Here is a 57,671-nt window from a genome sequence, read left to right as displayed (position 1 = left end):
CCCATCATTACTTTAAATGTAGGTTCTTCAGCTAAATCACCAAAATATTTTTTAAATACATTTTTGGCTTCTTCATTTTTGTAAAGCTCTTCTATGGTATCAAATATAGAATAATAGCCTTCCTTAATAGTTACTTCTTGAACATTTGATAAATCAAACTTTTCAAACCAGTTAGTTACATTCTTCTTTTCGGGCTTTATAAAAATATAGCTTTTATCAATTTCTAAAACATCATTTAAAATCATCTCATCCGTGTAAACATTGTTACCTTTATCAAAAGCCTCTACTTTAACAATGTTTTGTCCTAAAGATAATTTAACAGTATTAAATTTTTTCATCGGTTCATTGCTATTAATTTCATTTATAAACTGATTATTAACATAAAGTTTAATCTGTTCTAAATTAGATAATACAACTATGTCGTTTATATCTTTATGCCTATTGATAAATCTTTTTCCAGCTAATTTAACAAAAGGTTTCTTTGACCAATAAGCTTTATATAAATAAAATGCATCCTTTTTAATTTTTCTATCTATAGTTACTAAACCTTTTTGATTTATACCTTTTTCTCCGCCTTCATTTCTAATTTCACTTCCAAAATCGAACATAGCCCATACATAACCACCTAAGACAAACTTTCTCTCGTTCAAAGTTCTAAGTGCATTCTCATGAAAAATCAGCTGATATTCTTCAGTATAATCCATTATTCTTGGATTATATGAATGTAATTTAGGATTAGCATCTACTCCATACTCTGTAACCATAATTGGTATGTTAGGTCTTGTTTCATGAAATTTATCTAGTCGCTTTCCTAAATCTTGCATTTCTTTATAATACCAACCATAGTACAAATTATATCCAACAAAATCCGTTAATTCATTTAGAGGACTTTCATTTACTACAGAGTGAATATTGGCCTGAGCAACTAATCTGTTTGGATCTAATTTTTTAGCAATACTTACAAGTTCTTTTACCATTTCATATATATTTTCATTTTCTATTGCTATAGTAATTTCATTTTGAACTCCCCAGCAATATATAGAACTATGATTATATGCTTGTTTAATTAGTTTTTCTAATTGGTCTTTAGCATTCTTATTTTGCTTATCGCAGGTTGTTGGTATGCTAATGAACGGAATCTCTGCCCATACAAGCAGTCCTTCTCTATCGCATAGGGTATAGAAGTAATCATGGTGTTGATAATGAGAAAGTCTAATGCTATTTGCACCTATTTCTTTAATAATTGACATATCCAAATCCATATGTTCTTTAGTTAGAGCATTACCAACTCCTGCAAAATCTTGATGACGACTAACACCCTTTAGTTTTATAGGATTACCATTTAAAAAAATCCCTTTATCTGAAGTAATCTCTATAGTTCTAAAACCAACTTCAATAGTTCTTATATCATATATCCTATTTTCGCAGAATAATTTAGCTTCTAATTTATAAAGATAAGGATTTTCTATTCCCTGCCAAAGCTTTGGATTATTAATCTTTTCTGTAAACTCAAATTGTGAATCTCTTAAAACTATAACATCTACTCTTTTATTAAAAACTGTATTTTCTTCTTTATCTAAAAGTCTAAATTCAATCGTTCCTTCTTTAACTTCAGATAATTCATTCACAACTCTGCCTTTTACATTTAATTCAAAAATATTTTTGCCAATATTTTTTTGAGTTAAATATATACCATCTCTCCCATTATCCATTAAATCAAAATGAAGAGCTTCTTGAATTATTAAGCTCACTTCACGATATAATCCACCATAAAATGAAAAATCAGCCATTAGTGGATATACATCTTCATAATGACTATTGTCTACCATGATAGAAATTAAATTTTCCCTTGGCTTTAAGAAAGGACTTAAAAATACTCTATACATTGAAAATCCACATCTATTTTCTCCAGCTAATTGTCCATTTATATATACTTTGGAGATAAGGCCAGCTGCGCCTATTTCTAAAAAAATAAATTTATTCAAATCTTCATCATTTATATCTAATTTCCTTTGATAAAAACATTGACCTTTATACATTCCGTCCCCACTTTGCCCATCTATAGCATTAAAACAATGGGGTAAAGATATAATCTCAGCATTATATATTTCTTCTTTTATAAAAGTTTCATCTTTTTCTTTAGTAAAAAGCCATTTATCATTTAATTCTATTATTTTCAATTATTATCACCTATCTCTAATAAAATCTTTTTTATTTTATCTAGAAGTTCACCAATTGTAATAAGTGAACTTCTAGATAATTATTTAATTTTTGACATTAGATTTTTGTTCTAGTTCGTAAGCTTCTTTGTCTGCTTTTCTAAAAAATGGATACCAGACTATCATTTCTAAAAGTACAAGTACAACTTGCAACATAGCTATTTTCCAGCTTCCTTGCATTAGCCCGCTGAATATTATTGGCATACCGCTCATTGGTGGTATGCCGGCTACCCTAGGAACTAATCCTATAACTGTTAAAACATAAGCAATAATTATATTGATAGCATTCATAAATATAAATGGTATAGCAAATCTAAAATTGAAAACTAACGGTGTACCAAAAACCAATGGTTCACTTATTCCGAAAATAGATGGTAAGGCTGATAATTTACCTAATGTTTTATATTGCTTACTCTTAGCAAATAACAACATCAAAAGTGCGAACCCAATTGCGCTAGCACTCATTGTATAAGTACTTACAAAGGCACGTCCTGTTATATTAGGAAGTGGTTGTCCTGCTGAGTAAGCAGCTAATTGAGCTACATCCATTGCTGTAAATATCGGAAGAATAACTGAATAAATAACTAATGTTCCGTGAATTCCAAAGAACCATAATACTTGTGCAAATGTCCATAATATTATTATAGATATAATATTTCCACCTACGCCTTGAAGTGGAATTTGAACAAATGAATAAATAAAAGCATGTATTGTTTTATACGGAGTTGCTGAAAAAATACCTGAAACAATTAGGAATAATATAATAACTGAAAATCCTGGAATTAAGCTGATAAAACTGCTAGAAACTATTGGAGGTACGCTTGCAGGCATTTTAATGGTCCAACCTTTTTGCTTAACATATATATAAAGCCTTGTTGATATTAAACTTATAATAATTGCTGAAAAAATACCTTTTGCACCCAACCAATCTACAGGGATTGAAGTTATATTTATGTTATTTACCTTATTCACTGCAATTGGTGTAACTATAAAAAAGCAAACTGTTGATAATAGTGCCGGAACTATTGGATCTTCCTTAAATTGTTTTGCATAACTTCCAGCTATAGTAAGCAAAAATACTACAGCCAAAAAATTTGTGGAAAATTGTATTCCTATATTTAAAGCTGCTGCAATTCCATGTCTTGCAATAAAATTTTTGTAAGCAGGTATTGGAAGGTTTAAGAATAATGAGGCAAATGCACCGAGCAATGTAACGGGTAATGCTGCCATCATTCCTCCACTTACTCCATTTGTTAATTTACTCTTTTGAATTTTATTCATAATTGGAGCAATTTTTTTAGATATAGTTTTGGAATTAAAATTAACCATTGTTAAATCCCCCTCTAAAATATTATTTTTTATTGATTTTTCACATAATAAATTAATTCAATAACGCAAGTGCATCTTTTAACACCTTTTCACCATTCATTGTTCCATAATCCATTAAATCTATTACGGCAACTTTAATTCCTTTGGACTCATACTGTTCTTTTATATCATCTTCCATATATGAAATCTGCGGTCCTAAAAGCAATACATCCGTAGGCCCCTCATAATCTTCAAATTTCGACTCTGACATAGCAATAATCTTAGCCTCGATACCTTGTTTTTTAGCAGCTTCCTGCATTCTAGCCATTAACATACTTGTTGACATACCTGCTGCACATATTAATGTAATATACTTCATGACTTATTCCTCCTAAAATTTAATTATTAAACATATAAAATAAAAGCGATTTGGGTTTTATATGTTATTTTCTAAATTCTTCATACATATCTATCATTTCCTGAGCTAAATCAAATATTGTCATAGCGTTCATTAAATGATCCTGAGCATGAACCATAAGTAAAGTTACTTCTACATGATCTCCTGCTGCTTCACTTTGAATTAGATTAGTCTGAATCTCATGAGCCTTGCTTAGAGCCTTATTCGCTTCATTTATTTTTTGTTTTGCAAGATTCATATTACCTTTCTTAGCTGCTCTAATAGCCTGCATTGCTTTGCTTCTTGCATCACCTCCATTAACAACTAATTCCATAACTATTTGCTCCATTGATGTCATTTCCATTGCTCCACCCTCTATTCTTATAGTTTAATTTGTATTTCACTTATATATAAAAGCAATTATCGTGCCAAAATAAAATTCATGTAATAAAAAATATTAAAACCTTTAAATTAGGTATTTACAATTAACTAGGAATAATAAAAAAGGTTTTAAAAAAGCTTTAATGTGTTTAGCTTTTTCAAAACCTTTTCAAAACACGTCACTAATGTGTTTTGTTTTTTCTACTTTTCATATTAAATAAATTCATAAGATAACATATTTCATCATCTGAAATTACAATAGCGTACTTAGTATTTAAAAATGCACATTCGCTTTTAATTACCCTAAAAAATTCTTGATTTTCTTTGATATATTCCTCTTTCCATATATATTCTTCTATAGTCCCATTCCCACTTAATCTATCAATCATACATGCCATATGCAGTGTTATACCTATAATAGCATTTGAAGTCAATTTTATATTTAATGTTTTCGCAACAGTTCTACAAAACTTCTTAATGTCTTTAAGTACAACCTTGCTATCAACATTTTTTAATTGATGTTCTAGTGATTCCTGCATCTTAACATAAATTCTTTCTCTATCTATAATCTCTTGTATATCTTTATTAGACTTTCCTTCAATAATATCATCCAATTTAAACTGTGGATAGTCTACCTTTAGTTCAAACGGGCTGACTATAGCTATTATTTCATATTTATATGATAATTTTATCAATCTTTCATATATACTTTCTTTTCCTATATAATTCACAGGAATAATTTCAAGTAAGCTACTCTCGTAAATAAGTCTTTCTTTTAAAATATTTATTATTGCCTTAGCAGTACCTTCCCCTGTGGTACACACTGTTACTATAGCAAACCTCTTTTCTTCAATTGTCTCTGGTATATAATCCAGCATATTACTGTCATACAGATTATTTACCTCTAATGTATCTCTATATATTTCATCTAAGGAATATCCTATCATTGCTTTTCTTGTAGCTTCAATACAATGCAGAGTACTTGCTAAAGGAATTGTTCTGGTTTTTATCTTAAATTCATTTTCAATTTCCTTGCTGAAGGTCGTAAGTGATCCCATATCAACTAAAAATAGAATATCTGAATTAATATTGTTCTGCCTTATATATTCTCTAGTTTTCTGTAATATAACCTGAGGTTTTTCATCTATAGGAGCATTTATACCTTTAGCATATTTTGTTCCCAAAAGTTCATTAACCGTTTCCGCCATAGATGTAGCAGTATTTCTACCATGAGCTATAATTATTATTTTTACATTATTATTAATACAATGTATATTATTATCATTATAAACTAAAAACATTGTTATGAATCCAGCTTCATCTAATGGCATCCTAATATCTATATATTGCTCTATTATTTTCAAAACATCTACTGCTATATTAAATTCTGATGGATATTCTTTTCGTATCATATTTAGGTTTGGATTTTCAATTTTCTTGTTTCTTCTAATTCTATCTACAGAACTATTTATGTGAACTGCCAAACCATAATATATCTGCTTATCAAGCTTTCTATTAAGCTCCACTTCACAAAAGTTAATAACTTTTTCAATAACTTTCATAATACTAGGTTCTATAATATTTTCTAATGATGTAGTATCTATTTTATCAGAAAACTTATTCATATATTTTTTAAAATAATCTTCTATATCTCTTTCAATTTCTTCCTGAAATTTTTCCCCTTTTATGCCTCTTGATTTAAGCTCTCTTTTTTTCATGTCAAGCATTTCATAAATATTTATTTCCTTATCATTTTCTTCAAAAATTATATTTTTTTCATTTCTATCAAAAACACAATATCTTTTATTAATATCAATTAATTTAGCCCATAGCTGTCTGTGCTCTGTTTCTTTAAATAAGCCTTCTCTTATGTAAAGAGGTAAGTCTAAGCTGTTTATGCTTATATCATTTTTCTTATTAGACAAAAAATCAGCATATGCTTTTGCACAAGCAAGTTGTATATCAGATTTTAATTGTCCTACATTGTTTTCACAATCATAGGATAAAAATGCTTTTATTGAATTAATAGATACTTTTATATTTTTCCCAAGTCTTATAGACTCTTCAATCATAAACTGTTTTATAAGATTGAATCTTTCCTCCATTCCTCTATCTCTTAGTGGTGGAATAGTAATTACCATAGGAATTCTTCTAGTAAAAGTCCTTAAGAGATTAGCATTTGGATCTTCTGTAGTTGCTGCTATTATAAGAACTTTTGCTGTTCTTTCACAATCAGTTTCGCCCAACCTTCTATACACTCCTCTATCTATAAATGTAAAAAACATTTCCTGTCCTTCTGCTGGAAGTCTATGAACTTCATCTAAAAACAAAATCCCACCATCAGCCTTCTCTAGCAATCCTTCCTTGTCAAAATTCGCTCCTGTATAAGCGCCTTTTTTAACACCAAACAACTGGCCTAAAAGCAACTGAGGATTATTAGCATAGTCTGCACAGTTAAAAGTTATAAATGGACTTCCCTCTCTCTTCACTTTCATTTCAATCGCATATCTATATATTAATGCTGCAAAAGTAGATTTACCTACACCAGTTTCACCAAGTAATAAAATATTCATACCATTTGGAGGATATAATATGGCAGCTTTAGCCTGCTCAATTGCCCCATACAAACTTGGATTTGCTTCCGAAAATTTCTTTATAATTGATATATTTTGTATATTCCCGCCCTTAAATGGCTTATATAAAGTAGGCTTGCCCTTAATTTTAACAATCCTGCCATCTTCAAAAAGCCTATTTAAATCATTACTTACATTCGCTCGATTAAGATTCAACTCTTTGGCAATATCTGAAGCAGTTATTCCATTTTCATTATTTTTACTAAGTTCTATAAGTTTTTGAAATACTAAATCTATTCTTTTCATGGTTAATCACCAAATAACTTTCCTTTCAATGGTTGTTTTTACAACTGTATCATCCTATATAAAACTGCTTAAAAGCACCTCCAATATATTACCTTTGAGGCATCCTCTCTCTATGATCTCATTATATCAACCTTTCTATGTGTCCGTCAATTCAAGTATAATTCAATCGATATTAATCACGAAGAAGCAAATAACAGAGAAAATTTTGGTCATTGGTAAAAAAATCTACTGGCAATGCTATTTTAAGCCCTTAATGCAGATTATTATAGAACTCACTTGTAGTTTATCAATGGTAAAGTCTATCCTAGTTGCTATTAACATAGTACAAGTTTATTTTAAAAACATAAAATACTTGATTGTATAAGGTCATTTTTTGACGTAGGCTCTGTTGAAGGTGTAGTTAAGCCTGATGAAGTGTTTTTTGCAGAGAGGTTTAAAAGTACAAAGTCTTCCAAAATGTCAAGAAAATCTCATAAAAAAGGTAACAAATTAAAAAGAGAGATATTTATAACGAGCAAGTATGCATTTCTACTGCTATTGACATACATGGTAATTTAATTATGGAACTATTATATATAAAAGTAGAATGGACATATCAATAATTAAAAACCTCATGATATAGTATAATAACTTTGTGGTGACAGTCATAACCGTTATATTTAATTTTCTCATAATTTTTCTTCAGACTTAAATATATAAAAATAAGTATAATTTCATCTATTTGGAAAATTGTTTTTTTATTATATAGTTATTAAAAGTGGTAATATATAAATGTAAATGCATAAAATAGATTTAATAAGTAGTTAAACCAAATATATAATTTTTTAAAAAATATAATTTTAAAGTAATATTAGAGGAAGTTATGGACTTCCTCTAATATTATGACTAATATCAACATTATATTAAAACACATCCAAAATTATAAATTTTATACTTTATCAATAGCAGCCTTTTTAAGAGCAATTTCTTTTTTTATCTTATCCATGGTAGCATTATCAAGGTGATACCATTTCATTGCTAAAATTGAAGCTATATGTCCTAATATTGGGAGCCCATATACACAGAACAATATACCAATATAAAATTTTGTATTTAATGCTGTATTTGGTTGAATTACTACATTTCCATAACCAGCCCATGCAAGAACAATTCCAATAATAAATGAAGATAAAGATGAAATTATTTTATCAACAAAAGAAAATAAAGTTCCCATCATTCCAGGTACAAATCTTCCACTTCTATAAGTTTCATAATCTGAGCAGTCAGCTATCATAGGTATAACTATATTACCAGATATACCCATAACTCCTGTTTGTATCGTCATTAAAACTAAAAGTATTATAATGCCTGTATACGATTTAGTTAATATTGGTGTTAATGCAAGATTTAAAAATAGCATTAACATACTTGCCCAAGATGAACTAACAAAAGCCTTCTTTATACCTGCTTTTCTTGACCAATTTACACCTAAAGTTGTAATTATCATAACTGGTATAGCATTAGCAAGAGAGAATTTTCCCTGTAATGAAGAATTTAATAAAATATTAGAAAAGAAATATACTTGTGCACCTCTTAAAGCCGTTGATGCTAATTTATCTGTTGAAGCTGCAATAACAAGCATTTGTATTGGTCTATTATGTTTTAAAATATCTAAATAATCTTTAAATTTAACTTGTACATTATTTCCCCCTAATCCAAAAAATTCTGTTCTATCTTTTTGCCATATTCCTATTATAGCTAAAATAGTAAATATAAAAGATATTGTCATAAAAATTAATGAAGCATCCTTCCAAAGATTAGGATCAATCATATTTTTAGGATACTTAGGAGCCATAAATGCTGTAAGCAAAAATGTGCCACCACTAAATAAAATAGTATTATATACAGCATCAAACATTGTAAACACAGGACGTTGTTTTGGATCATTTGTTAAAACTGCCTGAGCACCTTTTGTTACTGTACATTGCAATGTATATCCTATAATATATATTACATATATTATAGTCGTATACCAATATTTTTGATTTATAGACCAGTTTGCTGGCGTTCTAAATATCATATTTACACTTATAAACAATATTATATTCCCTACTATCATAAATGGTCTAAATTTACCAAATTTTCCGTCTGTTTTATCCATTAAGTATCCTACTATTGGATCAGTTACTGCATCCCATATACGCATACTCATTGCTATTGAACCTACAACTACTGCTGCAAGCCCAAGAATATTTTGTGTAAAAAATGCATAAAAGCCCATTATAAACATAGCAATGTTAGTTGCAGTATTGTTCAATGCAAAAAAACCTATTTGCCATGTTTTAGCTGTATTATATTCTGACTTTTGGCTTACTTTTACATCAACTATTTCTGTTTTCATTTAATATTTCCCCCTCAAAAATTTAAACTTAACTTTGTAAAAACAAGAAATTTTTTATTTAATATTTTTGTTGTACTTATATCTCGCCTCCTTTGAATATTCTGTTTTTATAAATTCTAAAATTTTACTTTCGTAGTTTATCTTCATTAACTACTCGTTTTAAATTTGTTATAGCATAAGAATACATGAAATCGTTTTTTTAATCTCGTAATATCTTGCGAAAAATCGTAAATTATATATAATATATTTTAATAAATATTTTTAAAGGAGGATTTTAAATGTCTCAATTAGAAGATGTAATTAAGCGGCTTTGCAAATTCGCACTTAATTTTTCTAACATTGATACTTTTTTTATAAATTCAATGTCAAATATAAAATTCGAATACTCCTATAATAAACTTCCAAAATCATTAACCCCATATTTTTCAAATATAATTAATATGCTTAAACTTAACGAGCCCGCTTCTAAATATAATGTAATATTTCACTCTAATTCATATAGACTAAATTTTATATCTGCTAAAATATATAATGGCAATGATTATCTTGGGAGCATACTAGTAGGCCCTTTTCTTTTGGAAGAACCCACAGTTTTAATGATTGAAGCTGTAATTTCAGAAAATAATATGGCAATTTCTCTAAAAAATTTACTTAAACAGTATTACTTGTCTTTACCCATGATTAGTGCATATAAAGCAAAAACAATTGCTGAATTTCTTTTTTATTTAATATCTACTTTTCGTTATGATTGCTTTGAAGAGCCTAAAATAGGTAATTTAACTTATGACTTTAAAACAGAATACATTGTTTCACGTGATATGATAAAAGAAAATACTGAACGTACAATAGAAATTATAGAAAAACGCTATAATATTGAAAATGCATTTTTACATGCAGTTGAATCAGGTAATAGAGAACTTTTAGAAGATATAGTTAATGAATCTAATTCCATTTTTTCAAAAATTCCTGATAGAGTTCCTAACGATCCTCTTCGTTCACGAAAAAATTTAAGCTTTGTACTTAACACTTTATTAAGAAAAGCTGCAGAAAGAGGAGGAGTTCATCCTATATATATTGATAGCATTTCAGAAAAATATGCTGTTCAAATAGAGAGATGCACCTCTATAAATCAAATAATAGAATTAAACAATTCTATGTATTTCGGCTACTGTGATGCTGTAAGAAAGCTTTCAACAAAAAATTTCAGTCCTTTAGTACGAAAAGCTATAGATTATATAAGAATAAATTTAAATCAGGATTTAAGCCTTGAATCTATATCTAGTGCTATACATTCAAATGCTTATGATCTTTCCAGACAATTTAAAAAGGAAACTGGTGAAACTATAACTGAATATATAAATAAAAAAAGAATTAATGAAGCTATATATATTTTAGAAAATGAAAACGTATCTATCACTGATGCAGCATATACAGTTGGTTTTAACGATGTAAATTATTTTACAAAGGTATTTAAAAAAATCAAAGGAGTAACTCCATCAAAATTTAGGAAAATTAAAAATAATTAAATTTTATAAAAAATACCCTCCGATTAAATCGGAGAGTATTTTTTGTTATGATTTTTTAATTTTTGTTAATTCTTTATTAAGCATATAAATAACTTTTTCATTTAACATATCTTCCATAGAAGCTACATCATCAATTTTCATACTTTTCATCATATTATACATAGGTTGTTCTTCAAAATTTCCTAGATATTTTTTAAGTATTGCCTTAGCCTCTTCATTTTTCATAATTTCATCAAAAGTACAATGAGTTGAATATACATCGTCAGTAATTTCAATCTTTTCTATTTCTTCTACTTTAATATCACTTAAATCAGGCATTTTAAACCAATTTGAAACTATTCCACTTTTATCTTTTTGTGGAACTTGATAACTTGGGTTAGGCTGATTTACTTTATTAAATTTAGCTATATCTTTTAATAAAGTATCATTTTGTTTAGACACAGCCTTAATTTCATTTAATCCTTCTTTTAATTCAACATTTTCAAAAATAAATATCTTATCATTCCCTATCTTTGTTTCTAACTTTTTGTCATTAATATAAAGAGTTACATTATCGCAATTAGAATAAACTTTTACAGTGATTTTATCTTCTGCTCTATCTACAAAACGCTTACTTGTTATATGAACAAATTTTTCATCTGACCAATGTGCTTTATACATATAAAATGCATCTTTCTTAATTTTTCTATCATAAGTAATTAATCCTTTATTATTTCTTCCTTTTACTCCACCTTCATCTCTTATATTAGCTCCAAAATCAAACATATTCCATACATAAGTCGCCCAAAGGAAAGCATGTTTTTCAAATATTTTCCAAACTTTTTCATGATATAAGGCGTGATATTCTTCAGTATAATCTTTTACCTTTGGATTATTAGTATGATACTGAATAATACCTTCAGCGCCATATTCAGATATACATAATTTAACATTAGGATTTACTTTATGAAAATTATCAAGCCATTCTTCAAAATCTTCTACTTTGCCTTGATACCAACCATAATATTTATTATATCCAACTACATCAGTTATATAGTTATATTCATCCTTATCATCTACAAACATAACATTTGCCATTGTTGTTAATCTAGTTGGATCTTCTTTTTTAGCTAACTCATTTAGCTCCTTAACAAGCTTTCTAGTCTCTATCCTATCTCCTCCTATTTGTATTTCATTCTGTATACCCCAGAAAAAAATTGATGGATTATTATAATTTTGTCTAATCAATTCTATCATTTGCTGCTTTGCATTGATACCCTCTATATCATTTTTAGACATAACGGATATAAATGGTATTTCAGCCCATACTACCATTCCTTCCTTATTACATAAGTCATAAAAATATTGATTATGTTGATAATGAGCAAGTCTAATTGAATTTGCACCAATTTCTTTAATTAATTCCATATCTTCTATTTGTTCTTTTTCGGTAATTGCCCACCCCATATCTTTTCTATCTTGATGTCTTGAAACCCCTTTTAATCTAATATGTTCACCATTTAGATAAAAACCTTTTTCAGGATCAACTCTAAAAAATCTTACTCCAAATGGAATTAAAAGCTCATCAATAGTATCATTAAAACTTGTCATATATACTTTTGCTTTATACATATATGGATTTTTTCTACCATTCCATAAAATTGGCTTTTCTATAATAACAGGAACTTTTATTTCTTTATTTTCACCTTTAGATATCATTACTTCTTTTGCAGCATAAGTTACAACATTACCTTCTAAGTCGAGTATATCTGTCCAAAATCTTATTTTTTTATCTTCTAAACTATCATTAACTAACTTAGCTTTAATTGTTAATGAAGCTTTCTCATGACTTACATCTTCTTGAATTATATATATTCCCTTACTACCATAATCCATTAAATCAAAATGAACATCATCAGTAACAATAATATTAACATTACGATATATTCCACCGTAAAAAGTAAAATCTGCCATTTGAGGATATACATCATCTACAACTGTATTATCTACCTTTACAGATAAAACATTTTCGCCTCCAAATTCAACAACATCAGTTATATCAAATCTAAAAGTAGAATAACCGCCTCTATGTTGTCCTATATAATTACCATTTACATATACATCTGTAATACTGTTGGATCCATTAAATTCAATAAATATTTTATTTTTTTCTTCTAAACTATTAATAAGAAATTTTTTTCTATACCAACAAGCCCCTTTATAAAAATTAAAACCATTTGCTCCATCAATAGCATTCCAAGTATGCGGAACGTTTACAATTTCCCAAGTTTCATCGTTATAATTTTTTTCCATTGCTTTTTCTTCATCATTTCGTTTAAACTTCCATGAGTTATTAATATTAATAATTTTTCTCATTTCCTCATCCTCCCATTTTAATTTTTATTATTAAAATAACATTAATATAAATTAACTTTTGTCCAGTTAAGCAGTAAAATAAGTTAATTTTTAATACTTTATTCAAATAACAATTATATTATATTATTTATTGTAGTCGTATACTCGTACTATTTTGCACTATTTAGTAAATTATTGTAACAATATCATAAAAATTTTATATTTTTATAAACTCCTATAAGTGCAAAAATGTCAAGTATTTACTACTTGACATCTACTTGATTTATTTTATTATACATAGCTTTATAAAACTGCTTAGGAGTAAGCCCATATTCATTTTTAAAAGCTCTAAAAAAATTAGAGTAATCACCAAAACCACACTGTTTATAAACATCAATAATAGGAATCCCATTAAGTATTAATTCTTTTGCCTGTATTAATTTCTTCTGAACTATATATCTATGAATTGTAGTGCCTGTAAATTTTTTAAATTCTCTTAAAAGATGAAATTTACTAAGATAAAAATGTTCTGCAAGTTCATCAATAGTAATGTCTTCATTAATATGATTATTTATATAATCAATAATTTCATCAATTAAATTATTCTTTTTTATATCATTATCTAAATGTGCCTCTTCATTAAATACTAAGTTATTAATATATACCATAATCTCAGTAATATAAGATTTATAAAGAAGTTCTCTGCCTATTCCATTATAGTTTTCAAGATTTAACAATTTGATAAGCAATGTTTTTATATTCTGCTGAAGTTCAATATCTAATCTTAACACATTTTTTCTATCTAAATTTTCAAAACAACATGATAAGTTTATTTCTTCTGTAGAAAGTTTGTTTAAAAAAGATTTGTCCAGCCATAAAACAATTCTTTCATAAGGTATTTCTTTATTGTTTATAATAGCCTGATGAAGTTCTTTAGAATTTATTAAAATTATATCACCTGGCTTTAAATAATAAGTTTTTCCTTCTATTAAATAAGTTACATCTCCTGAAATAAAAAAATAACATTCATAAAAATCATGGTGATGAAGACTTATTCTGGCAATATCATTATTTGAATAATGATATATTTCATAATCAGTTGAAAGCATATATTGTCTACTTAAATATTCATGAATTTTTCTTTTCATATAAAACACCTATTAATCTAAATATATATTAAATATACAATAACTTATATTCGCAATTTTTGCAAGTTTAATAGCAATTATAACATATTTAAGTTTATACCAAAATTGCTATAATAAAATCAATTCAAAGAAATTATATCCGTTTTATCAAATATTAAAGAGGTGATATATCTTGTTAGATAACGATTTTATGCTTAAATTAGAAATATCAAAAGATCTTTATAATAGCATTGCAAAAAATGCTCCAATTTATGATTTTCATTGCCATCTATCCCCTAAAGAAATATACGAGGATAAAGTATTTAGCAACATATCTAAAATATTTCTTCAATTTGATCACTATAAATGGAGAGCAATGAGATTTGCTGGAGTACCAGAAAAATATATTACTGGCGATGCAGAAGACTTAGAAAAATTTAAAATGTGGGCTAAAACCTGCGAAAAACTTATTGGTAGCCCTCTTTATCATTGGACAAACATGGAGCTTAAAAAGTTTTTCAATATTAATGAAATTTTAAAAGAAAGTAATGCTGAAAAAATTTATAATCAATGTAATAAAAAAATACAAGAAGAAAATCTATCCCCAGTTAAATTTATAAAAAATTCAAATGTAAAACTTATTTGCACTACTGATGATCCTGCTGACAATCTTAAATATCACAAACTTTTATCTCAAAGGGAAGATCTAGGTTTTAAAGTTTTACCAACCTTTAGGCCGGATAAAGCTTTAAATATTTTAGATGAAAACTTTAATAATTATTTAGAAAACTTATCTAAATCTTGTAATATTGAGATTAACTCATATGACGATTTAATAACTGTTTTAAAGGAAAGAATTTCTTATTTTAATGAAATTGGTTGTAAACTATCTGACCACTCTCTTGAAACTTTAGTCTACTATCCTACAAACGAAATAGAAGTATCAGTAATATTTAAAAATAGATTAAATGGTAACTCTATTTCTTTTGAAGATGCTGAAAAATTTAAATGTCATACTCTCAGACTACTTGCAAATGAATACAATAAATTTGGTTGGATAATGCAGCTTCATATAGGTGCAATGAGGAATAATAATGAAGCAATGTTCAAAAAACTTGGTTCTGACTCTGGATTTGACATTATGAACGATTTTGAGGTGGCACATCATTTATCAAAATTACTTAATGAAATTAATAATTCTCTAAACCTTCCTAGAACAATACTTTATACTTTAAATCCAAAAGATAATATTGTTCTTTCAACATTATCACACTGCTTTAGCGAAGATAATGTACCTGGAAAAATACAGTTTGGAGCAGCTTGGTGGTTTAATGACAATAAAAAAGGTATATATGAGCATTTAGAAGATATATCAAATCAAGGTATGCTTGCTTATTTTGTTGGAATGGTTACTGATTCAAGAAGCTTTTTATCTTATGTAAGGCATGATTATTTTAGAAGAATATTATGTAATTTTATTGGTGATTTAATAAACAACGGCGAATTTGAAAAAAGCTATGAACTTATTAAAGAAATTATTGAAGGCATATGCTTTAAAAATATAAAAAATTATTTAGAATTGGAGGAAATAATAAAATGAAACTTTCATTTAGATGGTATGGATTAAATGATCCTGTAAAAATTCAATACATTAGACAAATACCTAATATGTACAGCATTGTAACTGCAATTTATGATGTACCCGTAGGTGAAATATGGGATATGGATAAAATACTTAAACTTAAAAATGAAGTTGAAAATGCTGGGCTTAAGTTTGATGTTATTGAGAGCCTTCCTGTACATGAAGATATTAAACTTGGACTTCCTACAAGAACTAAATATATTGAAAATTACAAACAAAGCATAAGAAATTTATCAAAAGCTGGAGTCAAAGTAATTTGTTATAACTTTATGCCAGTATTTGATTGGACAAGAACTCAACTTGATAAAAAATTAGAAGATGGTTCAACCACTCTTGTTTATTATGTAGATCAAATTAAAAAAATGGATCCTCTTACAGGTGAACTTTCATTACCAGGTTGGGATGCAAGTTATACAAAAGAAACACTTAAAGATGTATTTGAAAAATATTCAAAAATAGATAAAGAAACTTTATGGATCAATTTAGAATATTTCCTTAAAGAAATTATACCAGTTGCTGAAGAAAATGATGTAAAAATGGCAATTCATCCTGATGATCCACCTTATTATATTTTTGGACTTCCACGAATAATTACAAATGAAGAGAACTTAGACAGATTATTAAAATTAGTAGATAGCAAATATAATGGGCTTACCTTTTGTACAGGTTCTCTTGGATCAGCTAAATTTAATAATATAGTAAAAATGGTAGATAAATATTCATCTCAAGGCCGCATACATTTTATGCATATCAGAAATGTAAAACTTCTTGATGATGGAAGTTTTGAAGAAAGTGCTCATTATTCACCGTGCGGTTCTTTAGATATTGTTGAAATAATGAAAGTACTTCATAAAAATAAATTTGATGGATATATTAGACCTGATCATGGAAGAATGATTTGGGGTGAAAGTGGAAGACCTGGATACGGTTTATACGACCGTGCATTAGGTGCTATGTATATTACTGGGATATGGGAAACTCTTGAGAAATTAGATGAGGGAGGAAAATAAAAATGAATTTATCTTTTAATGTAAATTTAACTAATAAAGTAGCTGTAGTGACTGGTGGTGCAGGTGTTCTCGGAAGTTATTGGGTAGATGCACTTGCAGAAGCTGGAGCAAAGGTAGCAATATTGGATTTAAATTTAGAAAACGCTAAAAGAAAAGCTAAAGAACTTGAAAATAATGGTAAAACTTCTTTAGGTGTTGAATGTAATGTTCTTGATAAAGAAAGTCTTAAAAAAGCTCATAAAATTATATTAGAAAATCTTGGTCCTTGTGACATACTTGTAAATGGAGCAGGTGGAAATAATCCAAAAGGAACAACAACTAAAGAGTATTTATTTGCTGAAGATTTAACAGAAGATAAAAAAGATATTATTACTTTCTTTGATCTTGATCAAAAGGGAATAAGTTTTGTATTTGATCTTAATTTTCTTGGAACATTGCTTCCATGTCAAGAATTTGCAAAAGATATGATAGGAAGAAAAGGCTGCAGTATAATAAACGTTTCATCCATGAATGCATTTACGCCGCTTACTAAAATACCTGCTTATTCTGGAGCAAAAGCTGCAATATCAAACTTTACACAATGGCTTGCAGTTCATTTTTCAAAAGTAGGTATAAGAGTAAATGCTATTGCTCCAGGTTTTCTTATAACATCTCAAAATGAAGCATTGCTTAAAAATCCTGATGGAAGTTTAACTGAACGTTCAAAGAAAATATTAACTAATACTCCAATGGAGAGATTTGGAAATCCAGAAGAGCTCTGTGGTGCACTTTTATTTTTAGCATCTGAAGATGCATCTAGTTTTATTACTGGAATAGTTCTTCCAATTGATGGTGGTTTTTCTGCTTATTCAGGGGTTTAATATTTCATTATAATTTATATGAATTTAATCTTTATGATATTGCTATAAAATATAGGGTGAGTTTAATACTTTATTATAATTTATATGAATTTTTGAATAGCTTTATATCTCTTAGCATAATTTACTATATTAATCACTACAAAAAATAAACTTTTAAAACATTTACATTTTCTTATTCCTATTGAATATAATTAAATTTAGCTGTATAATTTAAAGAACATATATTTTATGAGTGGGGGCAAAGCTTTTATGAGATCTGTTATTACTGTAATTGGAAAAGATAAAGTAGGAATTATTGCTGGTGTAAGTGATATTTTAGCAAAAGAAAATGTAAATATCCTTGATATATCACAAACAATTATGCAAGGTTTTTTTACAATGGTTATGTTAGTAGATTTAGAACAATCAAAACTTCCACTTGTTGAATTATCTGATAAGCTTCTTGAAAAGGGAGCTGAAATGGGAGTTGAAATTAAATTACAACATGAAGATATTTTTAATTCTATGCACAGAATATAATTAAAATATTGTAGGGGAGCTATTATGTTAAGAGATTACGAAATATTAGAAACTATAAATATGATAAAAAATGAAAATCTCGATATTAGAACTATAACAATGGGAATATCACTTAGAGATTGTTCTGGTTTTAATGGAGCAGAAGTTAGAAGAAAAATTTATGATAAAATAACTAAATATGCTGAAAATCTTGTTAAGGTCGGAGAAGATATTGAAAAAGAATATGGAATCCCAATAATAAATAAAAGAATATCTGTTACCCCTATTTCTCTAGTTGCAGAAAGCTGCGATGATGAAAATTATGTAGAATTTGCTAAAACATTAGATAAAGCAGCAGATGCAGTAGGAGTTAATTTTATTGGTGGTTTTTCAGCTCTTGTTCATAAAGGCTATACTTTAGGAGATTCAAAACTCATTAAATCTATTCCTGAAGCTTTAATGGTAACAAATAAAGTATGCTCATCTGTAAATATAGGTAGTACAAAAGCTGGTATTAATATGGATGCAGTTAAAGAAATGGGAGAAATAGTCAAAAAAACTGCAGAAATTACCGCCGATAAAGATGGTCTTGGTTGTGCAAAACTTGTTGTATTTTGTAATGCAGTAGAAGATAATCCCTTTATGGCAGGAGCATTTCATGGAGTTGGTGAGCCTGAATGTGTTATAAACGTAGGTGTTTCAGGCCCTGGTGTAGTTAAATCTGCACTAGAAAAAGTAAAGGGAGCAGATTTTGGAGTTGTATCAGAAACAATAAAAAAGACTGCTTTTAAAATAACTCGTATGGGGCAGCTTGTAGCTCAAGAAGCTTCAAAAAGATTAAATGTTCCTTTTGGTATTGTAGATTTATCTTTAGCTCCTACTCCTTCTATAGGAGATAGTGTAGCTCATATATTAGAAGAAATGGGTCTTGAAAAATGTGGTACCCACGGAACCACTGCAGCTCTTGCACTTCTTAATGATGCAGTAAAAAAGGGTGGAATAATGGCTTCTTCATATGTAGGAGGTTTAAGTGGTGCATTTATTCCTGTAAGCGAAGATGCTGGTATGATATCTGCAGCTGAATGTGGAGCACTTACTATTGATAAGCTTGAAGCAATGACTTGTGTATGTTCAGTTGGTCTAGATATGATTGCAGTTCCAGGTTATACAACTGCCGAAACTATATCAGCTATAATTGCCGATGAAGCTGCAATAGGTATGATAAATAATAAAACTACCGCAGTAAGAATAATACCTGTACCAGGTAAAGATGTAGGTGATAAAGTAGAATTTGGTGGACTTCTTGGATTTGCACCTATAATGCCTATTCATAATTACAAAAGTACTGAATTTATAAATCGTGGTGGGAGACTTCCCGCTCCTATTCAAAGTTTAAGAAATTAATAATAAGTGCCGTATTTGCAATAATTGTAAATACGGCACTTATTTTAATATATTATTTTTTATATTTTGTTTATTTAAACACACTTAATAATTCTGCTGCAAAACACATAATATCATTATTTTAAACTATATAAATATTGATTTGGCCCTATTTCATATAAATTATTTCCTTCACAATCTATAACTACTATTGCTGGAAAATCTACTACTTCTAATTTTCTTATAGCTTCTGCACCTAAATCTTCATAAGCTACAATTTCTGATTTTACAACTGACTTTCCTATAAGAGCCGCTGCTCCTCCTATGGCTGCAAAATAAACACCTTTATTATTTTTTATACTTTCTATAACTTCTGCATTTCTTAATCCTTTTCCTATCATTCCTCTTAATCCTTTTTCTATAAGTCTTGGTGAATAAGAATCCATTCTATAACTTGTAGTTGGTCCTACTGAACCTATTACTTGACCAGGTTTTTCTGGTGTAGGTCCAGCATAATATACTATAGAATCTTCTATATCTATAGGAAGCTTTTCTCCTTTATCTAAAAGTTCAATAAGCCTTTTATGAGCTGCATCTCTTGCTGTATATATAGTGCCTGTAATAAGTACGCTATCTCCTGCTTTAAGTTCTTTTATTTTTTCTTTTGTAAGTGGAGTTGTTATCTTTTTTTCCATAGCCATGTAACCTCCATTATAATTTTATTTCTTTATGTCTTGTAACATGACAGCTTATATTTACTGCTACTGGAAGACCAGCAATATGAGTTGGATATGTTTCTATGTTTACAGCAAGTGCCGTTGTTCTTCCTCCAAAACCTTGAGGCCCTATGCCTAAAGAATTTATCTTTTCTAAAAGTTCTTCTTCAAGTTCTTTATAAAAAGGATTTCTATTTCTTTCATTAATTGGTCTTAATAAAGATTTTTTTGCCATAATGGCAGCTTTTTCAAAATTCCCCCCTATACCTACTCCCACAATTATAGGAGGACAAGGATTAGGGCCAGCTTCTTTTACAGCTTCAATTATAAATTCTTTAACACCTTTAATTCCGTCTGAAGGCTTTAACATTTTTATTTTACTCATATTTTCAGAACCAAATCCTTTAGGGGAAACAGTTATTTTTAATTCATCTCCTGTAACTATTTCATAATTTATAATTGCAGGTGTATTATCTTTAGTGTTAATTCTATTTAAAGGATCCTTTACTACAGATTTTCTTAAATAACCATCTATATACCCTTGTCTAACTCCTTCATTTATTGCATCTTCAAGACTTCCTCCTATAATATGAACATCTTGTCCCATTTCTATAAAAACACATGTCATTCCAGTATCTTGACAGATAGGCATATTCTCCTTTTTAGCTATATCAGCATTTTCTAATATTTTTTCTAATATTTCTTTTGCAAAAGGCCAATTTTCTTTATTACAAGCTTCTTCTAATTTTTGTTTAATGTCTTCTGATAAAAAATAATTGGCTTCTATACATAAATTTCTAACTGCTTTTGTAATTTCTAAAACATGTATTTCTTTCATTTATTATCCTCCATTTTATATAATATTATTATCTCACAAAAAGACTTATTGTTAAATATTTACAAATATATAATAGAAATTTAAAAATATTATAAATTGTATAGTGAAAATTATTTTACAACTTATTGTGATTTAATTATGATATTAAATTTTATAAAAACTAAAAAATATTATTTGCTTTTGTACTTCATTTTATCATAATTATTTATAAATTTTAAAGGCCATCAGCGTATAAATGCTAATGACCTTTATTATATTATATACTAACTTAATAATAGCATTAAATTTCTTCAATGATATTATTAATAGGCTCCCCAGGAGGTACTATTGGAAAAACTTTATCATCACAGTTAATATCGCATTCTATAAGCATAGGTTCATTACTTTTTAGTCCTTCTATTAATGCACCTTCAATTTGATTATCTTCTTCTATTCTTATAGCTTTTATTTTATATGCTTTTGCTAAATCTACAAAATCTACATCTGGCTGCAGAGTAGTTTCAAAAAATCTGCCATTGTAGAACAAATCCTGCCATTGACGTACCATCCCAAGAGCATGATTATTAAATACAATCTGTATAATAGGAAGTTTATTTCTTGAAATAGTAGCAAGTTCAATAGAATTCATTTTAAAACTTCCATCACCTGCAATATTTATTACTTTAGCATCAGGTCTACCTATTGAAACTCCTATTGCTGCACTTAGTCCATACCCCATAGTACCAAGACCACCAGATGATATGAAAGTTCTAGGTTCTGAATATTTATAAAATTGTGCTGCCCAAATTTGATTTTGCCCTACTTCTGTAGTAATAATTGCTTTTCCATTAGTAAGCTCATATAGCTTTTCTAAGACTTTTTTAGGACTTACTCCTCCATTATTTTTATATTTTAAAGGATAATTTTCTTTAAAATATTGTATTTGCTTATTCCATTCACTTTCTTCTTTTTCTTTTACTTCTTTATTAAAAATGTTTAAAATATTCTTTATATCGCCCCAAAGCTCTATATCATTTTCTATTATTTTACCAAATTCTCTTTTATCTATATCAATATGAATGATTTTTGCATTTTTTGCAAAACTTTCTTTATTACTAACAACTCTATCGCTAAATCTTACCCCAATAGCAATAAGTACATCACATTTATTTATAGCAATATTTGAACACTTAGTTCCATGCATTCCTACCATTCCAGTAAAATACGGATGAGTTCCTGGAAAAGCTCCAAGGCCCATAAGAGAACATGTAACAGGTGCTTTTATTTTTTCTGCAAATTCAAGCAATTCTTTATTTGCTCCAGAAATATTTACTCCTCCACCTGCAAAAATCATTGGCATTTCACTTTTATTAATTATTTCAACAGCATCTTTTAATCTTATCCTTAATTCTTCTTTATAATCATCATTATAACAAATATCTTTTTCTGGTTTAAAAGAAATATCTATGCATTTAGGCTCATATTCCATAGTCATAGCTTGTAAATCCTTCGGGATATCTATAAGTACAGGACCCGGGCGTCCAGAGCGAGCAATCTCAAAAGCTTCTCTAACAATTTTGGGGATATCCTCTATATCTTTAACTTGATAATTCTTTTTAGTTATAGATTTTGTTATGTTTATAATATCAACTTCTTGAAAAGAATCTTTGTTTAATAAATCACGAGATACTTGACCCGTAATAACTACAATAGGAACAGAGTCTCTATAAGCTGTTGCAATTCCAGTTACAGTATTAGTAGCCCCTGGACCTGAGGTTGCTATAACAACTCCTACTTTGCCCGTAGCTCTTGCATATCCATCAGCTGCATGTGTTGCCCCCTGCTCATGTGCTGTAATTATATGCTTTATATCTTTTCTATCATATAAAGCATCGTAAATTGGTAATACTGTTCCTCCTGGATATCCAAAAATAACATTAACCTCTTGCTCTTTCAGGCATTCTAATAGCACCTCTGCGCCCTTTAGCTTCATTATATTATAGCCCCCTTTTATTAGAATTTGTCTAAATTTTTTCTACTATTAAATCTCCCATTTTTTCTGTACCAACAACTTTTGTCCCCGCTTCATAAATATCTAATGTACGATATCCTTCATCTAATACTTTTGATACAGCTGATTCTATATCATTTGCTGCATCATCCATATCAAAACTATATCTAAGCATCATAGCAACACTTAAAATTGTAGCAACTGGATTTGCTTTATCCTGTCCAGCAATATCTGGGGCAGAACCATGAATAGGTTCATACAATCCTCTTTTACCTTCTCCAAGACTTGCAGATGGAAGCATACCAAGTGAACCTGTAAGCATTGATGCTTCATCACTTAAAATATCTCCAAATAAATTTTCAGTTAATATTAAATCAAACTGTCTTGGATTTCTTATAAGCTGCATAGCAGCATTATCTACATACATAGTATTAAGCTGTACTTGTGGATATTCTTTAGCAATTTTAAATACAATTTCTCTCCAAAGCCTTGAACTTTCTAAAACATTAGCCTTATCCACTAATGTAAGCTTATTTTTTCTCTTCATTGCTGTTTTAAATGCAACATGAGTAATTCTTTCAATTTCATAAGCTGAATACATCATAGTATCCCAAGCTTTAGGTCCCTCTTCTGTTTCTATTCTCTTTTTTTCTCCAAAATATGCCCCTCCGATTAGCTCACGAATAACCATAATATCGAGTCCATCTCCAAGGACTTCCTCTTTTAAGGTGGAAGCGGATTTTAACTGAGGAAATAATATAGCTGGTCTTAAATTTGCAAAAACTCCAAGAGCTTTTCTTATACCCAAAAGTCCTGCTTCTGGTCTAAGATGTCCAGGAAGAGTATCCCATTTTTCTCCTCCTACAGCCCCTAATAAAACAGCATCACTATTTTTACAAATATTAATAGTTTCTTCAGGTAAAGGTACACCAGTTTTATCTATAGCAATACCTCCCATAAGTACTTCTTCAAACTCAAAAGAACAATTGTATTTTTTAGAAATTGTATTTAAAACTTTTAAAGCTTGTTTTATAACCTCTGGTCCTATTCCATCTCCTGGAATAACAGCAATTTTCATTATTTTTTCACCGCCTTTGCTATATAATTAATCAATCCTTCTGCATTAATAATTTCCTGAATAAAAGGTGGAAAAGGCTCTGCCTGATAAGTTTTATTTTTTGTAATATTTGTAATAATCCCAGTATTTACATCTATAGTAATTTCGTCATTATCTTCTATATCTTGTACAGCTTCAGGACATTCCATAATAGGAAGACCTGTATTAATAGCATTTCTATAAAAAATTCTAGCAAAGGTTTCTGCTATAACACATCCTATTCCTGATGCTTTAATAGCAATTGGCGCATGCTCTCTTGAAGATCCACAGCCAAAATTTTTTCCAGCAACCATTATATCACCTGGTTTTACTCTACTAGAAAAATTTTTATCTAAATCCTCCATACAATGCATTGCTAGTTCTTTAGGATCACTAGTATTTAAATATCTTGCAGGAATAATTACATCTGTATCTACATTATTTCCATATACAATAGCTTTTCCTTTTAACATTTTATCTCCCGCCTTTCCTACATTCCAAGTTCTTCTGGTGAAGATATTTTTCCAGTTACTGCAGAAGCTGCTGCAACTGCAGGACTTGCTAAATATACTTCACTTTCTGGATGACCCATTCTTCCTACAAAATTTCTATTAGTTGTTGCAACTGCTCTCTCACCTTTAGCTAAAATTCCCATATGACCTCCTAGACAAGGTCCGCAAGTAGGAGTACTTACCGCTGCTCCTGCTTCTACAAAAATTTCTAAAAGCCCTTCTCTCATAGCTTGTAAATAAATTTTTTGTGTTGCTGGGAAAATAATTACCCTTACATTAGGATTTACTTTTCTACCTTTTAAAATTTTAGCAGCAGTTCTCAAATCTTCAATTCTTCCATTAGTACAAGAACCAATTACAACTTGATCTATTTTGATATCTCCAACTTCATCAATAGTTCTTGTATTCTCAGGTAAATGTGGGAAAGCCACTGTAGGCTTAATAGTTGATAAATCTATTTCTATAACTTTAGCATATTCTGCATCTTCATCTGCTTTATAAATTTTATATTCTTTTGTAGAATGAGCTTTTATATATTCAATAGTTTTTTCATCTACATCAAAAATTCCATTTTTAGCTCCAGCTTCAATTGCCATATTTGCCATTGAAAATCTATCGTCCATAGATAAGCTTTTTAGTCCATCACCTGTAAATTCCATAGACTTATAAAGAGCTCCATCCACTCCTATTTCTCCTATTATATGAAGAATAACATCTTTTCCGCTTACCCAAGGATTTAATTCTCCTTTAAGAACGAATTTAATAGCCTCAGGTACCTTAAACCAAGCTTCACCTGTAGCCATCCCTGCTGCCATATCAGTACTTCCTATACCAGTAGAAAAAGCTCCTAACGCTCCATAAGTACAAGTATGAGAATCTGCACCTATAACAACATCACCTGCAACTACTAATCCTTGTTCAGGAATTAAAGCGTGTTCAATCCCCATTTGACCAATTTCAAAATAATTTTTAATTTCCATTTTTCTTGCAAATTCTCTTATACATTTACACTGTTCTGCAGATTTAATATCCTTATTAGGAGTAAAGTGATCTGGAACAATTGCTATTTTTTCTTTATCAAATACATTATTTATTCCTATTTTTTCAAACTCTTTTACCGCAACAGGTGTTGTTACATCATTTCCTAAAACTAAATCTAATTTTGCTTTTATTAATTCTCCTGCTTTTACGCTTTTAAGCCCTGCATGAGCAGCCAGAATTTTCTGTGTCATCGTCATGCCCATTATTATCTCCTCCTTGTTGTTCCATTTCTTTATAAAGAAAATATTCTATAGAATCCACTAAGGCAATCCAGCTTGCTACTATTATATTGCTAGATACTCCTACATTCCCCCAAACATTTTCTCCATCTGTTGACTCAATATGAACTCTTACTTTTGCAGCAGTTGCTTCATTTGACCCAAGTACTCTTACTTTATAATCGGTTAACCTTACTCTTTTAAGAGCAGGATAAAAGCTCTCTAATGCTTTGCGAAGTGCTGTATCTATAGCATTTACAGGTCCATCACCTTCTGCAACTGTAAGTTTTTCTAATCCATCAACTTCAACTTTTATTGTAGCTAAAGAATTATACTCTCCATTATATTTTTCCTGACATATTATATTAAAATCTTTAACCGAGAAAAACTCTTTACCTTTTCCCAAAGCTCTTTTTACTAAAAGTATAAAAGAACTTTCTGCTCCTTCAAATTGATAACCTTCATGTTCTAATTTTTTGAGTTTATCAATTATTTCTTGCACTTCTTTTGAATTTTTTGTAACCCAAGGAGCTTCCTTTTGAATTTTTGAAAGAATAGTGCTTTTCCCTGAAACTTCTGACATTAATATTTTTCTTTCATTTCCAACTAATTCTGGAGAAATATGTTCAAAAGATTTTGAATTTTTATATACTGCGTCAATATGCATTCCACCTTTATGTGCAAATGCACTATTTCCTACATATGGTAAATGTTCATTGTGAGGTAAGTTTGCAATTTCACTTATATAACGAGATAAAGATGTTAATTCACGTATTTTATCTTCAAATACACAATCTTTTTTCATCTTAAATTTAAGATTAGGAATAATAGTACATAGATTTGCATTCCCACAACGTTCTCCATATCCATTTATTGTACCTTGAACTTGTAGCGCTCCATTTTCTACTGCTACTAGCGTATTAGCAACAGCCATTCCTCCATCTTCATGACAATGAATTCCTATAGGAACATTAAATGTACTTGTAACTTTTTTTACAATTTCAGCTATTTCTGAAGGTAAACTTCCACCATTTGTATCACAAAGAACAACCCAATCTGCCCCTGCTTCTATAGCTGTTTCTATTGTTTTCATTGCATAATTTTCATTTTCTTTATATCCATCAAAGAAATGTTCTGCATCAAAAATAACTTCTTTTCCCTTACTTTTAAGATAATATATAGTATCTTTAATCATACTTAAATTTTCTTCTAAAGAAGTCCTAATAATTTCAGTAACATGGAAATCCCAACTTTTCCCGAATATAGCTACTGCTTTTGTATCTGCCTTTAATAAAGATTGAATGTTGGAATCTTCCTCTACACTTATCCCTGCTCTTCTTGTGCTTCCAAATGCAGTTAGAACGGCATTTTTGAATTGATATTTTCCGACTCTGTAAAAGAATTCTAAATCTTTTGGATTGGAGCCGGGATTCCCGGCTTCAATATAATCTACTCCAAAAGCGTCTAATTGAAGTGCAATTTTTAATTTATCCTCTACAGTAAAAGATATTCCCTCCGATTGTGCACCATCTCTTAAAGTCGTATCGTAAATAAATATTTTATTATTATTTTTTAAATTCCCAATTTTTCACCACTCCTTTATTCTTTTTTATTCTTAAATATATAACCTAAAAATATATTTTATTTATTTGGAATCCAAGACATCATTTTTCTTAATTCTTTACCTACTTTTTCAATTTGATGTTCTTGTTCTCTTTTTCTAATAGCATTAAATGAAGGACGGTTTGCTTGATTTTCTAAAATCCATTTTCTAGCAAAAGTTCCATCTTGAATTTCTGAAAGTACCTTTTTCATTTCCTTTCTTGTCTCTTCAGTAATTAATCTCTTACCAGTAGAGTAATCTCCATATTCAGCTGTATCACTAATAGAGTATCTCATGTAGCTTAATCCTCCTTGGTTGATTAAGTCTACAATAAGTTTCATTTCATGAAGACATTCAAAATAAGCACTTTCTGGTTGATATCCTGCTTCTACTAAAGTTTCAAAACCTGCTTTTATAAGCTCTGTAACTCCTCCGCAAAGAACTGCCTGTTCTCCGAAAAGATCTGTTTCAGTTTCTTCTTTAAAAGTAGTTTCAAGTACTCCAGCTCTTGTTCCACCTATTCCTTTTGCATAAGCTAAAGCATATTCTTTTGCTTTACCAGAATAATCTTGATATACTGCAATTAAGCAAGGTACTCCTTTTCCTTCTTGATATTGACTTCTTACTGTATGACCAGGTCCTTTTGGTGCTACCATAAATACATCAACAAATGCTGGTGGCTTAATTTGTCCAAAATGAATATTAAATCCATGGGCGAATAGTAAAGATTTTCCTTCAGTTAAATTAGGTTCTATACTATTTTTATAAAGCTCAGCTTGTTTTTCATCTGGTATAAGAATCATAATAAAGTCTGCATATTTTACAGCTTCATCTGTTTTCATAACTTTAAGCCCTGCATCTTCAGCTATCTTCCAGGATTTACTTCCTGTATACAAACCTACAACAACATCTACACCACTATCTTTAAGATTTAATGCATGTGCATGCCCTTGACTTCCATAACCAATTATTGCTACCTTTTTCCCCATTAATAATTCTAAATTTGCATCATAGTCATAATACATTTTTGCCATTTTTTATTCCACCTTTCAAGATTTTATTATTTTTATTTTTTTATGCTAAAACTAATTAAAAATTAAACTATTTTAATTTTTAGGTATAAAAAAACAGACCTCCACCCTGGGGCGAAAAGTCTGTCGCGGTACCACCCAAATTTTTACTCATTTATATAACGGCAACAGCCGGCACAGCTTACTATAAGTTCAGCCTGCAGCTCCGGGATGATTTTCTGCAACATTTTGTTTACGGGCTTTCACCTTACCCCGCTCTCTTTTAAACAACACTATTGCATACTCTTCCCTTCATAGCTTGTATTTACTTATATTTTTTATTTGTTATTTATTAGTTTAATTTTATGAAAATTATTAATTATTAATTTACTATGTTTAAGTCAAAAAGTCAACATTCTTTTTTCTGAAATTTGAATTATTTTTAATTATTTTGTTGAAATCATTTCTGAATTATTAAGCATTCTATTTATTGCATTTATATATGCTTTTGCACTAGCTTCAATTATATCTATGCTAATTCCTCTGCCTGTAAAAATTTTTCCATTATTTTCAATTCTTACAGAAACTTCTCCTAATGAATCAGTTCCTCCTGTAATTGATTTTAAGAAATAATCTTTTAAGTTTATTTCAAGTCCTACAGCTCTATCTATAGCTTTGAAAACCGCATTAATAGGACCTTCTCCGCAAGCAGCTTCTTCTGATATGCCTTCTTCATTTTTTATTTTTACTGTAGCAGTAGCACTTAAATTATTGCCACTTGAAATATGGAAAGATTCTAATTGGAAAATTTCTTTTTCATGAACTATTTCTTGTCTAATTAATGATTCTATATCTTCATCGCATATTTCCTTTTTTCTATCTGCCAAATCTTTAAATTTTTGAAACGCCTCATTTATTTTTTCTTGACTTAAATTGGTATAGCCTAATTCTTTTAATCTTTGTTCAAAAGCATGAGTTCCTGAATGTTTGCCCAAAACCACTAAACTTTTCTTTAATCCAATGGATTCAGGTGTCATTATTTCATAAGTTTCTCTGCAACTTAATACACCATGTTGATGAATACCTGATTCATGTGCAAAAGCATTTGCACCAACAATAGCTTTATTAGGCTGAATTTGAATTCCAGTAAGCTGCCTTACCAATTCGCTTGTATTATGAATTTGCTCTGTAATAATATTGTTTTCAATTTTATCAAATAAATCTTTTCTTGTCTTAAGAATCATTACTAATTCTTCTAAAGCAGCATTTCCAGCTCTTTCTCCAAGCCCATTTATTGCACATTCAACTTGTGTTGCACCATTTTCAATTGCAGCAAGAGAATTAGCTATAGCAAGGCCTAAATCATTATGACAATGTACACTAATAATTGCTTTGTCAATATTTCGAACATTATTTTTAATTGAACGAATAAATTCACCAAACTCATTAGGTACTGCATAACCTACCGTATCTGGTATATTAACTACTGTAGCTCCGGCATCTATTACTGCTTCCAATACTTTATATAAAAATTCAGGATTTGTTCTTGTTCCATCTTCTGGTGAAAATTCTACATCATTGCATAATGACTTAGCATAACTTACCATTTCAGTTGCTCTTTTTAAAACATCCTCTGGAGACATATTTAACTTATATTTCATATGCAAATCAGAAGTTGCAATAAAAGTGTGTATTCTTGGTCTTTCTGCGTATTGTAATGCTTCCCAAGCTCTATCTATATCTTTTTTTACAGCTCTGGCTAAACCTGTAATTATAGGTCTTTTTACATTTTGAGCAATTAATTTTACTGCTTCAAAATCTCCATGACTAGCTATTGGAAAACCTGCTTCAATAACATCTACACCTAATTTATCTAACTGCTTTGCAATTTCAAGTTTTTCTAATTTATTTAAATTCACTCCAGGAGTTTGTTCTCCATCTCTAAGCGTTGTATCAAATATAAAAATCCTATTTCCCATATTCCTCCACACACTCCCTTAAAATTGAAATAAAAAAAGACAGACCTCTTGCTTGGGGCGAGAGTCTGCCGCGGTACCACCCAAATTTTTACTTACTTTAATAACGGCGTAAACCGGCACAGCTTACTATAAGTTCAGCCTGCAACTCTAGGGTGAGTTTCTGCAGCAATTATCTACGGAATTCCACCTTTCTCCGCTCTCTGTGAGATAAAAGCTCTGCATACTTATCCCTATCTTTGTTTTTCACGTATTGAATGAAATAATAATTTTACATGCAGTAATCTGAAGATTGCTACATCATTTTTTTAAATAAGTTTTTGTGTTTATAATAAATAATACTTTTTTTATCTTTGTTTGTCAAGTATAAATTTATATTTTTAAAAAAATTAATCAATTGACACATTTCTAAAATAAGAGTATATTAATTTTAAAATATCAAAAATCATAAAAATCTGAAATTTAAAATTGCATATTTTAAAAATTCATTTTATTTAACTGGAGGAATTTTTATGGAGGAATCTTATACAAATTCTAAAATTAAAAGAACTAAATTAGCTTTTGATTCACTTTCTATATATAGAAATTTATTAGAAAACAAAGCTCTTAACAAATTATATGAGCTTTTTGATTATCTAAATCAAGAAAAAATTGATTTATCTTATTTTACTAATCTTTATAATGATTTTTTCCTAAAATTATGCTATAGTTCTAATAAATCTTTAAAAGATCTTGTCATAGAATTAATTCTTTTTGACGAAAATCCATTTTCTTTAAAATTACAGTCGAAAAATAAAGAAGCATATATTTTGCAAAAAACTGTTGAAAAAGATTTGAATAATTTACAAATTATATCATCAATTGCTTCTAGTATGATAAAAACTTATGCATTAGAAATTTTTAATAATATTGAATTTAGTTATGAAACAATAAAAAATCTTCCGGATTGGGAAACAGAATATAAGGATTTATCTGAAAATGAACAATATCCAAATCATTATAAATCAATGAGAAAGTATTTATATGATTGTAACAGGTGGAATGAATGCATTAAATATTTAATAGAATATTATGAAAAATATGGCTGCGGTATATTTAGCCGTTATAGAGCGTTTGTTTGGGAAAATTCAGGGTATGAAAGAAATTTTAAACCAATTTATGAGTTTGACACAATTTCTCTTTCAGATTTTATTGGATATGAATTAGAACGTTCAAAAATCATAGAAAATACATTACAGTTTTTAAAAGGTTTTAGTGCAAATAATGTTCTTTTATATGGAGATAGAGGTACAGGAAAGTCTTCAACAGTAAAAGCTCTTTTAAATGAATATCACAATCAAGGGTTAAGAATAATAGAAATACCTAAATCTTATCTTACAGATTTTCCTCTTATTTTAAGAGCCGTAAGAAATAAACCTCAAAAATTTATTATTTTTATAGATGACTTATCATTTAAAGAAGATGATGAAAATTATACTGCATTAAAAGCCTTACTTGAAGGAGGTTTAGAAAATAAACCAAATAATGTTTTAATTTATGCTACATCAAACAGAAGACATTTAATAAAAGAGACTTTTAATGATAGAAATGGTCTTTCATCATCTAATACAAATGAAGAAATACATGCAGCAGATACTATTCAAGAAAAACTATCTCTTGCAGATAGATTTGGCATAACAGTAGTATTTTCTGCTCCAGATAAAAATCAATACTTAAAAATAGTAAATGGTATTGCAACAAAAAGAAATATTTCAATAAATAAAGAAGAACTATGCAAAGAAGCTTTAAAATGGGAGCTCTCATACAATGGACGTTCACCAAGAACAGCTCGTCAATTTATTGATTGGTTAGAAGGTCATAAAAATTTATATTAAACTAAAACCATACTATAAGTAAAACCATGTTATAAATAAAATTATATTATAAATAAAACCATGCCATTTATGCATGGTTTTTATTTATATAAAAATAAAGATATTTTCATAATATAATTAACTTTCAATAAGCTGTAAATTAATTTATACTATACAATTTATAGTGTTTCTAAATTTCTATTATATCTATATATAATAAAATGGTCGACATTTAATAAAAATGTTTTTTGTAAGACAATATTTCTATATAAGCTTAAAAATTACATTATAAAATTCATATGTTGCATTAAATTATTTATTATTTTATTGAAAAATATTAATGCTTATTGTATTCTTTAAGTACTTAATAAAAGGAGATGTTGTTTTTATGTCTAAAAGGGAAAAAATTTTAGCAGAAACTATTGCTGATGACATACTTGCAATGATTACAATAGATAAAAAATTCGCCCCAGGAGATAAACTCCCCAATGAAAATGAGCTTTCTTCTGAACTTGGTGTAAGTAGAACTACATTAAGAGAAGCCATACGCATTTTAGTTGCTCACAATGTATTAGAAATTAAAAGAGGCAAAGGTACTTTTATCACTAACAATCCAAATTTTTATGAGCATTTTAATTTGTCAGAACTTTCTAGTATAAGACTTAATATAAAAGATTTATATGAAATGAGACTTATATTTGAACCTAAAATAGCCTATTATGCAGCAAAGCGGGCTACTGATAAAGATTTAGAACGAATTATTTATTATGGAAAACTTGAAGAAGAAAAAATTTTAAAAAACGAAGATAGAACAGAGGTTGAGCAAGCATTTCATAATTCTATTGCTAAAGCAACTCATAATGAATTTATGGATAAACTTATGCCTATTATTTATAAAGCTATTTATAAAGGTGTAATTTTATCCGAAGATAACCCCATACTAATACAAGATACAATTAATGATCATAAAATGGTTATGGATTTTCTCTCTAAAAAAGATGCTCAAGGAGCTGAAACCGCTATGAAACTTCATATTATCCATGCCATGAGAGGATTAGGAATTGATAATGAATAAAAACTAAATTTCCCAAATAAAAATTAATTTTTATTTATAGAATAAATAAAATATAGTTCATAAACTAATTTTTTATAAAAATATTTAATATTAAAATAGCCATAAATCAAAAGTATTTTCGTTAAACTTAACTAACGCTTAAACAAACGAAAAATATTATAGATTTATGACTATTATTTTATAATATTAAACTAAATGTGTTATAATACTAATTAATATATTATTGAAAAAGGTTAAAAAATTTATATGCTTTAATAAATTTTCATTTATATTATTTATCTTTTAGGGATTTCTAAAACAGCACCTCTATTCCCTGATGTTACTAGTTCAGCATATCTTGAAAGATACCCAGTTGTAATTTTAGGCTCTCTAGGTTTCCAATTAGCTCTTCTTCTTTCTAATTCCTCATCACTTACAAGAAAATTAATTGTATTAGCTGTAATATCTATTTGAATTATATCTCCTTCTTCAACTAATGCAATATTTCCTCCAACAGCTGCCTCTGGAGAAACATGGCCAATTGCAGCACCTCTAGTAGCACCACTAAAACGTCCATCTGTTATAAGAGCTACTGAACTCCCTAATCCTCTTCCTATAATTGCTGAAGTTGGATTAAGCATTTCTCTCATTCCAGGGCCTCCTTTAGGACCTTCATACCTTATCACAACAACATCTCCGGCAACTATTTTCCCTGAATTTATAGCATCTAGGGCATCTTCTTCGCAATCAAATACTCTTGCTGGTCCTTCATGTTTTAACATTTCAGGTGCAACAGCAGAACGTTTAACTACACATGAATCTGGTGCAAGATTTCCTCTAAGGACTGCTATTCCTCCAGTTTCACTATAAGGGTTATCAACAGGTCTAATTACTTCAGTATTTTTGTTATAACAACCTTTGATATTTTCAGCAATAGTTTTTCCAGTACATGTAATTAAATCTGTTTTTAATAAACCAAGTTTATTTATTTCATTCATAACTGCATAAATTCCACCAGCTTCATGTAAATCTTCAATGTATGTATTTCCTGCAGGGGCAAGATGACAAAGATTTGGTGTTTTTGAACTTATTTCGTTAGCTAAATCAATATTTAATTCAACTCCTGCTTCATGGGCAATTGCTGGCAAATGAAGCATACTATTTGTACTGCATCCAAGAGCCATATCCATAGTTAATGCATTTTTAAATGCATCTTCTGTCATAATATCCCTTGGTCTTATATCTTTCTCAAGTAATTCCATAATTTTCATACCTGTATGTTTTGCCAGCTTAATTCTTTCTGAATAAACTGCTGGAATAGTACCATTACCTTGTAATGCCATTCCAAGAACTTCTGTTAAGCAATTCATACTATTTGCTGTATACATTCCAGAACAAGAACCACATGTTGGGCAAGCCTTATTCTCAAATTCTTCAAGTTTTTCTTCTGTAATTTTTCCTGCATTAAAAGCTCCAACTGCTTCAAACATACTTGAAAGACTTGTTTTACAGCCATCTACTTTCCCAGCGAGCATAGGGCCTCCGCTTACAAAAATTGTTGGAATATTAATTCTTGCTGCTGCCATTAAAAGTCCCGGCACATTTTTGTCACAATTAGGAACCATTACAAGAGCATCAAATGCATGTGCCATAGCCATTGCTTCAGTTGAATCTGCAATAAGCTCTCTTGTAACAAGTGAATATTTCATACCTTGATGTCCCATTGCTATACCATCACAAACAGCAATTGCAGGAAAAACAATAGGTGTACCTCCGGCCATTGCTACTCCAATTTTAACTGCTTCTACAATTTTGTCTAGATTCATATGACCTGGTACTATATCATTTTGTGAACTTACAATACCTATAAGCGGCCTATCCATTTCTTCTTTAGTAAGCCCTAAAGCATTTAATAAAGAACGATGTGGTGCGCTTTTGCTACCTTTTTTTATTGCATCACTTCTCATAACTATACCACCTTTTTATATATTTAATCGCTCAAAATAGTTGTCTAACATTATTTTACGTTGTATGATGTCTATTGTCAATTAAATTATCTTTAATACAATCTAAAATTTTTTAATTTTTTAATTTTTCTATAAATTAATTGTAAAAAACGACATATTCCCTGGGAAATATGTCGTTTTTATAATTACATATTTTCTTTTTTAAAATACTCATTTATTGATTTTACTAAAGATTCTACAATTTTTTCTTGATAATTTTCATCTAAAAGTCTCTTTTCTTCTTCATAGTTTGATAAAAAACCACATTCTACTAAAATTGATGGCATTTTATCACTGCAAGATAAAATTTTATAATTATTTTTTGCAGGTTTTTCTACTCTTTTATTATCATGATTTAAATCTATTTTTAAATTTTCCTGTACTATATGAGCCAATGTACTGCTTTTTTCATTATTAGAATACCATACTTGTGCACCATAATATTTCTCTTGTGGAAAATGATTTTGATGTATACTTATAAATAAATCTGCATTGGACTCTTCTTTTATTTTACATCTATTTTCCATATCTTGTGCTTTTTTAGTAGTATTTCTTTTTCCTTCTTCTATAAGTGCTTTATCTGTTTCTCTGATCATAACAACTTTGTATCCATTTTTTATTAAAGCATCTTTTAGTTTAAGACTTATAGCTAAATTAATATCTTTTTCTTTTATTCCTGTTTTACCTATTGCTCCGCCATCATATCCACCATGTCCTGCATCTATAAGAATAGTTTTCTTATCATTTGTACCTTTATTTCGTGCTGATACTGGTAATATACTATATATAGCTAAAATTACTGCAAAAAAAGCAATTATGCCCAATTTACCTTTTATTTTTTGTATAATCATCAAAAATACCTCCTTTAAAATTTTGTTCAAGAGAAATATTTTTAATGAATAGATTTGTTGCATAGATAATTTTATTGTTTTTAATGTATTTGTTCATTTCTTATATAAGTTTTATTATTTTCCTTATTTATTATAAGAACATAAAACTTACTACTTTTATAAGGTTTTTTATTTAGATTTAATTTAAAACCTTTATTATAGTTTTGACTAAATTTATTTTTTTAAATTATAAAATTTTTGGTAATTTTTTTGAAATAAAAAAACGCCAGAGGCTCTTCCCCTGACGTTTGTATCTTCTTTGAGCAAATTTTGAAATTCCAAGCGTACTTTCTTGGAAAAAGATATTTTTATCTCTTTGAGAATTGTGGTGCTCTTCTAGCTTTCTTAAGACCGTATTTCTTTCTTTCTTTCATTCTTGGATCTCTTGTTAAGAAACCAGCTTTCTTAAGTTCTGGTCTAAGATTTTCATCAGCTTTAACTAATGCTCTAGCTATTCCATGTCTAATAGCACCAGCTTGACCTGTATATCCTCCACCATTAACATTTACTATAACATCAAATTTTTCTTTAGTTCCAGTTAATACTAATGGCTGATTAACTATAAATCTTAAAGTTTCTAATCCAAAATAATTTTCTATATCTCTTTTATTAATTGTTATTTTACCTTCACCTGGTACAAGTCTAACTCTAGCGACTGATTTTTTTCTTCTTCCAGTTCCTATATACTGAACTTTAGCCATTTTAAATCCTCCCTCCTGCTTCCAATAACTAGTACTTTAACTCAAGTACTTCTGGTTTTTGTGCTGCATGTTCATGTTCAGCACCTCTATATACTTTTAATTTGCTAAGCATATCTCTTCCTAATGGTCCACTTGGAAGCATTCTTCTTACTGCTTCTTTGAAAGCATATTCAGGTTTCTTTGCTAAAACTTCTCTATATGGAGTTTCTTTTAATCCACCTGGATATAATGAGTGATGTCTCATCATTTTTTGATCAAGTTTCTTTCCTGTTAAAACAACTTTTTCAGCATTAATAACTATTACGAAATCTCCAGTATCAACATTTGGTGTAAATATTGGTTTGTGTTTTCCTCTTAAAATTGTAGCAACTTGGCTTGCAACTCTTCCTAGTGGTTTCCCTGCTGCATCAATTACATACCATTTTCTTTCAATTTCATTCTTTTTTGCTAAGTATGATTTCATCTTTTTCCCTCCCTGAACTCTACATAAAAAACGTTTATCTATGTCAAGACCCGGGGCTAGTGGATCTTATACACTACATAATACAACATTATTCATTATAATACATTCGACCTGGTGTGTCAATAAATTTCCTTTATTTAATAATAGACAAATTCAAGACATAATCCACTTGCCGGAACTGTTTTCGAAGCTCTTTTTCTATCTTTAGATTTTATTATTTCTAACACATATTCTGGATTTATTTTATGAATACCTACATCAATTAAAGTACCTACTATTATTCTTACCATATTATACAAAAACCCATCAGCTTCAATATAAAAAATTATTTTATCTGCATTTACTTTGAAATAAGCTTTTTGTATAGTCCTTATAGTGTTTTTTACTGAACTTCCTGAACTTTTAAAAGCCGCAAAATCATGTGTGCCTAAAAAAAATTTACAAGCTTTATTCATTGCTTCAACATCTAGTTTTCTTTTATAATGATAAACATAATTTCTGCCTATAGCAGCTGGCTCTTCTTTATTTAATATGGTATAGCTATAAAGTTTTCCTTTACTTGAATACCTAGAATGAAAGTCTAAAGAAACTTCTTCTGAATTTATTATTACAATATCAGAAGGAAGATTACTGTTTAAAGCAGCTTTAAAATTTTTATAAGGTATTTTACTTTCTGTTTTAAAATTAGCAACAAATCTTCTTGCATGTACTCCAGCATCAGTTCTGCTGCATCCTATAACTTCAATATCTTCACCTGTTATTTTTTTTAATGTTTCTTGAAGTTTTCCTTGAACACTTGTAGCATTTTTTTGTATTTGCCAGCCAGAATAATTTGTTCCATCATACTCTATTACGAGCTTTATATTTCTCATATTTTTACCTCATAAAAAATTATTAGCTTCTACTAAAAATACATAATAATACATACAAAACAGTGAAACTACTTGCTATATAATCTCTATTTTCTAACTTTAATACCTTCATCCTTGTTCTTCCTTCTCCACCTCTATAACATCTTGCTTCCATAGCCATAGCAAGTTCATCTGCTCTTCTAAATGAACTTATAAATAAAGGTACTAATAATGGAATTAAATTTTTAGCCCTAGCAAATAAGTTTCCGCTTTCAAAATCGGCTCCCCTTGCCATTTGAGCTTTCATAATTTTATCAGTTTCATCCATAAGAGTTGGAATAAACCTTAAAGCTATAGTCATCATCATTGCTAATTCATGAGAAGGTATACCTATCTTTCTAAAAGGATTTAATAATTTCTCTATACCATCTGTTAGTTCAATTGGAGAAGTTGTCAATGTTAATAGTGATGTTCCTATTATAAGGAAAGTAAGCCTTATTATCATAAAAGCTGCTAGTATAAGTCCTTCTTTATATATTTTTATAAATTTCCAATGAATTAAAGGTGTGCCTTCACCAGTTGTCATAAATATATTTATAAAAGCGGTAAATATAAGTAATATGAATATTGGTTTTAATCCTTTGTATATAAATTTAAAAGGAACTTTTGATATTATTATAGTGATTGCAATAAATGCAACTACAAATATATATCCTTTAAAATTATTTATTATAAAAAGAGAAGATATAAAAATTATAGAAATTATTATTTTAATTCTTGGATCAAGCTTATGTACAAATGATTCACCAGGTATATATTGTCCTAGAGTAATATCCTTAATCATTTTTTGCTCTCCTTAAAATCTTTAATATTTCATTTTTAGCTTGATTTATGGTAAATGCATCTTCTGATATATCAAAGCCTTTTTCCTTAAGAGCTTTCATTAAATACGTAACTTGTGGGACTGCTAAGCCAACACTTTCTAAAGTATCTATTTCTTTAAATATTTTTTCTGGTTTTCCATCAAGTATACATTTACCTTTATGCATAACTAATATTCTATCAGCAACTTTAGCTACATCTTCCATACTGTGAGAAACTAAAATTACTGTCATTTTATACTCTTTATGAAGTAACTTTACCTGGTTTAATATATCATCTCTTCCTTTTGGATCTAATCCAGCAGTTGGCTCATCTAAAATAAGTACATTAGGTTCCATAGCAACAACTCCTGCTATGGCAACTCTCCTTTTTTGACCTCCGCTTAAATCAAATGGAGATTTGTTTTTATAAGTTTCATAATCAAGTCCAACCATATTCATAGCTCTTTTTACCCTATTATTTATTTCTTCTTCACTTAAGCCTAAATTTTTAGGACCAAAAGCTATATCTTTTTCTATAGTTTCTTCAAAAAGTTGATATTCTGGATATTGAAAAACAAGTCCTACTTTTTTTCTTATTTCACTAAGTTTTATATTCTTACTTGTAATGTCTATGTCATCTATAAATATTTTACCATTGTCAGGTTTTAATAATCCATTTATATGTTGTATTAAAGTAGATTTCCCTGAACCAGTATGACCTATAAGTGCAATAAACTCACCATCATTTATTTTAATAGATACATTATCTAAAGCTTTTTTTTCAAAGGGAGAACCTTTCATATATATATGTGTTATATTCTCTATATTAATTGACATAATGCTTCCACCATTTCTTCTATAGTTAATATGTTAGTATCAATTTTAATACCACTCTTTTGTAATTCATAAGCTAATTCAGTAACTTGTGGGACATCTAATCCAATATTTTTCATTACTGAAACTTTACTAAATATATCTCTCGGAGTCCCTTCCATTATTAAGCTTCCTTTGTCCATTACAATTATTCTATCAGCTTCTGCAGCTTCTTCCATAAAGTGAGTTATAAGCACTATAGTAATACCATAAATTTTATTTATTTCTTTAATAGTTTTTATTACTTCTTTTCTTCCAGATGGATCAAGCATTGCAGTAGGTTCATCAAAAACAATACATTCTGGTCTCATAGCTAATATACCAGCTATAGCAATCCTCTGTTTTTGACCTCCTGATAAAAGATGAGGAGCATGTTTTCTATATTCATACATATCTACTGTTTTAAGAGCATCATTTACTCTTTTCCTTATTTCACTTGGTTCTATACCCAAATTTTCTGGTCCAAAAGCTACATCTTCTTCAACAATAGTTGCCACTATTTGGTTATCTGGATTTTGAAACACCATACCAGCTTTATTTCTTATATTCCATAAATTATTTGGATCTGATGTATCTAATCCATCTACATATACTTTGCCAGAAGTAGGAAGAAGTAAAGCATTAATATGCTTAGCTAATGTTGATTTTCCAGAACCATTTCGTCCTAATATTACAAGAAATTCACCTTTTTTTATGTTTATATCTATATTATTTATTGCAATTTTACCATTTTCTTCTTCTGTCCCTGCGTATTGGTATTTAAGCTCCCTGCACTCTACCATATTTCCCATAATAAAACACCTCTATTTAAAAAGGGACTAAGCTAATTTAACTTAATCCCTTTTAGTTAGCTTACAACATCACCTTTTGATGTGTTACTTTTACTATTACACTAACTCTAGTATAACCATTTCTGCTCCGTCGCCTCTTCTTGGACCTACTTTATACATTCTAGTATATCCGCCATTTCTTTCAGCATACTTTGGAGCTATATTATCAAATAAATTTGTAACAACACTCTCTTCTGTTACAAATGAAAGCACTTGTCTTCTAGCATGAAGATCTCCTCTTTTAGCAAGAGTAATCATTTTTTCAGCTATATTTTTAGTTTCTTTTGCTCTAGTTTCAGTTGTTTGTATTTTACCATTTTTTAAGAAACTAGTAACAAGATTTCTTAACATTGCTTTTCTTTGATCAGTTGGACGACCTAATTTACGATATCCTGCCATGTCTTTACCTCCTTTATCACAATTGGTGGGCACACAAAGTTTTATTCTTCACTTTGTTTTAAGCTTAAACCAAGAGTAGCAAGCTTTTGCTCTACTTCTTCAAGTGATTTTTTACCTAAGTTTCTAACTTTCATCATATCATCTATAGATCTTTGAGTTAATTCTTGTACTGTATTAATTCCAGCTCTCTTTAAGCAGTTATAACTTCTTACAGATAAATCAAGTTCTTCAATTGTCATTTCAAGAACTTTTTCTTTTTTATCTTCTTCTTTTTCAACCATTATTTCAACATTATTAGCTTGATCTGTAAGAGTCATAAATAATTTAAAGTGTTCTATAAGAATTTTAGCAGATAATCCTATAGCTTCATCTGGTTTTATTGTTCCATTAGTCCACACTTCAAGAGTTAGTTTATCATAATCTGTAATTTGACCAACTCTAGTATTTTCTACATTAAAATTAACTCTTTTTACTGGAGTATATATTGAATCAACAGGGATTGTATTTATAGGTAGATTATCTTTCTTGTTTTTAGTTTGAGAAACATATCCTCTTCCTCTGTCAACAGTGATTTCCATATATAGCTTACCATCTTCATCTAATGTTGCTATATGTAAATCTTTGTTTACAATTTCTACATTTCCATCAGTTTTTATATCTGCTCCAGTTACTTCTCCTTCCCCATTGGCATCTATATATATAGTGCTAGGGCCTTCACCATTCATCTTCAATGCTAAACTTTTTATGTTTAGTATAAGTTCAGTGACATCTTCTTTTACTCCTTGAACACTTGAAAATTCATGAAGTACATTTTCTATTCTAACAGAGGTTGCTGCTGCTCCAGGTAATGAGGAAAGTAAAATTCTTCTTAATGCATTACCTAGAGTTATTCCATAACCTCTTTCTAATGGTTCTACTACAAATTTACCATAAGTACCATCTTCTTTAAGTTCAACACATTCAATTTTAGGCTTTTCTATTTCTAACATTTTATATACAAACCCTCCTTATTATTCAATTTTTCGCTATTTTGAGGGCAACTGATTCTATTTTAATTACTTGCTGTATAACTCAACTATTAGTGTTTCATTAACTGGAACGTCAATATCAGCTCTAGTTGGCTCAGAAATCACTTTACCTTCAAAGTTTTCTAAGTTGCCTTCTAGCCAATTTGGAAGAGCTTTTGGATTTTCAATAAACATCTTAAATCTTTCACTGTTTCTGCTTTTTTCTGCAACAGTTATTACATCACCAACAGATACACTATATGATGGTATATCTACTTTCTTACCATTTACTAAAAAATGTCCATGAGTAACTAATTGTCTAGCTTCTCTTCTTGAACTTCCAAATCCTAGTCTGAATACTACGTTATCTAATCTCATTTCAAGAAGTTTTAATAAGTTTTCACCTGTTATTCCCTTCATTCTTTCAGCTTTATCGTAGTATGTTTTAAATTGACTTTCTAATAATTCATATATTCTCTTAGCTTTTTGCTTTTCTCTTAACTGAACACCATAGTTTGAAAGCTTCTTCTTATTTTGTCCGTGTTGTCCTGGTGCATATCCTCTTCTAGCAAATGCACATTTATCTGTATAGCATCTATCCCCTTTAAGGAATAGCTTTATTCCTTCTCTTCTGCATATTCTGCAGTGAGCTCCAGTATATCTTGCCATTAAAATTTACACCTCCTGCATTTTTCTATATATATAATTAAACTCTTCTTCTTTTTGGTGGTCTGCATCCATTATGTGGTATTGGAGTAACGTCTTTAATTAAAGTTACTTCAAGTCCTGCTGCCTGAAGAGATCTTATAGCAGCTTCTCTTCCTGCTCCTGGTCCCTTTACATAAACTTCAACACTTCTTAAACCATGTTCCATTGCTGCTTTTGCAGCAGTTTCTGCTGCCATTTGAGCAGCGTATGGAGTACTTTTTCTTGATCCTCTAAAGCCTAATCCACCTGCACTAGCCCATGATAAAGCATTTCCATTTTTATCAGTAAGTGTAACTATAGAGTTATTAAAAGTGGATTTAATATGTGCAGCACCATGCTCAACATTTTTTCTTTCTTTTCTTCTTCTAGTAGTTCTCTTAACTTTTTGAGCTGCCATTTCCTTACCTCCTTACTATTTCTTCTTTTTAGCCCCTATAGCTCTCTTTGGGCCTTTTCTAGTTCTTGCATTAGTTTTAGTTCTTTGTCCTCTTACTGGAAGACCTTTTCTGTGTCTTATACCTCTATAACATCCTATTTCTATTAATCTCTTAATATTAAGAGCTACATCTCTTCTTAAGTCACCTTCAACTTTTAAGTTCTTTACATAATCTCTTAATGCATTAACTTCTTCTTCTGTTAAGTCTTTTACCCTTGTATCTGGATTAATTCCTGTTTCTTTTAATATTTTTTGTGATGTTGGTAATCCTATACCATATATATATGTTAAACCTATTTCAACTCTTTTTTCTTTTGGTAGGTCAACACCTGCTATTCTTGCCATTAAATCTTACACCTCCTAGGTATTAATGAAATAAACCAAATTTATTAGTTTTATATATATTAAAGTTTTAGGCCAATAAAACTTTTGTTTTACTGTCAGCCGCCCCTAAAACATTTTAACCTTGTTTTTGTTTATGCTTAGGATTTTCACAGATAACCATAACTCTTCCTTTTCTTTTAATAACCTTGCACTTTTCGCATATTGGTTTAACTGATGGTCTTACTTTCATGGCTAACCCTCCTTATTACTTTGCTCTCCAGGTTATTCTACCACGAGTTAAGTCATATGGAGAAAGCTCCACAGTAACTTTATCTCCTGGTATAATTCTTATAAAATTCATTCTTAACTTTCCTGAAATATGAGCCAATATCTCATGACCACTCTCAAGTTCAACTCTAAACATAGCATTAGGCAAAGCTTCTAAAACCTTACCTTGCATTTCAATAACATCATCTTTTGACATAAGGTAATCAAACCTCCTTATTAGAGTTCATATGCTGTAAACACTTTTTTATCTCTTTGTTACTAACTCTATCTTTTTTTTCAAGCTTATTTTTGATTTCATCTATATATATATTAGTTATATTAAGATGCTTAATTTTCTTTTTTTTAGGCTTTTCAACAGTTCGCAAATCTCCATCGCATATATATACATAATTCTCATCTATTGTATCTATTATAATAAAAGCTCTATTTGCGTCCCTGCCTGATTTTGAATAAACCAGCCTTCCAATATAATCATTGTTAATCAAATTAACCACCTCATTAGATAAGAGTTAGTATTTCAGGTCCATCATTTAAAATAGCTACTGTATTTTCATAATGGGCTGAAAGAGAACCATCTTCTGTTACCACTGTCCAGCCATTAGGCTGTATTAAAACATCATATCTCCCTATATTAACCATAGGTTCTATAGCTAGAACCATACCATGACTTAATTTAGGTCCTCTACCTGGTCTCCCAAAATTAGGAACTTCAGGATCTTCGTGCATATCTCTTCCTATTCCGTGACCTACAAAATCTCGTACAACAGAAAAATTAAAGCTTTCTACATAATTTTGTATTGCTGAAGATATATCTGTGAGTCTATTCCCAACTAGTGCTTTTTCTACCCCTTTAAAGAAACTTTCTTTAGTTACTTCAATTAAAGTTTCAGCTTCTTTAGATATTTTGCCAACTCCTATAGTTCTAGCAGCATCACCTTGGTACCCATTTAATATAGCTCCACAATCAATACTAATTATATCGCCTTCTTTTAATATTCTTTTTCCTGGAATTCCATGTACTACTTCATCATTTATTGATGTACATATAGAAGCCGGAAATCCTTGGTAACCCTTAAATGATGGTTTTGCATTATGCTTTACTATGAACTCTTCTGCTATTCTATCCAATTCTGCAGTGGTTATTCCTGGTTTTATTACCTCTTCAAGTTTTTCTAAGGTTTCACCTACAAGCTTTCCCGCACTCCTCATATATTCAATTTCTTTATCATTTTTTATTATTATCATTTTTTATCTCTCCTAGAATTTCACAAATATTTTTAAAGACATCGTTTATGGCTTTCGTTCCGTCTACAACATTTAATAAATTTTTATCTTTATAATATTTTATTAAAGGTTGCGTTTCTGCGTCATAGATTTCAAGTCTTTCTATAACTGTTTCTTCTTTATCGTCCTTTCTTTGGATTATGTCATTTCCACATACATCACATTTACCTTCAAAAACAGGAGGATTAAATTTTATGTGATAACTTGCTCCACAAGATGGACAAACTCTTCTTCCGCTCATTCTTTCTATTATAAAATATTTTGGAACATCTATTAATAATGCTGTATCAAGTTGACTTTTCGATTTAAAAAGAAAATCATCCAATGCTTTTGCTTGATAAACAGTTCTTGGAAAACCATCTAGCAAAAATCCTGTTGTACAATCATCTTTTTTTAATCTATCTATTACAATATCAATTGTTATATCATCAGGAACTAATTGCCCTTTTTCGATGTATTTTTTTGCTTCAATTCCTAGAGAAGTCTCCATAGATATATGTTTTCTGAAAATATCGCCTGTAGATATATGTGGTATAGAAAATTTATTGCATATTGACTTAGCTTGAGTTCCCTTTCCAGCACCCGGAGGGCCTAATATAACTATCTTCAATAGCACCATCTCCAATTTTTATTTTAAAAATCCTTGGTAATGACGCATTACTAATTGTGACTCTAATTGTCTTACAATTTCAAGAGCAACTCCAACTAGAATTAATAAACTGGTTCCTCCAAATGATATCCCTTTAAACTTTGTATAACCTTCAACGATAATTGGGAACACTGCTATAATGGCTGCAAAGGCTCCTCCAAGTAATGAAACTTTTGTTAGTACTTTTTCAATATATTTTGCCGTATACTCTCCTGGTCTTATTCCAGGTATAAAACCAGAAGATTTATGCATATTTTCTGCCATTTCATCTGGTTTAAATGTAATTTGAGTATAAAACCAAGAGAAAAATAATATTAACAAAAAGAACACAAGCGCATATAACCACGTATTAGGTTTAAACGGACTATAGTCACTTGAAGTAATTGCTCTGAATATTTTTGAATTTGGGAACAATTGTGCTATAGTTGCTGGAAATTGCATTACAGAAGATGCAAAAATTATTGCTATTACTCCTGATGCATTTAAATTTATAGGAATATGTGTCGATTGTCCTTTAAAAGTTTTATTCCCAACTGTTTTTCCTGCATACTGCACAGGTATTCTTCTTTCTGCCAAACTCATTATCGTAACTACAATTAATAATGCTGCTGCAACCGCTATAAATATTATAACCTCTACTATATTAACTTGTTCCATGCTTTGGAGACCTACAATCTGGTATATGGTAAAAGGAATTCTTGAAATAATATTAATAAAAATAATTAATGAAATACCATTCCCTATACCTTTAACTGTTATTTGATCACCTAACCACATCAAAAAAATTGATGCAGTAGTAACCGTAAGCATAATTATAAACATTGTTAGCTTCGAAGTATCTTTAAGTGCATTTGTATTCCATATTATAACATATATTGTATATGACTGTAATATAGCAAATGCTATTGAAGCATATCTAGTATAATTTTGTAATTTTTTTCGGCCTTCTTCGCCTTCTTTTGAAAGCTGTTCTAAATATGGAATAGCTACTGTAAGCAGCTGAATAATTATAGATGCGTTAATATATGGTACTACTCCTAAAGCAAATATATTAAATTTGCTAAATGCTCCACCAGAAATTAAATCATAAAATCCAAATAAAGTACCTGATGTAGCCATATTTTTGAGTACATTTGTATCAACCCCAGGAACGAGGATACTATTCCCCATCCTGTAAATTGCAACTAAAAACAGCGTCCATAATATTCTTTTCCTTAATTCAGGAGTTCTCCATGCATTACGTAGGGTTGATAACATTTATACCACCTCAACTTTTCCCCCAGCCGCTTCAATTTTTTCAGCTGCAGTTTTAGAAAACTTTGATGCCTTAACTGTCAAGCTTTTTTGTAATTCTCCATTTCCTAATATTTTTACACCATCATATAATTTACTTATTACTCTTTTTTCAAGAAGAAGTTCAGGTGTAACTACTGTACCATTTTCAAATATGTTTAATCTATCTACATTTATGGTTGCATATTCTTTAGCGAATATATTAGTAAAACCTCTCTTTGGAAGTCTTCTGTATAAAGGCATCTGACCTCCTTCAAAACCTGGTCTTACTCCACCACCTGATCTAGCCCATTGTCCTTTTTCACCTTTTCCGGCATTTCTTCCAAGCCCTGAACCAGTACCTCTACCTACTCTTTTAGGACTTTTTCTAGCGCCTTCTGCTGGTTTTAAGTCATGAAGTTTCATTTATTACACCTCCTCTTAATTTTATATTTCTTTTACATCTAAAAGATAGCTTATTTTATTTATCATACCTCTAATTTGAGGAGTATCCTCTTTTTCAACGCTTTTTCCTATTTTAGATAGCCCAAGAGCTTTAGCAGTAGCTATGTGACTATCTAATCTTCCAATTAAGCTCTTTTTTAATGTGATTTGTAGCTTAGCCATGGTCAAGTCCCTCCTAACCTAGAATCTCTTCAACGGTCTTACCTCTAAGCTTAGCAATTTCTTCAGCTGTTCTTAAAGAAGCTAACCCGTTTATTGTAGCATTAACCATGTTTCTTGGATTATTAGAACCAAGTGATTTAGCTCTAACATCCTTTAATCCTGCAAGCTCAAGTACTGCTCTAGCTGGACCTCCAGCTATAACTCCAGTACCTTCTGCTGCTGGCATAATAAGAACTTTACCTTTTCCAAATACTCCTAAAACTTCATGAGGAACTGTAGTCCCAACTATAGGTACTTTAATAAGATTCTTTTTAGCATCTTCAATTCCTTTTCTAATAGCTTCAGGAATTTCTATTGATTTACCAATTCCAACTCCAACGTGGCCATTTTCATCTCCAACTACTACAAGAGCACTGAATCTGAAATTTCTACCACCTTTTACAACCTTGGCAACTCTATTTATAAAAACAACTTTTTCTTTTAGCTCTAGTGTGCTAGGATCTATTCTCATTTATTTCCCTCCTTCTTATTAAAATTCTAGTCCAGCTTCTCTTGCTCCTTCAGCAAGTTCTTGTATTCTTCCATGATAAATATATCCGCCTCTGTCAAATACAACAGACTTAATTCCTTTTTCTAACGCTCTTTTAGCTATTAAAGCACCAACTTTTCTTGCTGCTTCTTTGTTGCTTCCAACTCCTTCAAATTCTTTATCAAGACTTGATGCAGAAACTAATGTTTTTTGAGCAACATCATCGATTATTTGAGCATATATGTTCTTTTCACTTCTATATACTGATAATCTTGGTCTTTCAGATGTACCAGAAACTTTTTTACGTATTCTTAAATGACGTCTTACTCTAGCTTCTTGTCTATCTTCTTTTTTAATCATAAAGTTCACCCCTTCTCATAATTGTCAATACTCCAAACTTAATTTGTACGCATTGACGGTTTGTAAACTAATTATTTCTTACCAGTTTTTCCTTCTTTACGTCTTATTACTTCATTATCATATTTAATTCCTTTGCCCTTATATGGCTCTGGCTTTCTCCATGTTCTTATATCTGCAGCAACTGCACCAACTAATTCTTTATCAATTCCCTTAACAACTACTTTTGTTGGAGCTGGAGTTTCAAATTCAATGCCAGGTACTGCTTCTATTTCAACTGGATGTGAATATCCAAGATTTAATACTAATTTTTTACCTTGTAGTGCTGCTCTATAACCAACACCAACTAATTCTAATGTTTTTTGATATCCTGAAGTAACTCCTACAATCATATTATTTATTAAAGCTCTAGTTAATCCGTGAAGAGCTCTTTCTTCTTTATCATCACTATTTCTTGTAACAACTACAGAATTATTTTCAACAGCAATATTAATTTTATTACTCATAGCCTTTACAAGTTGACCTTTTGGTCCTTTAACAGTAACAACATTGTCTGGTGTTACTGTAACTGTTACACCATTTGGTATAGATACTGGAAGTCTTCCTATTCTTGACATTAATTACACCTCCTCTGTTAAACTACCAGATGTAGCAAATAACTTCTCCACCTAGTCCTAATTTTCTTGCTTCTCTATCTGGAACTATTCCTTTAGAAGTTGATATAATAGCAACCCCTAAGCCATTAAGTACTTTTGGTATTTCTTCTTTCTTACAATAAACTCTAAGTCCTGGTTTAGATATTCTTCTAAGTCCAGTTATAACTCTTTGTTTATTAGCACCATATTTCATTGTTAATCTTAACATAGGTACTGAACCATCATTATATTCCTCTATATTTTTAAGGTATCCCTCTTGTAGCATTATATTTGCAATAGCCTTCTTTATATTTGAAGACGGTACTTCTACTATTTCATGTCTAACAACATTAGCATTTCTAATACGTGTTAGAAAATCTGCAATAGGATCTGTCATTGCCATTTATTTGTGCCTCCTTTCATCTAATAAGTTTTATTACCAACTTGCTTTTTTTACGCCAGGTATTTGACCTTTATAAGCAAGTTCTCTAAAACAAATACGGCATACACCAAATTTTCTTAATACAGCATGTGGTCTTCCACATATTCTGCATCTTGTATAAGCTCTAGTTGAGAACTTTGGTTCTTTATTCCACTTTTCTATTAAAGCCTTACGTGCCATGTTTTCCCTCCTTAATTATTGAGCAAATGGCATACCAAGGAATCTTAATAGCTCTCTTGCTTCCTCGTCTGTCTTTGCAGTAGTTACAAATATTATATCCATACCTCTTACTTTATCAATTTTATCATATTCAATTTCTGGGAAAATTAGTTGTTCCTTAATTCCTAATGAATAATTTCCTCTTCCATCAAAAGATTTATCTGAAACGCCTCTAAAATCTCTAACTCTTGGTAAAGCTACATTTATAAGTTTATCAGCAAATTCAAACATTCTATCTTTTCTAAGAGTAACTTTACATCCTATTGGCATGTTTTCTCTTATTTTAAAATTAGCTATAGATTTCTTAGCTCTAGTTAGAATTGGCTTTTGACCAGTTATTAACTGTAAATCAGACATAGCAGATTCTAATACTTTAGGATTATCTTTAGCTTCTCCTACACCCATGTTCACAACTATTTTATCTAATTTAGGAACTTCCATTATATTTTTATATCCAAACTTTTCCATTAAAGCTGGGATAACTTCTTTTTCATATTTTTCTTGTAGTCTTGGAACCATTAGTTAAACCTCCTTTCAAACATTAAAATGTTTCTCCGCACTTTTTACATACTCTAACCTTAGTTCCGTCATCAAGTATTTTATGACTTATTCTTGTTACATTTTTACAGTTATTGCAATATAACATAACCTTTGAACTAAATATTGGAGCTTCTTTTTTTATAATTCCGCCTTGCATATTTGTTTTGTTTGGTTTTGTATGTCTGCTAACTACATTAACATCTTTAACAATAACTTTGCCATATTTAGGTAAAACTTTTAAAACTTCTCCTATTTTACCTTTATCTTTTCCGGATATAACCATAACTGTATCTTTTTTTCTTACATGTACCTTTGTTTTTTCCACAATAGCCACCTCCCTATCTTATAGAACTTCAGGCGCCAATGAAAGAATCTTTGTATATTCCTTATCCCTTAGCTCCCTAGCCACAGGCCCAAAGATACGAGTTCCTCTTGGCTGTTTATCATCTTTTATTATAACTGCTGCGTTTTCATCAAATTTTATATATGAGCCATCAGCTCTTCTTACTCCTTTAACGGATCTAACTATTACTGCTTTTACAACATCACCTTTTTTAACAACTCCGCCAGGTGTTGCACTTTTAACGCTAGCAACTATTACATCTCCAATGTTTCCATACTTTCTTTTAGAACCGCCTAATACTCTAATGCACATTATTTCTTTAGCACCAGTATTATCAGCTACCTTTAACATTGTTTGTTGCTGTATCATGTAAATACCCTCCTTTCAATGTTTAAGCTATTTAGCTTTTTCAACTATCTCAACAAGTCTCCATCTTTTATCTTTAGATAATGGTCTAGTTTCCATTATTAAAACTCTATCATTAATTTTAGCTTCATTGTTTTCATCATGTGCCTTAAACTTAGTAGTTCTGTTAACTGTTTTACCATATAATGGGTGACGAACTTTTGTTTCAACAGCAACTACTATGGTTTTATCCATTTTATCAGAAACAACTCTTCCAATTCTTGTTTTTCTATTTGCTCTTTCCACTTGGACGCTCCTCCTTTCGGCATACTACTTTATTGCCCTTAACTCAGCTTCCCTAAGGATGGTTTTAATTTGGGCTATAGATTTTTTTACTTCTCTTATTCTCATTGGATTTTCAAGCTGACCAGTAGCTAGCTGAAATCTTAAATTGAATAACTCAGCTTTTAGGCTATTTAACTTTTCTTTTAAATCTTGAGGGGTACTTTCTCTTAATTCTCTTAAATCATTAGCCTTCATTAATTTCACCACCCATTTCCTCAAAATCTTTCCTTGTAACAAACTTAGTTGATACAGGAAGTTTATGTGATGCTAGTCTCATTGCTTCTCTAGCTACTTCTTCTGATACTCCTGATAATTCAAATAATACTCTGCCTGGTTTTACAACTGCAACCCAAAATTCTGGTGAACCTTTTCCGGATCCCATACGTGTTTCTGCAGGCTTTTCAGTAACTGGTTTATCTGGGAAAATCTTTATCCAAAGTTTTCCTCCTCTTTTAATATATCTATTTATAGCTATTCTGGCTGCTTCTATCTGATTGCTTGTAATCCATCCTGGTTCAGTGGCTTGAATACCGAAATCTCCATAAGCAATAAAGTTACCTCTTGTAGCTTTACCTCTCATTCTGCCACGCATTTGCTTACGATGTTTAACTCTTTTAGGCATTAACATAGCGTATTCCTCCTTCCTTATGCGTTTACTTCTTCCTTCTTAACTTTCTTAGTTGGAAGAACTTCTCCTTTATACACCCAAACTTTAACTCCAATTTTACCATAAGTTGTATCTGCTTCTGCAAAACCATAATCTATATCGGCTCTTAATGTTTGTAGTGGAATTGTTCCTTCATGATATCTTTCAGTTCTAGCTATTTCAGCACCAGCAAGTCTTCCTGAACATTCAGTTTTAACTCCTTTAACTCCTTGCTTCATAGCTCTTTGTATAGTCTGCTTCATAGCTCTTCTAAATGCTATTCTTTTTTCTAATTGCGCTGCTATATTTTCAGCCATAAGCTGAGCATCTGTTTCAGCATTTTTAACTTCTACTATATTTATAAGTACAGTTTTATCTTTAACAATAGCTGAAATATCTTTTTTTAATTCTTCTATTCCTGCTCCACCTTTTCCTATAACCATTCCTGGCTTAGCAGTATATATATTTAATTTAATTCTTTTTGCAGCTCTTTCTATTTCAATTTTAGAAATACCAGATTGGTATAGTCTTCTTTTTACAAATTCTCTTATTTTGTTATCTTCTATTAAATTGTCAGCAAAATTTTTCTTATCAGCGTACCATTTTGCATCCCAATCTTTAATTACACCAACTCTTAAGCCGTGTGGATGTACTTTTTGTCCCACTATATATCCCTCCTTCTTATGCTCTTTCCTTAACTACAAGTGTAATATGACTAGTTCTCTTCTTTATACTAAACGCTCTACCTTGTGCGTGTGGTCTATATCTTTTCAATGTTGGTCCTTGACCTACATATGCTTCAGAAACATATAATCTATTAACATCTAAATTTAGATTATTTTCTGCATTTGCTACAGCTGACTTTAATAATTTATTTACTACGACAGCTGCATCCTTTGGAGTATATTGTAATATAGCAAAAGCTTCATTTACATTTTTATTTCTAATTAAATCAAGAACTACCCCAACTTTCATTGGTGACATTCTTATATATTTAGCTATAGCTTTAGCTTCCATAGTTAGCTACCTCCTTCCTTAAATTACTTTAAGCCAGTTTTCTTTTCAGTTTTATCTACATGGCCTTTAAAAGTTCTAGTTAATACAAATTCACCTAGCTTGTGTCCTACCATATCTTCTGATATGTAAACTGGAACATGTTTTCTTCCATCATGCACAGCTATTGTGTGACCTATCATTTGTGGGAATATAGTTGAACTTCTAGACCAAGTTTTTATAACCTTCTTTTCTCCTGTTTTGTTCATCTCATTTATTTTCTTTAATAAACCTTCATGAACAAAAGGTCCCTTTTTTACTGATCTACTCAATTAATTTGCCTCCCTTCATATTACCTATTGAGATAATATAGGAAGAGAATTATAAATTCTCCCCTAATTATTTAGTATTTCTTCTCTTAATTATGAATCTATCTGAATATTTCTTATGCTTTCTTGTCTTATATCCAAGTGCAGGTTTACCCCAAGGAGTAAGTGGTCCTGGATGACCTATTGGTGATTTACCTTCTCCACCACCATGTGGGTGATCAACAGGATTCATTACTGAACCTCTTACAGTAGGTCTCCAACCCATATGTCTTTTTCTTCCTGCATTACCTAAGTTAACAATTTCGTGTGTTAAGTTAGAAACTGTTCCTATAGTAGCTCTGCATTCAAGTCTTACATATCTCATTTCGCCACTTGGTAATCTAAGTGTAGCATAATCTCCTTCTTTTGCCATAAGCTGAGCAGAAGCACCTGCACTTCTTACTAATTGTGCTCCTTTTCCAGCAGTTAATTCAATATTATGAATTACAGTACCAACAGGTATGTTTTTAAGTGGAAGGGTATTACCAACTTTTATATCTACATCTGGACCAGACATTACTACATCTCCAACTTTAAGTCCAACTGGAGCTATAATATATCTTTTTTCTCCGTCCGCATAAGTTACCAATGCTATATATGCTGATCTATTTGGATCATATTCTATAGTAGAAACTTTAGCTGGAATTCCATCTTTATTTCTCTTAAAATCTATTATTCTATATTTTTGTTTTGCACCACCACCGTGATGTCTAACAGTTATTTTACCTTGGTTATTTCTACCAGCATTCTTCTTCAATGGCACTAAAAGAGATTTCTCTGGTACATCAGTTGTTATCTCTTCAAATGTTGGCATTGTCATTTGTCTTCTTGAAGGTGTGGTAGGTTTAAACTTTTTAACTGCCATTTTATTCCCTCCTTTTTTTAGCTTTTCTGGCCCTCAGCCAATACTTGCTTTTTATACACTTATATTAATTATTGCATTTCTTCAAAGAATTCTATATTTTTGCTATCTGCAGTTAACTTAACTATAGCTTTTTTGTAGTCAGGTCTTTTTCCTATATGAACTCCAACTCTCTTAGTTTTTCCCATTATGTTCATAACTTTTACATCTTCAACCTTAACTCCAAAAACTTCTTCTACTGCTTTTTTAATCATTGTTTTATTAGCATGCACATCAACTATGAAGGTGTATTTTTTGTCTGCCATTGAAGCCATGCTTTTTTCAGTGATAACTGGTTTTCTTATTATATCGTAATTAGTTAGCTTCATTATGCATACACCTCCTCAATTTTTGATACAGCATCTTTAGTTACTATAAATTTTTCATATTTTAATAAATCATATACATTTAAATTATTTATAGGTAATACTGCAACTCCTTCAATGTTTCTTGCTGATTTATATACATTTTCATTAACTTCAGCAGTTACAATTAATGTATTTTTTGCATTTAAAGCATTTAACATTGAAACTATTTCTTTAGTTTTTGGAGCTTCTAATTCTAAACTTTCTAATACAATTATATTATTATCTGCAACCTTTGAAGAAAGCGCTGACTTTAAAGCCACTCTTTTTAACTTCTTAGGTACTGACATGCTGTAGTCTCTTGGCTTTGGTGCAAATACTATACCACCATGAGTCCATTGTGGTGATCTGATTGAACCTTGTCTTGCTCTACCAGTTCCCTTTTGCCTCCATGGCTTTATTCCACCTCCAGAAACTTCAGCTCTAGTTTTAGCAGATTGTGTTCCTTGTCTTTTATTAGCAAGCTGTGCTAATACAACTTGGTGCATTGCATAAGTATTTATTGGAGCAGCAAATACATTTTCTGATAATTGTATATCTCCAACTTTTTGTCCTTCTTTATTATATAATCCTACTGTAGGCATTCTGTATCCTCCTTTCTACCAAAACTTAGGCTTTAACAGTATTTCTAATTACTACTAAACCTTTATTAGGTCCTGGTATTCCGCCTTTAATAAGAATAATGTTCTTTTCAGGCATTACCTTTGCTACTTGAAGGTTTAATACTGTTGTATTGACATTTCCCATATGTCCAGGCATTTTCTTGTTTTTAAATGTTCTTGATGGATATGATGAAGCACCCATTGAACCTACTGCTCTGTGAAATTTAGAACCGTGGCTTTCTGGTCCTCTGTTAAAATTCCATCTCTTTATAACACCAGCAAATCCCTTTCCTTTTGAAACACCTGAAACATCAACTCTTTCACCTGCTTCAAATATGTCAACTTTAATTTCTTGACCTACTTGATATTCGCTAGCATTTTCAAGTTTTAATTCTTTAACAAATCTCTTTAAAGGCACACCTGCTTTTGCAAAATGTCCCTTTATTGGTTTATTTCTTAATGATTCTCTTATATCTTCAAATCCAACTTGTATTGCATCGTAACCATCTTTAAGAACAGTCTTCTTTTGAATTACAACGCATGGACCTGCTTCAACAACTGTAACTGGAACTACTTTCCCATTTTCATCGAAAATTTGAGTCATACCAAGTTTTCTACCTAGTATAGCCTTTTTCATATCTCTTGCACCTCCTAAACATATTAGCGGATCACCTTAGCAATCATAATAGTTCAATTTTTATTTCGTACTTATATTATGTACGATTATAATTTTATTTCAATATCAACGCCTGCTGGCAAATCTAATCTCATAAGCGCATCAACAGTTTTAGGTGATGGACTAAGTATATCTATTAGTCTTTTATGAGTTCTCATTTCAAATTGTTCTCTTGAATCTTTATATTTGTGTGGAGCTCTTAAAATTGTTATAACATCTTTTTCAGTTGGTAGTGGAACTGGTCCTGCTACTTTAGCTCCTGTAGATTTTGCAGTTTCTACAATTTTTTCAGCTGATTGATCTAATATGTTATGATCAAAAGCCTTTAATCTAATTCTAATTTTTTGTTTTGCCATTTTATTTCCCTCCTTTTCATCGCACGCTTTGCTTCCTACGTACAACAGCGGATGTTCTGTAAACTGTTCCGGGTGTTGCATATACTTAAACATAGCAACACTTTACAGACTCTCCGTCGCCCAGTTCATGACTTGAGCATACTCAGCAAAAATTCCCCGGAAGCCGGCCACCTCTTGCCTCATCGCTGTTATTACATCGCAACTCCTATATTGTACACTAAATTTTATATTTTGACAAGTATTTTTTAAATACAAAGAATAATGTTATATAATTTATTTATATATTTAATATTGTTTACTTATACTGAATTAAAAAAACTAGTGAATATAGGTTCAATAATTTATAATATTTAATATTATTAACTTATAAGTAATAAATTAATCACATAAAAATAAAAAGAACCTTCTTATTTTTATAAAAGGTTCTTTTTATTTGGTGCAGGCGAAGGGAGTCGAACCCCCACGCCGTTGGCGCTAGATCCTAAGTCTAGTGCGTCTGCCAATTCCGCCACGCCTGCATATTATGGTGACTCCTAGGGGAATCGAACCCCTGTTACCACCGTGAAAGGGTGGTGTCTTAACCGCTTGACCAAGGAGCCATAAAATCTGGCAACGTCCTACTCTTCCACTCGGTCTCCCGAGCAGTACCATCGGCGCTGAGAAGCTTAACTTGCGTGTTCGGAATGG

The 57,671-nt window shown here is 30.1% G+C and carries 65 protein-coding genes, 2 tRNA genes, 1 rRNA gene, 1 pseudogene and 2 other annotated features (1 of these 71 running past the window's edge); of the genes and pseudogenes, 9 read left to right on the top strand and 60 right to left on the bottom strand.

Annotated features, from left to right (window positions below; all coding sequences use genetic code 11):
• The 5 genes from B5D11_RS06550 to B5D11_RS06530 all read right to left on the bottom strand — a co-directional run.
• Nucleotides 1–2,180 carry the 5' portion of a glycoside hydrolase family 2 protein gene (locus B5D11_RS06550; protein ID WP_078682251.1) on the bottom strand. The gene continues 103 nt to the left of window position 1, outside the view, so only the first 2,180 of its 2,283 coding nucleotides appear in the window; its start codon is at nucleotides 2,178–2,180; the stop codon falls past the left edge of the window.
• A gap of 84 nt (nucleotides 2,181–2,264) precedes the next feature.
• Nucleotides 2,265–3,548: a PTS sugar transporter subunit IIC gene (locus B5D11_RS06545; RefSeq protein ID WP_078682250.1), complete on the bottom strand. Its 1,284-nt coding sequence runs from the start codon at nucleotides 3,546–3,548 to the stop codon at nucleotides 2,265–2,267.
• Between the two features lie 52 nt (nucleotides 3,549–3,600).
• Nucleotides 3,601–3,906, bottom strand: a complete 306-nt coding sequence (locus B5D11_RS06540) for a PTS sugar transporter subunit IIB (RefSeq protein ID WP_078682249.1) — start codon at nucleotides 3,904–3,906, stop codon at nucleotides 3,601–3,603.
• Between the two features lie 64 nt (nucleotides 3,907–3,970).
• A complete protein-coding gene (locus B5D11_RS06535; RefSeq protein ID WP_078682248.1) occupies nucleotides 3,971–4,288 on the bottom strand; it encodes a PTS lactose/cellobiose transporter subunit IIA in 318 nt (105 codons plus the stop codon).
• Nucleotides 4,289–4,487: 199 nt separating this feature from the next.
• Nucleotides 4,488–7,184 (bottom strand): sigma 54-interacting transcriptional regulator, encoded by a 2,697-nt coding sequence (locus B5D11_RS06530; RefSeq protein WP_078682247.1) that lies wholly within the window; start codon nucleotides 7,182–7,184, stop codon nucleotides 4,488–4,490.
• 286 nt (nucleotides 7,185–7,470) lie between these two features.
• Between B5D11_RS06530 and B5D11_RS12535 the strand changes: the two are divergent.
• Nucleotides 7,471–7,756: pseudogene (locus B5D11_RS12535) on the top strand (IS1595 family transposase); the annotation flags it as partial.
• Between the two features lie 356 nt (nucleotides 7,757–8,112).
• Here B5D11_RS12535 and B5D11_RS06525 read toward each other — a convergent pair.
• A complete protein-coding gene (locus B5D11_RS06525) occupies nucleotides 8,113–9,564 on the bottom strand; it encodes an MFS transporter (RefSeq protein WP_078682246.1) in 1,452 nt (483 codons plus the stop codon).
• A 278-nt stretch (nucleotides 9,565–9,842) separates the two neighbouring features.
• On the opposite strand from B5D11_RS06525, the gene B5D11_RS06520 reads away from it, so the two are divergent.
• Entirely contained in the window at nucleotides 9,843–11,090 is a 1,248-nt protein-coding gene (locus B5D11_RS06520; RefSeq protein WP_078682245.1) for a helix-turn-helix domain-containing protein, read from the top strand.
• A gap of 45 nt (nucleotides 11,091–11,135) precedes the next feature.
• Here the strand turns inward: B5D11_RS06520 and B5D11_RS06515 are convergent, their stop codons facing one another.
• Both B5D11_RS06515 and B5D11_RS06510 read right to left on the bottom strand, forming a co-directional pair.
• Entirely contained in the window at nucleotides 11,136–13,445 is a 2,310-nt protein-coding gene (locus B5D11_RS06515) for a glycoside hydrolase family 2 protein (protein WP_078682244.1), read from the bottom strand.
• A gap of 242 nt (nucleotides 13,446–13,687) precedes the next feature.
• On the bottom strand, nucleotides 13,688–14,572 hold the full coding sequence (locus B5D11_RS06510) for an AraC family transcriptional regulator (RefSeq protein ID WP_078682243.1): 885 nt from the start codon (nucleotides 14,570–14,572) through the stop codon (nucleotides 13,688–13,690).
• Nucleotides 14,573–14,744: 172 nt separating this feature from the next.
• Here B5D11_RS06510 and uxaC point away from each other — a divergent pair, with 172 nt between their 5' ends.
• From uxaC to B5D11_RS06485, 5 genes are all read left to right on the top strand, one after another.
• The gene (gene uxaC, locus B5D11_RS06505; RefSeq protein WP_078682242.1) at nucleotides 14,745–16,151 is read left to right on the top strand and encodes a glucuronate isomerase; all 1,407 of its coding nucleotides are present in this window, start codon (nucleotides 14,745–14,747) and stop codon (nucleotides 16,149–16,151) included.
• Entirely contained in the window at nucleotides 16,148–17,203 is a 1,056-nt protein-coding gene (gene uxuA / locus B5D11_RS06500; protein ID WP_078682241.1) for a mannonate dehydratase, read from the top strand. The genes uxaC and uxuA overlap by 4 nt, the downstream gene beginning before the upstream one ends.
• A gap of 2 nt (nucleotides 17,204–17,205) precedes the next feature.
• The gene (locus B5D11_RS06495; protein ID WP_078682240.1) at nucleotides 17,206–18,063 is read left to right on the top strand and encodes an SDR family oxidoreductase; all 858 of its coding nucleotides are present in this window, start codon (nucleotides 17,206–17,208) and stop codon (nucleotides 18,061–18,063) included.
• 249 nt (nucleotides 18,064–18,312) lie between these two features.
• Complete coding sequence (locus tag B5D11_RS06490; RefSeq protein ID WP_078682239.1) at nucleotides 18,313–18,582, top strand: ACT domain-containing protein; 270 nt, start codon at nucleotides 18,313–18,315, stop codon at nucleotides 18,580–18,582.
• A 24-nt stretch (nucleotides 18,583–18,606) separates the two neighbouring features.
• The gene (locus B5D11_RS06485) at nucleotides 18,607–19,965 is read left to right on the top strand and encodes a PFL family protein (RefSeq protein ID WP_078682238.1); all 1,359 of its coding nucleotides are present in this window, start codon (nucleotides 18,607–18,609) and stop codon (nucleotides 19,963–19,965) included.
• Nucleotides 19,966–20,081: 116 nt separating this feature from the next.
• Here the strand turns inward: B5D11_RS06485 and B5D11_RS06480 are convergent, their stop codons facing one another.
• From B5D11_RS06480 to B5D11_RS06440, 9 genes are all read right to left on the bottom strand, one after another.
• Nucleotides 20,082–20,639 carry a Fe-S-containing hydro-lyase gene (locus B5D11_RS06480; protein WP_078682349.1) on the bottom strand — a complete coding sequence of 186 codons (558 nt, stop codon included), beginning with the start codon at nucleotides 20,637–20,639 and terminating at the stop codon, nucleotides 20,082–20,084.
• 16 nt (nucleotides 20,640–20,655) lie between these two features.
• Nucleotides 20,656–21,498, bottom strand: a complete 843-nt coding sequence (locus B5D11_RS06475) for a fumarate hydratase (RefSeq protein WP_078682237.1) — start codon at nucleotides 21,496–21,498, stop codon at nucleotides 20,656–20,658.
• 280 nt (nucleotides 21,499–21,778) lie between these two features.
• The gene (gene ilvB, locus B5D11_RS06470) at nucleotides 21,779–23,470 is read right to left on the bottom strand and encodes a biosynthetic-type acetolactate synthase large subunit (RefSeq protein ID WP_078682236.1); all 1,692 of its coding nucleotides are present in this window, start codon (nucleotides 23,468–23,470) and stop codon (nucleotides 21,779–21,781) included.
• Between the two features lie 31 nt (nucleotides 23,471–23,501).
• A complete protein-coding gene (gene leuB / locus B5D11_RS06465) occupies nucleotides 23,502–24,566 on the bottom strand; it encodes a 3-isopropylmalate dehydrogenase (RefSeq protein WP_078682235.1) in 1,065 nt (354 codons plus the stop codon).
• Nucleotides 24,566–25,057 (bottom strand): 3-isopropylmalate dehydratase small subunit, encoded by a 492-nt coding sequence (gene leuD, locus B5D11_RS06460; protein WP_078682234.1) that lies wholly within the window; start codon nucleotides 25,055–25,057, stop codon nucleotides 24,566–24,568. The genes leuB and leuD overlap by 1 nt, the downstream gene beginning before the upstream one ends.
• Before the next feature lie 17 nt (nucleotides 25,058–25,074).
• A complete protein-coding gene (leuC, locus tag B5D11_RS06455; protein ID WP_078682233.1) occupies nucleotides 25,075–26,340 on the bottom strand; it encodes a 3-isopropylmalate dehydratase large subunit in 1,266 nt (421 codons plus the stop codon).
• Nucleotides 26,291–27,940 (bottom strand): citramalate synthase, encoded by a 1,650-nt coding sequence (cimA, locus tag B5D11_RS06450; protein ID WP_078682232.1) that lies wholly within the window; start codon nucleotides 27,938–27,940, stop codon nucleotides 26,291–26,293. The genes leuC and cimA overlap by 50 nt, the downstream gene beginning before the upstream one ends.
• Nucleotides 27,941–27,996: 56 nt before the next feature.
• On the bottom strand, nucleotides 27,997–28,992 hold the full coding sequence (gene ilvC / locus B5D11_RS06445) for a ketol-acid reductoisomerase (protein WP_078682231.1): 996 nt from the start codon (nucleotides 28,990–28,992) through the stop codon (nucleotides 27,997–27,999).
• Between the two features lie 104 nt (nucleotides 28,993–29,096).
• Nucleotides 29,097–29,293, bottom strand: a binding site (T-box leader).
• A gap of 121 nt (nucleotides 29,294–29,414) precedes the next feature.
• Nucleotides 29,415–30,947 (bottom strand): 2-isopropylmalate synthase, encoded by a 1,533-nt coding sequence (locus tag B5D11_RS06440; RefSeq protein WP_078682230.1) that lies wholly within the window; start codon nucleotides 30,945–30,947, stop codon nucleotides 29,415–29,417.
• Between the two features lie 50 nt (nucleotides 30,948–30,997).
• Nucleotides 30,998–31,193 (bottom strand) — a binding site (T-box leader).
• A gap of 263 nt (nucleotides 31,194–31,456) precedes the next feature.
• On the opposite strand from B5D11_RS06440, the gene B5D11_RS06435 reads away from it, so the two are divergent.
• Complete coding sequence (locus tag B5D11_RS06435) at nucleotides 31,457–32,818, top strand: ATP-binding protein (RefSeq protein ID WP_078682229.1); 1,362 nt, start codon at nucleotides 31,457–31,459, stop codon at nucleotides 32,816–32,818.
• A 367-nt stretch (nucleotides 32,819–33,185) separates the two neighbouring features.
• On the top strand, nucleotides 33,186–33,872 hold the full coding sequence (locus B5D11_RS06430; RefSeq protein ID WP_078682228.1) for a FadR/GntR family transcriptional regulator: 687 nt from the start codon (nucleotides 33,186–33,188) through the stop codon (nucleotides 33,870–33,872).
• A gap of 275 nt (nucleotides 33,873–34,147) precedes the next feature.
• Here the strand turns inward: B5D11_RS06430 and ilvD are convergent, their stop codons facing one another.
• From ilvD to rrf, 43 genes are all read right to left on the bottom strand, one after another.
• The gene (gene ilvD / locus B5D11_RS06425) at nucleotides 34,148–35,818 is read right to left on the bottom strand and encodes a dihydroxy-acid dehydratase (protein WP_078682227.1); all 1,671 of its coding nucleotides are present in this window, start codon (nucleotides 35,816–35,818) and stop codon (nucleotides 34,148–34,150) included.
• Nucleotides 35,819–36,003: 185 nt separating this feature from the next.
• On the bottom strand, nucleotides 36,004–36,708 hold the full coding sequence (cwlD, locus tag B5D11_RS06420; RefSeq protein WP_078682226.1) for an N-acetylmuramoyl-L-alanine amidase CwlD: 705 nt from the start codon (nucleotides 36,706–36,708) through the stop codon (nucleotides 36,004–36,006).
• Nucleotides 36,709–37,055: 347 nt separating this feature from the next.
• The gene (rpsI, locus tag B5D11_RS06415; RefSeq protein ID WP_078682225.1) at nucleotides 37,056–37,448 is read right to left on the bottom strand and encodes a 30S ribosomal protein S9; all 393 of its coding nucleotides are present in this window, start codon (nucleotides 37,446–37,448) and stop codon (nucleotides 37,056–37,058) included.
• Between the two features lie 28 nt (nucleotides 37,449–37,476).
• Nucleotides 37,477–37,911: a 50S ribosomal protein L13 gene (gene rplM, locus B5D11_RS06410; protein ID WP_078682224.1), complete on the bottom strand. Its 435-nt coding sequence runs from the start codon at nucleotides 37,909–37,911 to the stop codon at nucleotides 37,477–37,479.
• A 137-nt stretch (nucleotides 37,912–38,048) separates the two neighbouring features.
• The gene (truA, locus tag B5D11_RS06405; protein WP_078682223.1) at nucleotides 38,049–38,783 is read right to left on the bottom strand and encodes a tRNA pseudouridine(38-40) synthase TruA; all 735 of its coding nucleotides are present in this window, start codon (nucleotides 38,781–38,783) and stop codon (nucleotides 38,049–38,051) included.
• A 22-nt stretch (nucleotides 38,784–38,805) separates the two neighbouring features.
• Nucleotides 38,806–39,606 carry an energy-coupling factor transporter transmembrane component T family protein gene (locus B5D11_RS06400; protein ID WP_078682222.1) on the bottom strand — a complete coding sequence of 267 codons (801 nt, stop codon included), beginning with the start codon at nucleotides 39,604–39,606 and terminating at the stop codon, nucleotides 38,806–38,808.
• Entirely contained in the window at nucleotides 39,599–40,462 is an 864-nt protein-coding gene (locus B5D11_RS06395) for an energy-coupling factor transporter ATPase (RefSeq protein ID WP_078682221.1), read from the bottom strand. Before B5D11_RS06395 ends, B5D11_RS06400 begins: the two co-directional genes overlap by 8 nt.
• Complete coding sequence (locus B5D11_RS06390) at nucleotides 40,447–41,289, bottom strand: energy-coupling factor transporter ATPase (RefSeq protein ID WP_078682220.1); 843 nt, start codon at nucleotides 41,287–41,289, stop codon at nucleotides 40,447–40,449. Before B5D11_RS06390 ends, B5D11_RS06395 begins: the two co-directional genes overlap by 16 nt.
• Before the next feature lie 96 nt (nucleotides 41,290–41,385).
• On the bottom strand, nucleotides 41,386–41,727 hold the full coding sequence (gene rplQ / locus B5D11_RS06385) for a 50S ribosomal protein L17 (protein WP_078682219.1): 342 nt from the start codon (nucleotides 41,725–41,727) through the stop codon (nucleotides 41,386–41,388).
• A gap of 41 nt (nucleotides 41,728–41,768) precedes the next feature.
• Nucleotides 41,769–42,716 carry a DNA-directed RNA polymerase subunit alpha gene (locus B5D11_RS06380; RefSeq protein WP_078682218.1) on the bottom strand — a complete coding sequence of 316 codons (948 nt, stop codon included), beginning with the start codon at nucleotides 42,714–42,716 and terminating at the stop codon, nucleotides 41,769–41,771.
• A 66-nt stretch (nucleotides 42,717–42,782) separates the two neighbouring features.
• Nucleotides 42,783–43,403 (bottom strand): 30S ribosomal protein S4, encoded by a 621-nt coding sequence (gene rpsD, locus B5D11_RS06375; RefSeq protein ID WP_078682217.1) that lies wholly within the window; start codon nucleotides 43,401–43,403, stop codon nucleotides 42,783–42,785.
• Between the two features lie 37 nt (nucleotides 43,404–43,440).
• On the bottom strand, nucleotides 43,441–43,839 hold the full coding sequence (rpsK, locus tag B5D11_RS06370; protein ID WP_078682216.1) for a 30S ribosomal protein S11: 399 nt from the start codon (nucleotides 43,837–43,839) through the stop codon (nucleotides 43,441–43,443).
• 15 nt (nucleotides 43,840–43,854) lie between these two features.
• Nucleotides 43,855–44,223, bottom strand: a complete 369-nt coding sequence (rpsM, locus tag B5D11_RS06365; RefSeq protein WP_078682215.1) for a 30S ribosomal protein S13 — start codon at nucleotides 44,221–44,223, stop codon at nucleotides 43,855–43,857.
• A gap of 115 nt (nucleotides 44,224–44,338) precedes the next feature.
• Nucleotides 44,339–44,452, bottom strand: coding sequence for a 50S ribosomal protein L36 (gene rpmJ / locus B5D11_RS06360; RefSeq protein ID WP_003373491.1), 114 nt, complete (start codon nucleotides 44,450–44,452; stop codon nucleotides 44,339–44,341).
• Nucleotides 44,453–44,467: 15 nt separating this feature from the next.
• A complete protein-coding gene (gene infA / locus B5D11_RS06355; RefSeq protein WP_078682214.1) occupies nucleotides 44,468–44,686 on the bottom strand; it encodes a translation initiation factor IF-1 in 219 nt (72 codons plus the stop codon).
• Nucleotides 44,687–44,693: 7 nt separating this feature from the next.
• Complete coding sequence (locus tag B5D11_RS06350) at nucleotides 44,694–44,972, bottom strand: KOW domain-containing RNA-binding protein (protein WP_078682348.1); 279 nt, start codon at nucleotides 44,970–44,972, stop codon at nucleotides 44,694–44,696.
• Between the two features lie 16 nt (nucleotides 44,973–44,988).
• A complete protein-coding gene (gene map, locus B5D11_RS06345) occupies nucleotides 44,989–45,735 on the bottom strand; it encodes a type I methionyl aminopeptidase (protein ID WP_078682213.1) in 747 nt (248 codons plus the stop codon).
• A complete protein-coding gene (locus B5D11_RS06340; RefSeq protein ID WP_078682212.1) occupies nucleotides 45,716–46,384 on the bottom strand; it encodes an adenylate kinase in 669 nt (222 codons plus the stop codon). Before B5D11_RS06340 ends, map begins: the two co-directional genes overlap by 20 nt.
• Before the next feature lie 18 nt (nucleotides 46,385–46,402).
• A complete protein-coding gene (secY, locus tag B5D11_RS06335) occupies nucleotides 46,403–47,680 on the bottom strand; it encodes a preprotein translocase subunit SecY (protein WP_078682211.1) in 1,278 nt (425 codons plus the stop codon).
• Nucleotides 47,681–48,121 carry a 50S ribosomal protein L15 gene (gene rplO / locus B5D11_RS06330; protein ID WP_078682210.1) on the bottom strand — a complete coding sequence of 147 codons (441 nt, stop codon included), beginning with the start codon at nucleotides 48,119–48,121 and terminating at the stop codon, nucleotides 47,681–47,683.
• A gap of 21 nt (nucleotides 48,122–48,142) precedes the next feature.
• Entirely contained in the window at nucleotides 48,143–48,322 is a 180-nt protein-coding gene (gene rpmD / locus B5D11_RS06325; protein WP_078682209.1) for a 50S ribosomal protein L30, read from the bottom strand.
• Nucleotides 48,323–48,335: 13 nt separating this feature from the next.
• On the bottom strand, nucleotides 48,336–48,833 hold the full coding sequence (gene rpsE / locus B5D11_RS06320; RefSeq protein WP_078682208.1) for a 30S ribosomal protein S5: 498 nt from the start codon (nucleotides 48,831–48,833) through the stop codon (nucleotides 48,336–48,338).
• Nucleotides 48,834–48,851: 18 nt separating this feature from the next.
• Entirely contained in the window at nucleotides 48,852–49,211 is a 360-nt protein-coding gene (rplR, locus tag B5D11_RS06315) for a 50S ribosomal protein L18 (protein WP_078682207.1), read from the bottom strand.
• Nucleotides 49,212–49,282: 71 nt separating this feature from the next.
• Nucleotides 49,283–49,825, bottom strand: coding sequence for a 50S ribosomal protein L6 (rplF, locus tag B5D11_RS06310; protein WP_078682206.1), 543 nt, complete (start codon nucleotides 49,823–49,825; stop codon nucleotides 49,283–49,285).
• Between the two features lie 22 nt (nucleotides 49,826–49,847).
• A complete protein-coding gene (rpsH, locus tag B5D11_RS06305; RefSeq protein WP_078682205.1) occupies nucleotides 49,848–50,246 on the bottom strand; it encodes a 30S ribosomal protein S8 in 399 nt (132 codons plus the stop codon).
• A 33-nt stretch (nucleotides 50,247–50,279) separates the two neighbouring features.
• Nucleotides 50,280–50,465 carry a type Z 30S ribosomal protein S14 gene (locus tag B5D11_RS06300; RefSeq protein WP_078682204.1) on the bottom strand — a complete coding sequence of 62 codons (186 nt, stop codon included), beginning with the start codon at nucleotides 50,463–50,465 and terminating at the stop codon, nucleotides 50,280–50,282.
• Between the two features lie 15 nt (nucleotides 50,466–50,480).
• Complete coding sequence (gene rplE, locus B5D11_RS06295) at nucleotides 50,481–51,023, bottom strand: 50S ribosomal protein L5 (protein WP_078682203.1); 543 nt, start codon at nucleotides 51,021–51,023, stop codon at nucleotides 50,481–50,483.
• A gap of 22 nt (nucleotides 51,024–51,045) precedes the next feature.
• Nucleotides 51,046–51,369, bottom strand: coding sequence for a 50S ribosomal protein L24 (rplX, locus tag B5D11_RS06290; RefSeq protein WP_127836551.1), 324 nt, complete (start codon nucleotides 51,367–51,369; stop codon nucleotides 51,046–51,048).
• 18 nt (nucleotides 51,370–51,387) lie between these two features.
• Nucleotides 51,388–51,756 (bottom strand): 50S ribosomal protein L14, encoded by a 369-nt coding sequence (gene rplN, locus B5D11_RS06285; RefSeq protein WP_078682202.1) that lies wholly within the window; start codon nucleotides 51,754–51,756, stop codon nucleotides 51,388–51,390.
• 27 nt (nucleotides 51,757–51,783) lie between these two features.
• Nucleotides 51,784–52,038: a 30S ribosomal protein S17 gene (rpsQ, locus tag B5D11_RS06280; RefSeq protein ID WP_078682201.1), complete on the bottom strand. Its 255-nt coding sequence runs from the start codon at nucleotides 52,036–52,038 to the stop codon at nucleotides 51,784–51,786.
• A 24-nt stretch (nucleotides 52,039–52,062) separates the two neighbouring features.
• Nucleotides 52,063–52,272 (bottom strand): 50S ribosomal protein L29, encoded by a 210-nt coding sequence (gene rpmC, locus B5D11_RS06275; protein WP_078682200.1) that lies wholly within the window; start codon nucleotides 52,270–52,272, stop codon nucleotides 52,063–52,065.
• Entirely contained in the window at nucleotides 52,262–52,705 is a 444-nt protein-coding gene (gene rplP, locus B5D11_RS06270) for a 50S ribosomal protein L16 (protein ID WP_078682199.1), read from the bottom strand. Before rplP ends, rpmC begins: the two co-directional genes overlap by 11 nt.
• Before the next feature lie 17 nt (nucleotides 52,706–52,722).
• Entirely contained in the window at nucleotides 52,723–53,388 is a 666-nt protein-coding gene (gene rpsC, locus B5D11_RS06265; protein WP_078682198.1) for a 30S ribosomal protein S3, read from the bottom strand.
• Between the two features lie 16 nt (nucleotides 53,389–53,404).
• Nucleotides 53,405–53,740: a 50S ribosomal protein L22 gene (rplV, locus tag B5D11_RS06260; protein WP_078682197.1), complete on the bottom strand. Its 336-nt coding sequence runs from the start codon at nucleotides 53,738–53,740 to the stop codon at nucleotides 53,405–53,407.
• A gap of 23 nt (nucleotides 53,741–53,763) precedes the next feature.
• Nucleotides 53,764–54,048, bottom strand: a complete 285-nt coding sequence (gene rpsS, locus B5D11_RS06255) for a 30S ribosomal protein S19 (RefSeq protein ID WP_078682196.1) — start codon at nucleotides 54,046–54,048, stop codon at nucleotides 53,764–53,766.
• A 67-nt stretch (nucleotides 54,049–54,115) separates the two neighbouring features.
• Nucleotides 54,116–54,949 (bottom strand): 50S ribosomal protein L2, encoded by an 834-nt coding sequence (gene rplB / locus B5D11_RS06250; RefSeq protein WP_078682195.1) that lies wholly within the window; start codon nucleotides 54,947–54,949, stop codon nucleotides 54,116–54,118.
• Nucleotides 54,950–55,017: 68 nt separating this feature from the next.
• On the bottom strand, nucleotides 55,018–55,314 hold the full coding sequence (gene rplW, locus B5D11_RS06245; protein ID WP_078682194.1) for a 50S ribosomal protein L23: 297 nt from the start codon (nucleotides 55,312–55,314) through the stop codon (nucleotides 55,018–55,020).
• Entirely contained in the window at nucleotides 55,314–55,934 is a 621-nt protein-coding gene (gene rplD / locus B5D11_RS06240; protein WP_078682193.1) for a 50S ribosomal protein L4, read from the bottom strand. Before rplD ends, rplW begins: the two co-directional genes overlap by 1 nt.
• A gap of 25 nt (nucleotides 55,935–55,959) precedes the next feature.
• The gene (rplC, locus tag B5D11_RS06235; protein WP_078682192.1) at nucleotides 55,960–56,589 is read right to left on the bottom strand and encodes a 50S ribosomal protein L3; all 630 of its coding nucleotides are present in this window, start codon (nucleotides 56,587–56,589) and stop codon (nucleotides 55,960–55,962) included.
• Between the two features lie 86 nt (nucleotides 56,590–56,675).
• Nucleotides 56,676–56,984, bottom strand: coding sequence for a 30S ribosomal protein S10 (gene rpsJ, locus B5D11_RS06230; RefSeq protein ID WP_078682191.1), 309 nt, complete (start codon nucleotides 56,982–56,984; stop codon nucleotides 56,676–56,678).
• Nucleotides 56,985–57,418: 434 nt separating this feature from the next.
• Nucleotides 57,419–57,502: transfer RNA gene (locus B5D11_RS06225), tRNA-Leu, on the bottom strand.
• A gap of 6 nt (nucleotides 57,503–57,508) precedes the next feature.
• A tRNA-Glu gene (locus B5D11_RS06220) sits at nucleotides 57,509–57,583 on the bottom strand.
• A 5-nt stretch (nucleotides 57,584–57,588) separates the two neighbouring features.
• Nucleotides 57,589–57,671: ribosomal RNA gene (gene rrf, locus B5D11_RS06215) — 5S ribosomal RNA — on the bottom strand; the annotation flags it as partial.

The organism is Clostridium sp. USBA 49, from assembly GCF_900167505.1.
Lineage (GTDB): Bacteria > Bacillota > Clostridia > Clostridiales > Clostridiaceae > Clostridium_AT > Clostridium_AT prolinivorans.
This window is presented reverse-complemented; position numbering and strand designations above follow the sequence as displayed.

Coding starts and splice junctions, on each gene's coding strand:
- leuC (WP_078682233.1), bottom strand. CDS start 26,340: ATGGGCATGACGATGACACAGAAAATTCTGGCTGCTCATGCAGGGCTT.
- B5D11_RS06390 (WP_078682220.1), bottom strand. CDS start 41,289: ATGGGAAATATGGTAGAGTGCAGGGAGCTTAAATACCAATACGCAGGG.
- rplD (WP_078682193.1), bottom strand. CDS start 55,934: ATGCCTACAGTAGGATTATATAATAAAGAAGGACAAAAAGTTGGAGAT.
- rpsD (WP_078682217.1), bottom strand. CDS start 43,403: ATGGCAAGATATACTGGAGCTCACTGCAGAATATGCAGAAGAGAAGGA.
- B5D11_RS06525 (WP_078682246.1), bottom strand. CDS start 9,564: ATGAAAACAGAAATAGTTGATGTAAAAGTAAGCCAAAAGTCAGAATAT.
- rpsI (WP_078682225.1), bottom strand. CDS start 37,448: ATGGCTAAAGTTCAGTATATAGGAACTGGAAGAAGAAAAAAATCAGTC.
- rpmC (WP_078682200.1), bottom strand. CDS start 52,272: ATGAAGGCTAATGATTTAAGAGAATTAAGAGAAAGTACCCCTCAAGAT.
- B5D11_RS06535 (WP_078682248.1), bottom strand. CDS start 4,288: ATGGAAATGACATCAATGGAGCAAATAGTTATGGAATTAGTTGTTAAT.
- B5D11_RS06440 (WP_078682230.1), bottom strand. CDS start 30,947: ATGGGAAATAGGATTTTTATATTTGATACAACGCTTAGAGATGGAGAA.
- rplC (WP_078682192.1), bottom strand. CDS start 56,589: ATGAAAAAGGCTATACTAGGTAGAAAACTTGGTATGACTCAAATTTTC.
- rplO (WP_078682210.1), bottom strand. CDS start 48,121: ATGAAACTTCATGACTTAAAACCAGCAGAAGGCGCTAGAAAAAGTCCT.
- B5D11_RS06475 (WP_078682237.1), bottom strand. CDS start 21,498: ATGAAAGAAATACATGTTTTAGAAATTACAAAAGCAGTTAGAAATTTA.
- ilvC (WP_078682231.1), bottom strand. CDS start 28,992: ATGGCAAAAATGTATTATGACTATGATGCAAATTTAGAATTATTAATG.
- B5D11_RS06480 (WP_078682349.1), bottom strand. CDS start 20,639: ATGGAAAAAAAGATAACAACTCCACTTACAAAAGAAAAAATAAAAGAA.
- secY (WP_078682211.1), bottom strand. CDS start 47,680: ATGTTATCAACCCTACGTAATGCATGGAGAACTCCTGAATTAAGGAAA.
- rplW (WP_078682194.1), bottom strand. CDS start 55,314: ATGAAGCTAACTAATTACGATATAATAAGAAAACCAGTTATCACTGAA.
- truA (WP_078682223.1), bottom strand. CDS start 38,783: ATGAGAAATATAAAGCTCGTAATAGAGTATGATGGAACAAATTATTCT.
- B5D11_RS06435 (WP_078682229.1), top strand. CDS start 31,457: ATGGAGGAATCTTATACAAATTCTAAAATTAAAAGAACTAAATTAGCT.
- leuD (WP_078682234.1), bottom strand. CDS start 25,057: ATGTTAAAAGGAAAAGCTATTGTATATGGAAATAATGTAGATACAGAT.
- B5D11_RS06485 (WP_078682238.1), top strand. CDS start 18,607: ATGTTAAGAGATTACGAAATATTAGAAACTATAAATATGATAAAAAAT.
- infA (WP_078682214.1), bottom strand. CDS start 44,686: ATGTCAAAAGATGATGTTATTGAAATGCAAGGTAAGGTTTTAGAAGCT.
- rplQ (WP_078682219.1), bottom strand. CDS start 41,727: ATGGCAGGATATCGTAAATTAGGTCGTCCAACTGATCAAAGAAAAGCA.
- rplV (WP_078682197.1), bottom strand. CDS start 53,740: ATGGAAGCTAAAGCTATAGCTAAATATATAAGAATGTCACCAATGAAA.
- rplF (WP_078682206.1), bottom strand. CDS start 49,825: ATGTCAAGAATAGGAAGACTTCCAGTATCTATACCAAATGGTGTAACA.
- uxuA (WP_078682241.1), top strand. CDS start 16,148: ATGAAACTTTCATTTAGATGGTATGGATTAAATGATCCTGTAAAAATT.
- rplR (WP_078682207.1), bottom strand. CDS start 49,211: ATGATTAAAAAAGAAGATAGACAAGAAGCTAGAGTAAGACGTCATTTA.
- B5D11_RS06300 (WP_078682204.1), bottom strand. CDS start 50,465: ATGGCACGTAAGGCTTTAATAGAAAAGTGGAATAAAGAACCAAAGTTC.
- rpsJ (WP_078682191.1), bottom strand. CDS start 56,984: ATGGCAAAACAAAAAATTAGAATTAGATTAAAGGCTTTTGATCATAAC.
- B5D11_RS06530 (WP_078682247.1), bottom strand. CDS start 7,184: ATGAAAAGAATAGATTTAGTATTTCAAAAACTTATAGAACTTAGTAAA.
- B5D11_RS06380 (WP_078682218.1), bottom strand. CDS start 42,716: ATGTTAGAAATAGAAAAGCCTAAAATTGAATGTGTTGAACTTAAAGAA.
- rplN (WP_078682202.1), bottom strand. CDS start 51,756: ATGATACAGCAACAAACAATGTTAAAGGTAGCTGATAATACTGGTGCT.
- rplM (WP_078682224.1), bottom strand. CDS start 37,911: ATGAAATCATACTTAGCAAAAAAGAATGAAATTGAAAGAAAATGGTAT.
- B5D11_RS06490 (WP_078682239.1), top strand. CDS start 18,313: ATGAGATCTGTTATTACTGTAATTGGAAAAGATAAAGTAGGAATTATT.
- ilvB (WP_078682236.1), bottom strand. CDS start 23,470: ATGAAGCTAAAGGGCGCAGAGGTGCTATTAGAATGCCTGAAAGAGCAA.
- rpsH (WP_078682205.1), bottom strand. CDS start 50,246: ATGGCAATGACAGATCCTATTGCAGATTTTCTAACACGTATTAGAAAT.
- rpsK (WP_078682216.1), bottom strand. CDS start 43,839: ATGGCAGCTCAAAAAGTTAAGAGAACTACTAGAAGAAGAAAAGAAAGA.
- rpmD (WP_078682209.1), bottom strand. CDS start 48,322: ATGGCTAAGCTACAAATCACATTAAAAAAGAGCTTAATTGGAAGATTA.
- B5D11_RS06515 (WP_078682244.1), bottom strand. CDS start 13,445: ATGAGAAAAATTATTAATATTAATAACTCATGGAAGTTTAAACGAAAT.
- rpmJ (WP_003373491.1), bottom strand. CDS start 44,452: ATGAAAGTAAGACCATCAGTTAAACCAATATGCGAAAAGTGCAAGGTT.
- map (WP_078682213.1), bottom strand. CDS start 45,735: ATGATAATAATAAAAAATGATAAAGAAATTGAATATATGAGGAGTGCG.
- rplP (WP_078682199.1), bottom strand. CDS start 52,705: ATGTTAATGCCTAAAAGAGTTAAACATCGTAAGCAAATGCGTGGCAGA.
- rpsE (WP_078682208.1), bottom strand. CDS start 48,833: ATGAGAATAGATCCTAGCACACTAGAGCTAAAAGAAAAAGTTGTTTTT.
- B5D11_RS06400 (WP_078682222.1), bottom strand. CDS start 39,606: ATGATTAAGGATATTACTCTAGGACAATATATACCTGGTGAATCATTT.
- B5D11_RS06540 (WP_078682249.1), bottom strand. CDS start 3,906: ATGAAGTATATTACATTAATATGTGCAGCAGGTATGTCAACAAGTATG.
- B5D11_RS06510 (WP_078682243.1), bottom strand. CDS start 14,572: ATGAAAAGAAAAATTCATGAATATTTAAGTAGACAATATATGCTTTCA.
- ilvD (WP_078682227.1), bottom strand. CDS start 35,818: ATGAGAAGTGATGCAATAAAAAAAGGTAGCAAAAGCGCACCACATCGT.
- leuB (WP_078682235.1), bottom strand. CDS start 24,566: ATGAAAATTGCTGTTATTCCAGGAGATGGAATAGGACCAGAGGTTATA.
- B5D11_RS06520 (WP_078682245.1), top strand. CDS start 9,843: ATGTCTCAATTAGAAGATGTAATTAAGCGGCTTTGCAAATTCGCACTT.
- rpsM (WP_078682215.1), bottom strand. CDS start 44,223: ATGGCAAGAATAGCAGGTGTTGACCTACCAAAAGAAAAAAGAGTTGAA.
- B5D11_RS06545 (WP_078682250.1), bottom strand. CDS start 3,548: ATGGTTAATTTTAATTCCAAAACTATATCTAAAAAAATTGCTCCAATT.
- rplE (WP_078682203.1), bottom strand. CDS start 51,023: ATGGTTCCAAGACTACAAGAAAAATATGAAAAAGAAGTTATCCCAGCT.
- B5D11_RS06395 (WP_078682221.1), bottom strand. CDS start 40,462: ATGTCAATTAATATAGAGAATATAACACATATATATATGAAAGGTTCT.
- cwlD (WP_078682226.1), bottom strand. CDS start 36,708: ATGATTATACAAAAAATAAAAGGTAAATTGGGCATAATTGCTTTTTTT.
- rplB (WP_078682195.1), bottom strand. CDS start 54,949: ATGGCAGTTAAAAAGTTTAAACCTACCACACCTTCAAGAAGACAAATG.
- B5D11_RS06495 (WP_078682240.1), top strand. CDS start 17,206: ATGAATTTATCTTTTAATGTAAATTTAACTAATAAAGTAGCTGTAGTG.
- B5D11_RS06430 (WP_078682228.1), top strand. CDS start 33,186: ATGTCTAAAAGGGAAAAAATTTTAGCAGAAACTATTGCTGATGACATA.